The 57,671-nt window shown below is 65.1% G+C and carries 41 protein-coding genes, 3 tRNA genes and 1 riboswitch (1 of these 45 running past the window's edge); of the genes, 19 read left to right on the top strand and 25 right to left on the bottom strand.

The window, feature by feature from the left end; genetic code table 11:
- The 10 genes from D779_RS09025 to D779_RS08980 form a co-directional block, all read right to left on the bottom strand.
- A protein-coding gene (locus D779_RS09025) for a transglutaminase family protein (RefSeq protein ID WP_043752850.1) crosses the window boundary here: on the bottom strand, window positions 1-3,190 show its 5' portion. Its footprint begins 206 nt before the window's first position; the window shows 3,190 of its 3,396 coding nt (coding positions 1-3,190); its start codon is at window positions 3,188-3,190; the stop codon falls past the left edge of the window.
- Between the two features lie 145 nt (window positions 3,191-3,335).
- Window positions 3,336-6,623 carry an EAL domain-containing protein gene (locus D779_RS09020; RefSeq protein ID WP_043752847.1) on the bottom strand — a complete coding sequence of 1,096 codons (3,288 nt, stop codon included), beginning with the start codon at window positions 6,621-6,623 and terminating at the stop codon, window positions 3,336-3,338.
- Between the two features lie 4 nt (window positions 6,624-6,627).
- Window positions 6,628-7,077: a response regulator gene (locus D779_RS09015; protein WP_052347994.1), complete on the bottom strand. Its 450-nt coding sequence runs from the start codon at window positions 7,075-7,077 to the stop codon at window positions 6,628-6,630.
- The gene (locus D779_RS09010) at window positions 7,074-9,062 is read right to left on the bottom strand and encodes an ATP-binding protein (protein ID WP_232424134.1); all 1,989 of its coding nucleotides are present in this window, start codon (window positions 9,060-9,062) and stop codon (window positions 7,074-7,076) included. The genes D779_RS09015 and D779_RS09010 overlap by 4 nt, the downstream gene beginning before the upstream one ends.
- Window positions 9,063-9,381: 319 nt before the next feature.
- Window positions 9,382-10,446, bottom strand: a complete 1,065-nt coding sequence (fba, locus tag D779_RS09005; RefSeq protein WP_043752843.1) for a class II fructose-bisphosphate aldolase — start codon at window positions 10,444-10,446, stop codon at window positions 9,382-9,384.
- Between the two features lie 224 nt (window positions 10,447-10,670).
- The gene (gene pyk / locus D779_RS09000) at window positions 10,671-12,113 is read right to left on the bottom strand and encodes a pyruvate kinase (RefSeq protein ID WP_043752842.1); all 1,443 of its coding nucleotides are present in this window, start codon (window positions 12,111-12,113) and stop codon (window positions 10,671-10,673) included.
- Window positions 12,114-12,197: 84 nt separating this feature from the next.
- Complete coding sequence (locus D779_RS08995; protein ID WP_043752838.1) at window positions 12,198-13,379, bottom strand: phosphoglycerate kinase; 1,182 nt, start codon at window positions 13,377-13,379, stop codon at window positions 12,198-12,200.
- A gap of 141 nt (window positions 13,380-13,520) precedes the next feature.
- The gene (gene gap, locus D779_RS08990; protein ID WP_043752833.1) at window positions 13,521-14,522 is read right to left on the bottom strand and encodes a type I glyceraldehyde-3-phosphate dehydrogenase; all 1,002 of its coding nucleotides are present in this window, start codon (window positions 14,520-14,522) and stop codon (window positions 13,521-13,523) included.
- Between the two features lie 135 nt (window positions 14,523-14,657).
- Window positions 14,658-16,664 (bottom strand): transketolase, encoded by a 2,007-nt coding sequence (tkt, locus tag D779_RS08985; protein WP_043752831.1) that lies wholly within the window; start codon window positions 16,662-16,664, stop codon window positions 14,658-14,660.
- A 350-nt stretch (window positions 16,665-17,014) separates the two neighbouring features.
- Window positions 17,015-17,572, bottom strand: coding sequence for a thioredoxin family protein (locus tag D779_RS08980; RefSeq protein WP_043752828.1), 558 nt, complete (start codon window positions 17,570-17,572; stop codon window positions 17,015-17,017).
- 205 nt (window positions 17,573-17,777) lie between these two features.
- On the opposite strand from D779_RS08980, the gene metK reads away from it, so the two are divergent.
- The 5 genes from metK to D779_RS08955 all read left to right on the top strand — a co-directional run bounded on the left by metK (window position 17,778) and on the right by D779_RS08955 (window position 24,039).
- The gene (metK, locus tag D779_RS08975) at window positions 17,778-18,968 is read left to right on the top strand and encodes a methionine adenosyltransferase (RefSeq protein WP_043752825.1); all 1,191 of its coding nucleotides are present in this window, start codon (window positions 17,778-17,780) and stop codon (window positions 18,966-18,968) included.
- Window positions 18,969-19,082: 114 nt separating this feature from the next.
- Window positions 19,083-19,174, top strand: a riboswitch (S-adenosyl-L-homocysteine riboswitch).
- A gap of 21 nt (window positions 19,175-19,195) precedes the next feature.
- Window positions 19,196-20,602 (top strand): adenosylhomocysteinase, encoded by a 1,407-nt coding sequence (gene ahcY / locus D779_RS08970; protein ID WP_043752821.1) that lies wholly within the window; start codon window positions 19,196-19,198, stop codon window positions 20,600-20,602.
- Window positions 20,603-20,803: 201 nt separating this feature from the next.
- Window positions 20,804-21,667: a methylenetetrahydrofolate reductase [NAD(P)H] gene (gene metF, locus D779_RS08965; RefSeq protein WP_043752818.1), complete on the top strand. Its 864-nt coding sequence runs from the start codon at window positions 20,804-20,806 to the stop codon at window positions 21,665-21,667.
- Between the two features lie 303 nt (window positions 21,668-21,970).
- On the top strand, window positions 21,971-23,320 hold the full coding sequence (locus D779_RS08960) for an MFS transporter (protein ID WP_052347993.1): 1,350 nt from the start codon (window positions 21,971-21,973) through the stop codon (window positions 23,318-23,320).
- 236 nt (window positions 23,321-23,556) lie between these two features.
- Window positions 23,557-24,039, top strand: a complete 483-nt coding sequence (locus D779_RS08955; protein WP_043752816.1) for a hypothetical protein — start codon at window positions 23,557-23,559, stop codon at window positions 24,037-24,039.
- Window positions 24,040-24,130: 91 nt separating this feature from the next.
- On the opposite strand, the gene D779_RS08950 is transcribed toward D779_RS08955, so the two are convergent.
- A tRNA-Pro gene (locus tag D779_RS08950) sits at window positions 24,131-24,207 on the bottom strand.
- Between the two features lie 15 nt (window positions 24,208-24,222).
- The gene (locus D779_RS08945) at window positions 24,223-25,191 is read right to left on the bottom strand and encodes a polyprenyl synthetase family protein (RefSeq protein WP_043752808.1); all 969 of its coding nucleotides are present in this window, start codon (window positions 25,189-25,191) and stop codon (window positions 24,223-24,225) included.
- A gap of 318 nt (window positions 25,192-25,509) precedes the next feature.
- On the opposite strand from D779_RS08945, the gene rplU reads away from it, so the two are divergent.
- From rplU to D779_RS08910, 7 genes are all read left to right on the top strand, one after another.
- Window positions 25,510-25,824, top strand: coding sequence for a 50S ribosomal protein L21 (gene rplU, locus D779_RS08940; protein ID WP_043752805.1), 315 nt, complete (start codon window positions 25,510-25,512; stop codon window positions 25,822-25,824).
- Window positions 25,825-25,849: 25 nt separating this feature from the next.
- Window positions 25,850-26,107, top strand: coding sequence for a 50S ribosomal protein L27 (gene rpmA, locus D779_RS08935; RefSeq protein WP_043752801.1), 258 nt, complete (start codon window positions 25,850-25,852; stop codon window positions 26,105-26,107).
- A 115-nt stretch (window positions 26,108-26,222) separates the two neighbouring features.
- Entirely contained in the window at window positions 26,223-27,344 is a 1,122-nt protein-coding gene (gene cgtA / locus D779_RS08930; protein ID WP_043752798.1) for an Obg family GTPase CgtA, read from the top strand.
- A gap of 18 nt (window positions 27,345-27,362) precedes the next feature.
- On the top strand, window positions 27,363-28,487 hold the full coding sequence (proB, locus tag D779_RS08925) for a glutamate 5-kinase (protein WP_043752795.1): 1,125 nt from the start codon (window positions 27,363-27,365) through the stop codon (window positions 28,485-28,487).
- Window positions 28,488-28,606: 119 nt separating this feature from the next.
- Window positions 28,607-28,680, top strand: a tRNA-Cys gene (locus D779_RS08920).
- Between the two features lie 319 nt (window positions 28,681-28,999).
- Complete coding sequence (locus D779_RS08915) at window positions 29,000-29,599, top strand: hypothetical protein (protein WP_043752792.1); 600 nt, start codon at window positions 29,000-29,002, stop codon at window positions 29,597-29,599.
- 323 nt (window positions 29,600-29,922) lie between these two features.
- A tRNA-Leu gene (locus D779_RS08910) sits at window positions 29,923-30,007 on the top strand.
- Window positions 30,008-30,114: 107 nt separating this feature from the next.
- On the opposite strand, the gene D779_RS08905 is transcribed toward D779_RS08910, so the two are convergent.
- Entirely contained in the window at window positions 30,115-30,975 is an 861-nt protein-coding gene (locus D779_RS08905; RefSeq protein WP_043752789.1) for an ATP-binding protein, read from the bottom strand.
- 148 nt (window positions 30,976-31,123) lie between these two features.
- Window positions 31,124-32,791, bottom strand: coding sequence for an energy-dependent translational throttle protein EttA (ettA, locus tag D779_RS08900; protein ID WP_043752786.1), 1,668 nt, complete (start codon window positions 32,789-32,791; stop codon window positions 31,124-31,126).
- Between the two features lie 221 nt (window positions 32,792-33,012).
- Between ettA and D779_RS08895 the strand changes: the two genes are divergently transcribed.
- The 3 genes from D779_RS08895 to D779_RS21065 all read left to right on the top strand — a co-directional run bounded on the left by D779_RS08895 (window position 33,013) and on the right by D779_RS21065 (window position 36,774).
- Entirely contained in the window at window positions 33,013-34,242 is a 1,230-nt protein-coding gene (locus tag D779_RS08895) for an HDOD domain-containing protein (RefSeq protein WP_043752784.1), read from the top strand.
- Window positions 34,243-34,254: 12 nt separating this feature from the next.
- Window positions 34,255-34,812: a molybdopterin-guanine dinucleotide biosynthesis protein B gene (gene mobB / locus D779_RS08890; RefSeq protein WP_052347992.1), complete on the top strand. Its 558-nt coding sequence runs from the start codon at window positions 34,255-34,257 to the stop codon at window positions 34,810-34,812.
- 114 nt (window positions 34,813-34,926) lie between these two features.
- Complete coding sequence (locus tag D779_RS21065; RefSeq protein ID WP_052347991.1) at window positions 34,927-36,774, top strand: PAS domain-containing sensor histidine kinase; 1,848 nt, start codon at window positions 34,927-34,929, stop codon at window positions 36,772-36,774.
- Here the strand turns inward: D779_RS21065 and D779_RS08880 are convergent.
- From D779_RS08880 to def, 11 genes are all read right to left on the bottom strand, one after another.
- Window positions 36,743-39,715, bottom strand: a complete 2,973-nt coding sequence (locus D779_RS08880; RefSeq protein ID WP_081763422.1) for an EAL domain-containing protein — start codon at window positions 39,713-39,715, stop codon at window positions 36,743-36,745. The two genes, D779_RS21065 and D779_RS08880, sit on opposite strands and share 32 nt — an antisense overlap.
- Before the next feature lie 7 nt (window positions 39,716-39,722).
- The gene (locus D779_RS08875; RefSeq protein ID WP_052347990.1) at window positions 39,723-40,190 is read right to left on the bottom strand and encodes a response regulator; all 468 of its coding nucleotides are present in this window, start codon (window positions 40,188-40,190) and stop codon (window positions 39,723-39,725) included.
- A gap of 142 nt (window positions 40,191-40,332) precedes the next feature.
- Window positions 40,333-41,982, bottom strand: a complete 1,650-nt coding sequence (locus D779_RS08870) for a methyl-accepting chemotaxis protein (RefSeq protein ID WP_043752781.1) — start codon at window positions 41,980-41,982, stop codon at window positions 40,333-40,335.
- A 182-nt stretch (window positions 41,983-42,164) separates the two neighbouring features.
- Window positions 42,165-43,616 carry a TrkH family potassium uptake protein gene (locus D779_RS08865; protein WP_043752778.1) on the bottom strand — a complete coding sequence of 484 codons (1,452 nt, stop codon included), beginning with the start codon at window positions 43,614-43,616 and terminating at the stop codon, window positions 42,165-42,167.
- Window positions 43,617-43,665: 49 nt separating this feature from the next.
- Window positions 43,666-45,039, bottom strand: a complete 1,374-nt coding sequence (gene trkA / locus D779_RS08860) for a Trk system potassium transporter TrkA (RefSeq protein WP_043752867.1) — start codon at window positions 45,037-45,039, stop codon at window positions 43,666-43,668.
- A gap of 142 nt (window positions 45,040-45,181) precedes the next feature.
- On the bottom strand, window positions 45,182-46,549 hold the full coding sequence (locus D779_RS08855; RefSeq protein WP_043752774.1) for a sigma-54-dependent transcriptional regulator: 1,368 nt from the start codon (window positions 46,547-46,549) through the stop codon (window positions 45,182-45,184).
- The gene (locus D779_RS08850; protein ID WP_043752771.1) at window positions 46,546-48,747 is read right to left on the bottom strand and encodes a sensor histidine kinase; all 2,202 of its coding nucleotides are present in this window, start codon (window positions 48,745-48,747) and stop codon (window positions 46,546-46,548) included. Before D779_RS08850 ends, D779_RS08855 begins: the two co-directional genes overlap by 4 nt.
- Entirely contained in the window at window positions 48,729-49,301 is a 573-nt protein-coding gene (locus tag D779_RS08845) for a DUF4390 domain-containing protein (protein ID WP_043752768.1), read from the bottom strand. The genes D779_RS08850 and D779_RS08845 overlap by 19 nt, the downstream gene beginning before the upstream one ends.
- Window positions 49,298-50,641 (bottom strand): 16S rRNA (cytosine(967)-C(5))-methyltransferase RsmB, encoded by a 1,344-nt coding sequence (rsmB, locus tag D779_RS08840; RefSeq protein WP_043752764.1) that lies wholly within the window; start codon window positions 50,639-50,641, stop codon window positions 49,298-49,300. The genes D779_RS08845 and rsmB overlap by 4 nt, the downstream gene beginning before the upstream one ends.
- A complete protein-coding gene (fmt, locus tag D779_RS08835; protein WP_043752762.1) occupies window positions 50,634-51,572 on the bottom strand; it encodes a methionyl-tRNA formyltransferase in 939 nt (312 codons plus the stop codon). The genes rsmB and fmt overlap by 8 nt, the downstream gene beginning before the upstream one ends.
- Before the next feature lie 97 nt (window positions 51,573-51,669).
- Window positions 51,670-52,206, bottom strand: coding sequence for a peptide deformylase (gene def / locus D779_RS08830; protein WP_043752759.1), 537 nt, complete (start codon window positions 52,204-52,206; stop codon window positions 51,670-51,672).
- 143 nt (window positions 52,207-52,349) lie between these two features.
- On the opposite strand from def, the gene D779_RS08825 reads away from it, so the two are divergent.
- The 4 genes from D779_RS08825 to topA form a co-directional block, all read left to right on the top strand.
- A complete protein-coding gene (locus tag D779_RS08825) occupies window positions 52,350-53,549 on the top strand; it encodes a LysM peptidoglycan-binding domain-containing protein (protein ID WP_043752756.1) in 1,200 nt (399 codons plus the stop codon).
- 58 nt (window positions 53,550-53,607) lie between these two features.
- Window positions 53,608-54,693: a DNA-processing protein DprA gene (dprA, locus tag D779_RS08820; RefSeq protein WP_043752864.1), complete on the top strand. Its 1,086-nt coding sequence runs from the start codon at window positions 53,608-53,610 to the stop codon at window positions 54,691-54,693.
- A gap of 76 nt (window positions 54,694-54,769) precedes the next feature.
- Entirely contained in the window at window positions 54,770-55,246 is a 477-nt protein-coding gene (locus D779_RS08815) for a DUF494 family protein (protein WP_043752753.1), read from the top strand.
- 262 nt (window positions 55,247-55,508) lie between these two features.
- A partial coding sequence (topA, locus tag D779_RS08810) for a type I DNA topoisomerase (protein ID WP_043752749.1) occupies window positions 55,509-57,671 on the top strand: 2,163 nt, incomplete at its 3' end.

The following is a 57,671-nucleotide window of genomic DNA, read 5'->3' as shown; positions in this document are numbered from 1 at the left end:
TTCTGCGGTTCCAGAGATCCACGATCTCGAAGGTCAGCGGGTTGTGGCTCGGGATCGTCGGGTGCAGGCCGGAGGGCGGGCTCCAGGCCTTGAAGCGGATGCCGGCGACGAATTCGGCCTTGCGTCCGGTCGGGCGCAGTGGGACGCGCCGGCCGTTGCAGACCAGGATGTGACGGTCGCCGACCATGCCCTTGACCTTGACCTGCATGCGTTCGACCGAGCTGTCGACGAAGCGGGCCGTGCCCTGGGCCGTGACCTCCTCGCCCAGGACGTGCCAGGGCTCGATGGCGGTGCGTAGCTCCATGTCGATGCCGTTCTCGGTGACCAAGTTGCCGTAGTGCGGGAAGCGGAACTCGAAGAAGGGATCGAACCACTGGCTGTCGATCGGATAGCCCGCGCGCTGCATGTCGCAGATGACGTCCTCGAAGTCCTGGCGGACGAAGTGCGGCAGCAGGAAGCGGTCGTGCAGCTCGGTGCCCCAGCGGATGGGCTTGCGCCGGTAGGACGCCTTCCAGAAGCGCGCGACCAGGGTGCGCAGCAGCAGCATCTGGGCCAGGCTCATGCGCGGATGGGGCGGCATCTCGAAGCCGCGGAACTCGACCAGACCCTGGCGTCCCGAGGCGCTGTCCGGCGAGTAGAGCTTGTCGATGCAGAACTCGGTGCGGTGGGTGTTGCCGGTGACGTCGGTCAGCAGGTTGCGCAGGATACGGTCGACGACCCAGGGCTGGGGCACCTCGCCCGGCGGCATCTGCTGGAAGGCGATGTCGAGCTCGTAGAGCCGGTCGTCGCGTGCCTCGTCGACCCTCGGGGCCTGGCTGGTGGGGCCGATGAAGAGACCGGAGAAGAGATAGGACAGGCTCGGGTGGTGCTGCCAGTAGGCGAGCAGGCTCTGGACCAGGTCGGGCTTGCGCAGCAGCGGGCTGTCGGCCGGGCTGGGGCCGCCGAGGGTGACGTGGTTGCCGCCGCCGGTGCCGGTGTGGCGGCCGTCGAGCATGAACTTCTCGGTGCCGAGCCGGGCGAGACGCGCCTCCTCGTAGAGGATATGGGTGTCTCGCACCGTCTGGTCCCAGCTCTCGGAGGGGTGGATGTTGACCTCGATGACGCCCGGATCGGGGGTGACCGCGAGCTTCTGCAGGCGCGGGTCGCGCGGCGGCTCGTAGCCCTCGATGATGATGGGCATGCCGAGCTCGGCGGCCGTGTCCTCGATGCACAGGGCCAGATCCAGCCAGTGCTCCAGGTGGGTCAGCGGCGGCAGGAAGCAATAGAGACGTCCCTCGCGCGGCTCGATGCAAAGCGCGGTGCGGATCAGGTCCGGGTGCAGGTCGGCGCGCAGCGCGACCTGGGGCCGGACCGACTGGTGGACCTCGTCGGCCGGGGTCAGACGGCCGTAGCGGGCGGCCAGGTCGCGCGGCTGCACGCCCTGCTCGCGGATGGTCTGGGGCGTCTGGGAGGGCTCGACCAGACGGCTGTAGCGGCGCGCGACCTCGTCGTAGGGCGAGCGCAGCGGATCGACCGGCTCGAAGGGATTGCGCTCGGGGAACTGGTCGAGCTCCGAATCGGGCACGTAGGGCAGGGCGTCCAGGGGTAGACGGAATCCCATCGGCGAGTCGCCCGGGATCAGGAAGAGATTGCCGTCGCGGAAGGTCCAGCGGCCGCTCTTCCAGCCGCCGTCCGTTCCGAATCCCCACCAGCGCAGCGGCAGCACATAGCCCGCGACCTTGTTGAGCCCTTCGTCGAAGAGACGGGCGATGCGTTTGCGCTCGTTGGAGTCCTTGAGCTTGTTGTCGAGCGGGTCGACGTTGGCCGGCAGCCTGGCCTCCTTCCACATGTAGTACCAGACGTCCTCGTGGGCCTTGGAGGCATGCTCGGGATCGACGCCCAGATGGCGGGCGAGGGTGCGGATGAAAGTCTCGGCTTCGGCCGGGCCGTGGCCGTAGCTGGTGCTCTCCTGGCCGAACAGGGCGGGATCGCGCCAGACCGGCTGGCCGTCCTTGCGCCAGTAGCAGGACAGTGCCCAGCGCGGGAGCTGCTCGCCCGGATACCATTTGCCCTGGCCGAGGTGCAGCAGACCGCCGGGGGCGAAGCGGTTCTTGAGCCGCATCAGCAGGTCCTCGGCCAGGACCTTCTTGGTCGGGCCGAGCGCGGCGGTGTTCCACTCGTCGCCGTCCATGTCGTCGATCGAGACGAAGGTCGGCTCGCCGCCCATGGTCAGGCGCACGTCGTTCGCCTGCAGCTCGGCGTCGACCTGGTGTCCGAGCGCCTCGATCGCCTGCCACTGCTCGGTGGTGTAGGGCTTGGTGACCCGAGGATCCTCGTGGATGCGCTCGATGCGGTTGTGGAAGTAGAACTCGACCTCGCAGGTGTCGGTCGCGCCGGTGATGGGGGCGGCGCTGCGCGGGGAGGGGGTGCAGGCGAGCGGGATGTGGCCCTCGCCGGCGAAGAGACCCGAGGTGGGGTCGAGCCCGATCCAGCCAGCGCCGGGCACGTAGACCTCGGCCCAGGCGTGCAGGTCGGTGAAGTCGCGCTCGGGACCCGAGGGGCCGTCGAGCGATTTGACGTCGGCGGTGAGCTGGACCAGGTAGCCCGAGACGAAGCGTGCCGCGAGCCCCAGATGCCTGAGGATCTGAACCAGCAGCCAGCCGCTGTCGCGGCAGGAGCCGCGACGGGTCTTGAGCGTGTGTTCGCAGCTCTGGACGCCGGGCTCCATGCGGATGACGTAGCCGATGTCCTGCTGCAGCCGCTGGTTCAGGTCGACCAGGAAATAGACGGTTTCGCGCTTGGACCGATCGACGCCGGCCAGCCATTCCTTGAGCAGCGGGCCGTCGTCCGTGATCTCGAGATAGGGGGCCAGCTCCTTGCGCAGTTCGGGCGGGTACTCGAAGGGATAGTGGTAGGCGTACTCCTCGAGGAAGAAGTCGAAGGGATTGATGGTGACCATCTCCGCGATCACGTCGACTTCGATCGAGAGTTTGCGGGTCTTCTCGGGGAAGACCAGCCGGGCCAGGTAGTTGCCGAAGGCGTCCTGCTGCCAGTTGATGAAATGACCTTCGGGTTCGATCTTGAGCGCGTAGGAGCGGATCGGCGTGCGGCAGTGCGGTGCCGGGCGCAGCCGGACGACGTGCGGCGCGAGGCCGACCGTGCGATCGAAGCGGTATTCGGTCTTGTGGTTCAGGGCAACCAGAATCGACATCGGGATGAACTTCCAGAGATAGAGGAGAACGGCGATGGGTTTGCCGGGCCTGATGCGACTGCGGCATCAGGCAGGGCTCGATTAGGTCTACGATCCCATAAACGGGAGGGCTTGTCTTGTCTGCATGCATGACCCCGGCCGGGGCTCAGTCGCGGCGCAGCAGCTGTTCGAGGAACTCCTCCGCGGTCAGCGGATGGCCCAGCAGATATCCCTGGCAGCCGTGGCAACCTTGGCGGGTGAGGAATTCCATCTGCTGATGGGTTTCGACCCCCTCGGCCATGACCCTGAGATTGAGGTTGCGGGCCATGGCGATGATGGTGGCGGCGATCTCCATGTCGTTGCGGTCGTGCGGGATGTCGCGGACGAATCCGCGGTCGATCTTGAGCTCGTCGATCGGGAAGCGCTTGAGATAGGCCAGGGAGGAGTAACCGGTCCCGAAGTCGTCGATCGAGAGCTTGAGTCCCAGCGCCTTGAGCGCGAGCAGCCGCTCGATGGCCCGATCCCCCTCGAGCATGATCATGCTCTCGGTCAGCTCCAGCTTGAGCCGGTCGGCCGGCAGTCCCGTGTTGTCGAGAATGGCGGCGACCCGTTCGGCGAGATCGTGCTGCTGGAGCTGTCTCGCCGACAGGTTGACGGCGACCACCATGTCCGGCAGTCCGCTGTCGAGCCAGCGCTTGTGCTGGGCGCAGGCCGTTTGCAGCACCCAGTCGCCGAGGGGGACGATGAGGCCGGTTTCCTCGGCCAGCGGGATGAAGCGGTCGGGGGGGACGAGTCCGTCCTCGGGCGAATGCCAGCGCAGCAGCGCCTCGCATCCGATCAGCATCCCGGTCATGCTGTCGAACTGGGGTTGATAGTGGAGGACGAATTCGTCGTTGGTCAGTGCGCGTCTCAGCCTGGCGTCCAGCTCCAGACGCTCGTTGGCGGCGATGGTCAGGGTTGGGGTATAGAAGCTGTAGGTATTGCGCCCATGCTCCTTGGCCTGATACATGGCGACGTCGGCGTGCTTGACGAGTTCGGTGACCGAGTCGCCGTCGTCGGGGAAGAGGCTGATCCCGATGCTGGCCCCGATGAAGAGCGTGGGGCCGCTCGGCAGCCAGAAGGGTTCTTCCAGGAGTTCCAGGAGGATGCGGGCGACCTTGCCGGCGTCCTCCGGCCGGTCGAGGTTTTCGAGCAGCACGAGGAACTCGTCGCCGCCCAGACGGCCCAGGGTGTCCTCTTCGCGCAGGCGTGTGCGCAGACGCTCGGTCAGGGCCACCAGCAATTCGTCGCCCACCGGATGCCCCAGGCTGTCGTTGACGTGCTTGAAGCGATCCAGGTCGATGAAGAGTAGAGCGACGCGCTTGCGTTTCCGTCCGGCCTGTTCGATGGCGTGCTGCACTCGCGACAGCAGCAGGCGCCGGTTGGGCAGGTTGGTGAGCGGGTCGAAATGCACCAGATGCTCGAGCCGTGCCTCCGATTGCTTGAGCTGGCTGATGTCGGTCATGACGCCGACATAGTGGCTCGGCGCCCCTTGGGGGTCGTAGACCGTGCTGATGCTGAGCAGTTGGGGGTAGAGTTCGCCGTTCTTGCGCCGGTTCCAGATCTCTCCCTGCCAGTGTCCCACGGTCTTGAGGCTCGTCCAGAGGGTCCGGTAGAAGGTGATGTCCTGATGCCCGGACTGCAGGATCCGGGGCGTTTGGTCGCGAACCTCCTCCGCGCTGTAGCCGGTGATCTGGGTGTAGGCCGGATTGACCCGGATGATGTTGCTGTCGAGGTCGGTGACGATGACCCCTTCGTGCGCGCTCTCGAAGACGGCGGCCGCCTCACGCAGCTTGGCGTCGGCCTCGACGCGGCTGATCGCGAGACGGGCGAGACAGGCGAATTCGAGGATCAGTTCGCATTCATGCTGGGAGGCTGGACGGGGCTGATCGTATTCGACCCCGAGTTCGCCGAGACGACCGCCGCAACCGGCCATGAGCTCGATCCGCCAGCCTGGAATGGGCCGCTCGCCTCCGCAATCGGGAGCGCTTGCGGCGATGTCGAGCCGGGTCAGCCGCGAGCTCGCGTCGGAGGGGACGGGGGAGAACCTCGCTCCCCGGCTCTCGCCCGACTCGCGGGGGCCCAGCAGCTCTTCTTTCTCGACCCGAATGAAGACATGGCCGTCTTCGTTCATCGACTCCAATCGTTTCGCGATCGTCTCGAGGATGTCGGCGAGCGGCCGGTTGTCCATGAGCGCGTTCATGACCGAGAGCCGGGTGTTGCGGAGCAGTTCGGCCTGCTTGGTCTCGGTGACGTCGCTCCAGGCGCCCGTGGCCTCGAGGCGTCCGTCATCGCCCCGAACCGTGAGGCGCAGCTCGTCGTGGATCCAGCGGACATGGCCGAGCTCGTCCCGCAGTCGATAGTCCTGCACGACCCTTTCCGTCTCTGCGAGGGCGTGCAATCGTTCCTGGACCGCCTGGCGATCCTCCGGGTGCAGATGGCTCGCCCACCAGTCCGCGGCCATTGCCGCCGCGGTGTCGCAACCCAGACGCGAGACGTTTTCGCTCATCCAGGTCACGGGCATGCCGGGCAGGTCGAGCCGCCGGGTGTAGAGCACGGCCGGGCTTGCCGCGAGGACCATGTCGAGCCGCTGCAGGGCGGAGCGCAGATTGGCCTGTTCGCGCATCAGCCGGGTCTGGCTGACGACCTTTTCAAGGGTCGCGGGCAGTTTGTGCAGATAGCCGCTGTGCTTGGAGAGATAGTCGTTCGCGCCCAGATGCATGGCGCGCGCGGCGATCTCCTCGCTGCCCTGGCCCGTGACCAGCACCACCGGGATGTCCAGCCCTCGCTCCGTGCGCAGGATCTTGAGCGCCTCCAGTGCGTTGAAGCCCGGCAGGCGATAGTCGATCAGCAGGGCGTCGAACGCCGGCGGAATTCCGGGAGCGGACGGCAGCATGGCCAGTGCGGCCTCGGCGTTCGCGGCCAGGGTCAGCTGGATGTGCGGCGCGAAACGGGCCAGGTGTCTTCGCGTGAGGTCCGTGTCCGCGCGGCTGTGCTCGGCGTAGAGCACCTTGAGCGGGCTGGAGCGCAAGGCATGCGCCTCGCTGAAACGCTGTCTGGCGTCGCGCAGTATGGCCGGAAGCCGATCCAGCGTGGCCGTGCTCTTGGCCAGATAGTCGTCCGCGCCGGCCTGGAGCGCGGCGATCGCGGCCTCCTGGTCGCCCGCCCCGGTGAGCATCACCACGGCCAGATCCAGCCGCCGCTCGCGGATCCATGCCAGCAGATCCATGCCCGAGCCGTCCGGGAGCCTGAGATCGATGAGGACCAGATCGAATGGCTCGCCGTTGGTGAGTCGAGTGATGGCGACCGCTCGTGTCGGCGCTTCCTCCACCTGGATATCCGGGGCGTTCCTGGCCAGCGAGCGGCGTGTCAGATCGATATCCAGCGGATTGTCTTCGACATGCAGGACGCGCATCGGCTCAGCCCGGGGGATGATTCAGAAGACACCAATAGAGCTCGATCTGGTTCGCGACCTCGATGAACTTCTCGAAATTGACCGGCTTGACGATGTAGGAATTGGCGTGCAGGCGATAGGCGGTCCCGATGTCGCGATCCTCGCTGGACGTCGTCAGCACTACCACGGGCAGCGATTGGGTGCCGGGATTGGCGCGCAATCGGCGCAGAACCTCCAGTCCGTCCACGCGCGGCAGCTTGAGATCCAGGAGGACGACGAGCGGCAGGGGCTCGCCGGCTTCCCAGCGTGGAATCCGTTCCAGCGCCTCCTGACCGTCGCGCGCCACCTCGATGGGATTGCCCATCTTGCTGCGGGCGAAGGCGCGCAGCGTCAGGTCGAGATCCATGGGGTTGTCCTCGACCAGGAGGATGGGGCGCGTGCAGGTATCGGCATGATTGCGATCCGCATGAGTCATCGCGGCAGCTCCAGATAGAAGGTGGTTCCCTCGCCGGGGGTGCTCTCGGCCCAGACCCGTCCGCCCATGCGTTGCATCGCCTTGCGCACGATCGCCAGACCGATGCCCGTTCCCGGGTAGTCCTCGATGCGCTGCAGCCGTTGAAAGATCTTGAAGATGCGGTCGTGGAACTGCATGTCGAATCCGACGCCATTGTCTTCTATGGAAAGGATGGTGGATCGCTCCCGGCTGTTCGAGGAGATTTCGATCGTCGGCGCCTGTCCGGGGCGATGGAACTTGAGCGCATTGTCCAGCAGATTGCGCAGGACCAGTGCCAGACCGTCGGGATCGGCGCATACATCCACATCCTCGACCCTGACCGAGATCCTTCCCCCGAGCTTCTCGGCCTCCATTCTGCGCGCAGACAGTGCCCGAGCCAACTGATCGCGAAGATTCAGCTGCATGCCGTTGACCTCGCGGCGCTCCATGCGCGAGTAGGCGAGCAGATCCTCGATGAGCTGGTTCATCTGATCGACGCCGCTGCGGATGTTGCCGAGGAAAAGCCTTCCTTCCTCGCCGAGCCGGTCGGCGTAATCCTCCTGCAACAGCTGGCTGTAGCCATCGATTCCGCGCAGCGGGGCCTTGAGATCGTGCGAGACGGAATAGGTGAATGTCTGCAGTTCCTCGTTGATCTCTTCCAGTTCGGCGGTCCGGGCCCGGACCCGCTCCTCCAGCTCGGCGTTGAGGCTGCGGACGGCATCCTCGTTGTGCTTGCGTTCGGTGATGTCGCGCGCGATGCAGAGTACGCCTTGCACGGCTCCGCGTACATCGCGGAAGGGTGTGCGCAGGACCTCGAAGCATCCTTCGTGACCGCCGGTGCGGAATCGGATTTTTTCCTCGTGGCGTAGGGGCTTGCCGCTGCGCATCACCTCGAGATCCTGTCCGCGCTGGCGCTCGGCCGCCTCCCGATCCATGAGCTCGCGATCGGTTCGTCCCAACACCTCGGATCTGTGGCTGCCGAAGAGCTGCTCGACACGCGGGTTGCAGGCCCGATAGACGCCTTGCGCGTCCTTCAGCCAGACCAGATCCGGGATGGTATCGATCAGTGTGCTCAGTCCGTTCTCGCTCTCGACCAGTGCCTGGTTGCTGCGGATGAGGAAGAAGATCAGGGTGCCCGCGGCGAGCGCGGCCGTGAATCCGATGAAGTGGATGACCCGGATGGTATCGGCATCCTGATGCCATTCGGTTCGAGGGATCGCCGCCAGATCCCACTGGCCTCCGGGCACCGTGACCTGGGTTCTGGCCGGATCGTTCTGCAGGACGCCGGGATCGCCGAAGAAGACCGGTCCCTCGGCGCCGCCGCCGTCCGGTCCGCTGATGGCCAGCCGCAGGCCCTTTCCGGCCTCGAGCAGTCCGGACTGCCGGTAGAAGGCGAGGCTGTCGATGACGGCCGCGATCAGTCCCCACAGACGCTCGGGCTCGTCCGAGTCATCGGTGGCCACGAAGACCGGTGCCCGGGCCACGAAGCCGATGCCGCCCTGCGCCAGGAGAACCGGGCCGGCCAATACCGGCTTGCCCATGTAGACGGCACGCATGGCGGCGGCGTTCTGTTCGGGATGGGTGCGGTAATCGAGACCCAATGCGGCGCGATTCTGCTCCAGTGGATGGACGAGGGAGATCACCATCCCGGGTGCCCCGGAGATGTTGTGCAATGCCGAGCCTGTCCCGATCAGGCCGCGGCAGATACGCGAGAATTCCACCTGGTCGATATCGGGATGGGCCGAGATGACCGAGGTCAATCCATGAACCAGCAGCAGATGGGCATTGATCACCCCCTCCATGCGCGCACGCAGGGTGGTGAGCTCGGTCAGGACGTCGAGCCGCTCATGCTCGTAGGCGCGGCTGCGGGCATAGTGTGCGATCGTGACCGCCGCCCCCAGAACGAGCAGGGCGCTCAGGAAGGCGCTCGACCAGGCGCGCCTGGTCGGGGTGGCGTTGATCGTCACATGCTTCATCCCGGAAAGAGACGGCTGTTTCCAGCTGTCAGCCTCCAGCGGCCGTGTCGCCGAGGTTTGTGCTGGATTGACGGCGTTGTCCAATGGGTCTGCCCGGCAGGCCATCATGGGATGGCCACATGCCCGATTCCCAAAGCGGGGGCAGGAGGCGGGAAGCCGGAAGCCCGGCCATGAACGGGCGCGACAGCGAGTCGAGATCGGTTCCCGCAATTCCACCTCGGTCGCAAGTATATATCCCCCATAGCAAAAAGGGGCGCATATGCGCCCCTTCGGGAGATGCCTATCCCCGGGTCGGGGATCGGCCGGTCGGTCAGTTGACCTTGGGGTCGAGCTCGCCCTTGGCGTAACGCTCGGTCATGGCCTCGAGCGAGATAGCGCTGATCTTGCTCGCGTTCCCGGCGGTGCCGAAGGCCTCGTAACGGGCGACGCAGATGTCCTTCATGGCCTTGGTGGCCGCGGTGAAGTACTTGCGCGGATCGAAGTTCTTGCGGTTCTCGGCCAGGTGACGGCGGATGGCGCCGGTGGAGGCCATGCGCAGGTCGGTGTCGATGTTGACCTTGCGCACGCCGTGCTTGATGCCCTCGGCGATCTCCTCGACCGGAACGCCGTAGGTCTCGCCCATGTCGCCGCCGAACTCGTCGATGATCTTGAGCCAGTCCTGGGGCACCGAGGAGGAGCCGTGCATCACCAGATGGGTGTTGGGGATGCGGGTGTGGATCTCCTTGATGCGCTCGATGGCCAGGATGTCGCCTGTCGGCGGACGGGTGAACTTGTAGGCGCCGTGCGAGGTGCCGATGGCGATGGCCAGGGCGTCGACGCCGGTCTTCTTGACGAAGTCCGCGGCCTCTTCGGGATCGGTCAGCAGCTGGCTGTGATCCAGGGTGCCCTCGGCGCCGATGCCGTCTTCCTCGCCGGCGGTGCCGGTCTCGAGCGAGCCCAGGCAGCCCAGCTCGCCCTCGACCGAGACGCCGCAGGCGTGTGCGATCTCGACCACGCGCTTGGTGACGTCGACGTTGTACTCGTAGGAGGTCGGGGTCTTGCCGTCCTCGCCCAGCGAGCCGTCCATCATGACCGAGGAGAAGCCGAGCTGGATGGAGCGCTGGCACACGGGCATCGAGGTGCCGTGGTCCTGGTGCATGCAGACCGGGATGTGCGGCCACTCCTCGATGGCGGCGAGGATGAGGTGACGCAGGAAGGGCGCGCCGGCGTACTTGCGGGCACCGGCGGAGGCCTGCACGATGACCGGTGAGTCGGTCTGTTCGGCCGCCTCCATGATGGCGCGCATCTGCTCCAGGTTGTTGACGTTGAAGGCGGGCACGCCGTAGCCGTGTTCGGCGGCGTGGTCCAGCAGTTGACGCATTGAAATCAGGGCCATGTGAAGTCCTCGTGGTTGAGTGGTGATTCTGGTGGGGGCTTTCAGCCTCCAGCTGCCAGCCTCCAGCGCGCGATTGTCAGGCTTTTCGGTGTTTCCTGTCTCGACTTGCTTGGGGAAAGGGCGAACCGACCCCTTCGAATTAGGCTTTTCGCTGGTAGCTGGTAGCTGGTAGCTGGTAGCTGGTAGCTGGTAGCTGGTAGCTGGTAGCTGGTAGATCTCCTCGTTCAATCCTCGTTGAGGAGCTTGTGCTCGCCGACCCGCATGATCTTCATGATGTTGGTCTGGCCTTCGACACCGGAGCGGTCGCCCTTGGTGATGATCACCAAGTCGCCGTTTTGAACCGTGCCTCGGCTCAGCAGTTCCTCGATCACCTCGCGGTTGACCTCGTGGATGTCGGTGCTCGCGACATCGAAGGCGACCGGATAGACCCCGCGATAGAGCTGGACCTTGCGCCGGGTCGCCTCGAACCGGGACATGCCGTAGATGGGAATCCCGGAGCTGATGCGCGACATCCATTTTACCGTGGAGCCGGTTTCGGTGAGGGCGGCGATGGCCTTCACGCCCAGATGGTTGGCCGTGTACATGGCGGCCATGGCGATCCCCTCGTCGACGCGACCGAAGACCGAGTCGAGACGGTGTCCGGAGCGGGTCACGCTTTTTTCGGCCTCCAGACAGATGCGGTCGAGCGCCTCGACCACCTTGGCCGGGTTCCTGCCGATCGAGCTCTCGGCCGAGAGCATCACGGCGTCGGTGCCGTCGAGCACGGCGTTGGCGACGTCGAAGACCTCGGCACGGGTCGGGATGGGGCTGTCGATCATCGACTGCATCATCTGGGTCGCCGTGATCACGACCGCGTTGAGTTCGCGCGCGCGGCTGATGAGCCGCTTCTGCACCGCCGGCAGCTCGGCGTCGCCGATCTCGACGCCCAAATCGCCGCGCGCCACCATGATGGCGTCCGCCGCGTGGATGATGTCGTCGATGCAATTCAGCGACTCGGCGCGCTCGACCTTGGCGACGATGCCGCCGCGTCCGCCCGCCTGATGGAAGAGCTCGCGGGCGAGCCGGACGTCGTCGCCGTTGCGCACGAAGGAGACGGCCAGGTAGTCCGCGTCGATCTCGGCGGCGAAGCGGATGTCGTCCTTGTCCTTGTCGGTCAGGGCCGGGGCCGAGAGTCCGCCGCCCTTCTTGTTGATCCCCTTGTTGTTCGAGAGGGTCCCGCCGACGACCACCTTGCAGTCGATGCGCCCATCGGCGACCGCGTCGACCCAGAGCTCGATGGCGCCGTCGTCGAGCAGCAGCGTGTCGCCGTGACGGACGTCCTCGGGGAGCTGGGTGTAGGTGGTTCCGACCCGCGCCCGGTCGCCGTCCTCGATGCCGCAATGGGTGTCGATGGCGAAGGCGTCGCCGCGGGCGAGCTCGACCTTGCCCTCGGCGAATTTGCCGATGCGGATCTTGGGGCCCTGCAGGTCCATGAGGACCGCGACCTCGTGTCCGGCGGCCTGGGCGCGCTCGCGGATGCGCTGAGCCCGATCGCGATGGCGGTCGTGGCTGTCGTGAGAGAGGTTGAGACGGACGACATCCACGCCGGCGGCGATGATGGCGTCGGTGACTGGAACCGGATCCGTCGCCGGACCCAGGGTTGCGACGATCTTTGTGCGTCTTGGCATTCTTTTAGCCTCCAGCTTCCAGCCGCCAGCTTCCAGCTGCTCCGGCGCATGGCTGGAGGCTGATGGCTGGCAGCTGGCGGCTGATCAGTCCTTCGCCCGGGCTTCGAGCATGGCGACCGCGGGCAGCGTCTTGCCTTCGAGATATTCGAGGAAGGCGCCGCCGGCGGTGGAGATGTAGGAGACCTTGTCGTAGATGTCGTATTTCTGGATCGCTGCAATGGTGTCGCCGCCGCCGGCCAGGCTGAAGCCTGCGGCGTTGGCGATGGCCATGGAGACGGTCTTGGTGCCACCGCCGAACTGGTCGAACTCGAAGACGCCGACCGGGCCGTTCCAGACGATGGTGCCCGCCTTGGCGATGATGTCGGCCAGCGCCTGGGCCGAGTCCGGACCGATGTCGAAGATCATGTCGTCCTCGGCGACCTCGGATGCGGACTTGGTGACGGCCGGCTCGTTCTCGTCGAACTGCTTGCCGCAGACCACGTCGGTGGCGATCGGGATGCTGGCGCCGCGGGCGGACATCTTCTCCATCAGCGCCTTGGCGGTGGGGACGAGGTCGTGTTCGCACAGGGACTTGCCGACCGGCTGCCCGGCGGCGGCGAGGAAGGTGTTGGCGATGCCGCCGCCGACCACCAGCTGATCGACCTTCTCGGACAGGGCCTCGAGCACGGTCAGCTTGGTCGAGACCTTGGAGCCGCCGACGATGGCGACCATGGGACGGGCCGGGTTGGCCAAGGCCTTCCGCAGGGCGTCCAGCTCCTCGGCCAGCAGCAGACCGGCGCAGGCGGTGGGCGCGAATTTGCCGGCGCCGTGGGTCGATGCCTGGGCGCGGTGGGCGGTGCCGAAGGCATCCATGACGAAGACGTCGCAGAGCGCGGCGTACTGCTTGGCCAGGTCCTCGGCGTCCTTCTTCTCGCCGCTGTTGAAGCGGACGTTCTCGAGCAGCACCAGCTCGCCGTCGGCGACCTCGGGGACCTGGTCCAGATAGTCCTTGATCAGACGGACCTCGCGGCCCATCTTGGCGCTCAGGTCCTCGGCGACCGGCTTGAGCGAATTCTCCTCGGAATAGACGCCTTCCTCGGGACGGCCCAGATGGGACATGACCATCACCTTGGCGCCGGCCTTCAGGCAGTGCTCGAAGGTGGGCATGGAGGCGGTGATGCGCGCGTCGGACGTGACCTTGCCGTTCTTGACCGGAACATTGAGGTCGGAACGGATCAGGACCCGTTTGCCGGCCAGATCCAGGTCGGCGAGCTTGATGAAAGACATGATCGATCCTCGTGAGTCGTTGTTATGGCTAAAAGGATTCAGGACCAAGGTGGGCCTTGCCTGAAGCCTCTGAGTAGCCGCCAGCCGCCAGCCGCCAGCCGCCAGCCGCCAGCTGGAGGCTGGTAGCTGGCCGCTGGAGGCTTACTTCGCGACGTGCTGGACCAGTCTCAGCATGTTGCAGGTGTAGCCGTACTCGTTGTCGTACCAGGTAACGACCTTGATGAAGGTCGGGTCGAGGGCGATGCCGGCCTCGGCGTCGAAGATCGAGGGGTTGCTGCAGCCGCGGAAGTCGGTGGAGACGACCTTCTCGTCGGTGTAGGCCAGGACGCCGGCCAGATCGCCGGACTCGGAGGCGGCCTTCATGGCGGCGCAGATCTCGTCGTACTTGGCATCCTTGTTCAGCTCGACGGTGAGGTCGACGACCGAGACGTCGGAGGTGGGCACGCGGAAGGCCATGCCGGTCAGTTTGCCGTTGAGCTCGGGCAGCACCTTGCCGACGGCCTTGGCGGCGCCGGTGGAGGAGGGGATGATGTTCTCCAGGATGCCGCGGCCGCCGCGCCAGTCCTTCATCGAGGGGCCGTCGACCGTTTTCTGGGTCGCGGTGGCGGCGTGGACGGTGGTCATGAGGCCGCGCTTGATGCCCCAGTTGTCGTTCAGCACCTTGGCCACCGGGGCCAGGCAGTTGGTGGTGCAGGAGGCGGCCGAGACGATGGCCTGGCCGTCGTATTCATTGTGGTTGACGCCGAAGACGAACATGGGGGTCGAGTCCTTGGACGGCGCGCTCTGCACGACCTTCTTGGCACCGGCGTCGAGGTGCTTCTGGCAGGTCTCGGTGGTCAGGAAGAAGCCGGTCGACTCGATGACCAGCTCCGCACCGACCTCGTCCCATTTGAGGTTGGCCGGGTCGCGCTCGGCGGTCAGGCGGATCTTCTTGCCGTTGACGATCATGGTGTTGCCGTCGACGGCGATGTCGCCCGGGAAGTTGCCGTGGACCGAGTCGTACTTGAGCATGTAGGCCAGGTATTCGGGGTCGAGCAGGTCGTTGATACCGACGACCTCGATCTCCGGGAACTCCTTGGTGATGGCGCGGAACGCCATGCGGCCGATGCGGCCGAACCCATTGATGCCAACTTTGATGGTCATGCGAAAAAACTCCTAGATGGATCGGGAATGCAATTGTGACCCCAAAGGCGCCTTTTTGCAGGGCGGATATCGATCGGATCGCCGGGAAAACGGCGATCCGGGACCTTTTGGGGTTTGGTCGGGCTCGCCGCGGGGTCAGAGGACGCCCTTGACGACCTCGACCAGATTCTCGACGGTGAAGCCGAATTCCTTGAAGAGCGCGCCGGCCGGGGCCGATTCGCCGAAGCGGTCGATGCCGAGCACGGCGCCCTGGCTGCCGACATATTTCCACCAGCCGTCGGTGACCGCGGCCTCGACTGCGACGCGGGCGGTGACCGCCTTGGGCAGCACGGACTCCTTGTAGGCCGCGTCCTGGGCGTCGAAGGTGTCGGTCGAGGGCATGGAGACGACGCGGATCGCCTTGTCGCTCATGGCCTCGGCCGCCTTCATGGCCAGGTCGACTTCGGAGCCGGTGGCGATGATGATGGCGTCCGGGGTGCCCGCGCAATCGCGCAGCACGTAGCCGCCGCGGGCGATGTCGGCGACCTGCTGCTCGCTGCGGGCCATGTGGGGCAGTCCCTGACGCGAGAAGATGAGGCAGGACGGGCCCTGCTTGCGCTCGACCGCCAGCTTCCAGGAGACGGCCGACTCGACCGCGTCGCAGGGACGCCAGACGCTCATGTTGGGGATCATCCGCAGGGTCGGGATCTGCTCGACCGGCTGGTGGGTCGGTCCGTCCTCGCCCAGGCCGATGGAGTCGTGGGTGTAGACGAAGATGGACTGGATCTTCATCAGGGCCGCCATGCGCAGCGCGTTGCGGGCGTATTCCGAGAACATGAGGAAGGTGGCGCCATAGGGGATGAATCCGCCGTGCAGCGCGATGCCGTTCATGATAGCGGACATGCCGAACTCACGCACCCCATAGAAGACGTAGTTGCCCGCGGCGTCCTTGGGCGCGACGCCCTTGCAGCCCTTCCACAGGGTCAGGTTGGAGCCGGCCAGGTCGGCCGAGCCGCCCAGGAGTTCGGGCAGCAGGGGGCCGAAGCCGTTGAGGGCGTTCTGGGAGGCCTTGCGCGAGGCGATGGTCTCGGCCTTCTCGATGACGGAGGCGACGAAGGCGTCGGCCTTCTCGGACCAGTCGGCGGGCAGATCGCCGGCCATGCGGCGCTTGAAGTCGGCGGCCTCGGCCGGGTACTCCTTGGCATAGGCGGCCAGACGGTCCTCCCAGTCCTTCTCGGCGGCGGCACCGCGCTCCTTGGCGTCCCAGCCCTGGTAGATGTTCTCCGGGATCTCGAAGGGCGGATGATTCCAGCCCAGATTCTCGCGGGTCAGGGCGATCTCGTCCTCGCCCAGCGCGGCCCCGTGGCACTCCTCCTTGCCCTGCTTGTTGGGCGAGCCGTAGCCGATGATGGTCTGGCAGCAGATGAGGGTCGGCTTGTCGTCGATGGCGCGCGCCTGTTCGATCGCCGCCTTGACGGCCTCCGGATCGTGACCGTCGACCTTGGGGATGACGTGCCAGCCGTAGGCCTCGAACCGCTTGGGGGTGTCGTCGAGGAACCAGCCGGGCGTGTCGCCGTGACCGCGCACCTCGCCGTCGATCGAGATGTTGTTGTCGTCGTAGAAGGCGATCAGCTTGCCCAGGCCCAGGGCGCCGGCGAGCGAGCAGGCCTCGTGCGAGATGCCTTCCATCAGACAGCCGTCGCCCAGGAAGACATAGGTGTTGTGATCGACGATCTCGTGGCCGGGCTTGTTGAACTGGGCCGCCAGGGTCTTCTCGGCCAGCGCCATGCCGACGGCGTTGGTGATGCCCTGGCCCAGGGGGCCGGTGGTGGTCTCGACACCCGGGGCGTAGCCGTACTCGGGGTGGCCCGGGGTCCTGGAGTGGAGCTGGCGGAACTGCTTGAGGTCCTCGATGCCGAGATCGTAGCCGGTCAGGTGCAGCAGGGAGTAGATCAGCATCGACCCATGGCCGTTCGAGAGGACGAAGCGGTCGCGGTCGGCCCAGGCCGGGTTGGCCGGGTTGTGAGTCATGAAGTCGTTCCACAGCACCTCGGCGATGTCCGCCATGCCCATGGGGGCGCCCGGATGGCCCGAGTTGGCCTTCTGCACGGCGTCCATGGCGAGCGCTCGGATGGCGTTGGCAAGTTCTCTGCGTGAGGACATGAGCCCCTCCTGAATTATCGTTGTTGACCAAAGGCGTCGCGCTGGCCGCAGCCGTCGGCAGCCTGTCGGCGACAGGGGAATCGGGACGGATGGTGACGCAGCGTCGGAAAGTGGTTCTGGGCTCGCGTCCGCATCGAGTGCGGGTGTTGTTTTATCGTGTCGTGGTCGTCTGCGCGAGCGGGACCGTCCAGTCGTGATGGCTTTGAAGGATCTTCATTCTGGACCAAAAGGCTTGGAGACCGGAATCAAAAAACTTATACAGCCAAAAACTGCTTTATAAGTTCCTAATATTAAGAATTGGCGGCGGAAATAGCCAGCCCTTTCCGCCGCCTTCCTGCGATTTTTCCCGATCAGGTCTCGCGCCATTTGATGGAGCAGCCGATACTGGGGATCTGATCGGCCGGTCCCGAGCCGGTTTCGGCCACCTGCTTCATGGCCTCGAACAGGTCGCGGCGCACGTCGGCGGGGGCCGCCTCCTTGCGGCTGGCGTCCAATCGTCCCCGGTATTGCAGACCCAAGCCGGCGTCGTAGCCGAAGAAGTCGGGCGTGCAGACCGCGCCATAGGCACGGGCGATCTCCTGGCTTTCGTCCAGTAGATAAGGAAACGGAAAATCGTATTCCTCGGCGACCTGCTTCATGTTCTCGAACGCGTCCTCCGGATAGTCGGCCGGGTCGTTCGACATGATGGCGACCGTGCCGACGCCTAGTTTTGCCAGTTCGCGTGCGTCGCGCACAATCCGGTCGCGCACGGCCTTGACATAGGGGCAATGGTTGCAGATGAACATGACGAGAAGACCACGCTCGCCCTTGCAATCGTTTCGGGTCCAGACCTTGCCGTCGACCCCGGGGAGGGAGAAATCGGGGGCGGGAAGGCCGAAGTCGCAGACGGGCGTTTCGGTGGAAACCATGAAAAACCTCCGAGTGGGTTGGTAGGTTACAGGCTCGATCGCATGGTAACGGAAGCCCTTGGAATTCCAAATACAGGGCATACGCCGCATCCGCGGGTAACATGGGGCCGGCGACCGGGTTTTACCGCGTGGTAGGAGGCGCTATCATGCTCTGCTCCGTTCAATGGGCCATATAGCGCCCCGATTCAGGTCTTGATCCAACACTATGAGCAAGGATTACATCTTTACGTCTGAATCCGTCTCCGAGGGCCATCCGGACAAGATGGCGGATCAGATTTCCGACGCCGTTCTCGACGAGATCTATCGCCGCGATCCCAACCACGCCAAGGCGCGCGTCGCCTGCGAGACCCTGGTGAAGACCGGTTTCGTGATGCTGGCCGGCGAGATCACGGTGACCGATTCCGACCTCAAGATCGACTACGAGAAGGTGGTTCGCCGCGTCGTCAAGGAGATCGGCTACGACAACTCCGAATGCGGCTTCGATGGCAACAACTGCGGCGTGCTGATCGCGCTCGGCGAGCAGTCCAAGGACATCAACCAGGGTGTCGACCGCGAGTCCGAGGAGGCTCAGGGCGCCGGCGACCAGGGTCTGATGTTCGGCTACGCCACCAACGAGACCGACATGCTGATGCCGGCCCCGATCGATTACGCCCACCGTCTGGTCAAGCGTCAGGCCGAGGTCCGCAAGAACGGCACCCTGCCGTGGCTGCGTCCCGACGCCAAGTCCCAGATCACCATGCGCTACAGCGATGGCAAGCCGGTCGCGGTCGACGCCGTGGTGCTCTCCACCCAGCATGGCGAGGACGTCGGCGAGAGCGTGCTCCACGAGGCCGTGATGGAAGAGATCATCAAGCCCGTGCTCGGCGAGACCGGCTGGCTGACCTCCGACACCAAGTACCACATCAATCCGACCGGCAAGTTCGTCATCGGCGGCCCCGTGGGCGACTGCGGTCTGACCGGGCGCAAGATCATCGTCGACACCTACGGCGGCATGGCCCGTCACGGCGGCGGCGCCTTCTCCGGCAAGGATCCGTCCAAGGTCGACCGTTCCGCCGCCTATGCCGGTCGCTACGTCGCCAAGAACATCGTCGCCGCCGGCCTGGCCGACAAGTGCGAGATCCAGGTCTCCTACGCCATCGGCGTCGCCGAGCCGACCTCGGTATCGGTCGACACCTTCGGGACCAATAAGGTCAGCGAGGAGCGCATCATCGAGCTGGTCCGTGCCCATTTCGACCTGCGTCCCTTCGGCATCATGCGCATGCTGGACCTGACCAACCGCGAGCTGATCAAGTACCAGGACACCGCGGCCTACGGTCATTTCGGCCGTTCCGAGCCCGGCTTCACCTGGGAGCGCACCGACAAGGCCGACGAACTGCGGAGCGCCGCCGGAATCTGATGTATCGGGGCGATCGTCCAGGGCGGAACCGCGCAGTCCATTCCGTCGGATGATCCTGTCTGACGACTCAACGCAAGAGGTCGCGCCTAGCGAGTTCTCAAGCTGAAGAACCTCCCCGCCGAGGAGCGTTGCGACCCGGATCCGCCGATGGCGGAGCGGGCCAGGCTCGGCGATGGGGGCGACATTTCCAACGGCGCTCACTCACGTTCTATCGAGGGTTGATTCACATGAGTGAGTTCACTGACTACAAGGTCGCCGACATTTCCCTGGCCGGTTACGGCCGCAAAGAGATCGCCATCGCCGAGACCGAGATGCCCGGTCTGATGGCTGTCCGCAGAAAATACGCCGCCGACAAACCCCTCGCCGGCGCGCGCATCACCGGCAGTCTGCACATGACCATCCAGACCGCCGTCCTCATCGAGACCCTGGTCGAGCTCGGCGCCGAGGTGCGCTGGTGCTCCTGCAACATCTTCTCGACCCAGGATCATGCCGCCGCCGCCATCGCCGCCGCTGGCGTTCCGGTCTACGCCTGGAAGGGCGAGACCCTGGAGGAATACTGGTGGTGCACCGAGCAGGTGCTCAACTGGCCCGACGGCAAGGGTCCCAACATGATCCTGGACGACGGCGGCGACGCCACGCTGCTGGTCCACAAGGGCGTCGACTACGAGAAGGCCGGCTCCGTGCCGGCGCCGACCGCCGACGACAACGAGGAATGGACCGCCGTGCTCGGCGTGCTGGGCCGTACCTTCGAGCGCGACGACAAGCACTGGCACAAGATCGCCGCCGACATCAAGGGCGTCACCGAGGAGACCACCACCGGCGTGCACCGTCTCTACGAGATGGCCAAGGCCGGGACCCTGCTGTTCCCCGCGATCAACGTCAACGACTCGGTCACCAAGTCCAAGTTCGACAACCTCTACGGCTGCCGCGAGTCGCTGGTCGACGGCATCAAGCGCGCGACCGACGTCATGATCGCCGGCAAGATCGCCATGGTCTGCGGCTACGGCGACGTCGGCAAGGGCTGCGCCCAGTCGCTGCGCGGGCTCGGCGCGACCGTCTGGATCTCCGAGATCGATCCCATCTGCGCCCTGCAGGCGGCGATGGAGGGCTATCGCGTCGTGACCATGGAGGACGCGGCGCCGATCGCCGATATCTTCGTGACCACCACGGGCAACAAGAACATCATCGGCCACGATCACATGGCGGCGATGAAGGACCAGGCCATCGTCTGCAACATCGGCCACTTCGACAACGAGATCGACATCGCCAGCGTCAGCAAGTACGAGTGGGAGGAGATCAAGCCCCAGGTCGATCACATCATCTTCCCCGACGGCAAGCGGATCATCATGCTGGCCAAGGGGCGTCTGGTGAATCTGGGCTGCGCGACCGGACACCCGAGCTTCGTCATGTCCAACAGTTTCACCAATCAGGTGCTGGCGCAGATCGAGCTGTTCACCAAGACGGGCGAGTATCCGATCGGCGTCTACGTACTGCCCAAGCACCTCGACGAGGACGTGGCGCGTCTGCATCTCGAGAAGATCGGCGCCAGGCTGACGGTCCTGAGCAAGGAGCAGGCGGACTACATCGGCGTGCCGGTCGAGGGTCCCTACAAGCCGGATCATTATCGGTACTAGGGAGCAGCCAGCTTCCAGCGACCAGCCTCCAGCCAGATTCTCGTCCGACGCTGGCTGGACGGCTGAAATAGGGTCCCTCCCATGCCTCTGAGGCATGGGAGGGCGCTTGAATACCTGGGCCTCCTGTCGCTGGCGGTGGTCTGGCAGCCCGTTGCGTTGCTGGCCGCTGGCCGCTGGCCGCTGGAGGCTGGAGGCTGACATATGTCGACAGACACACCCATCTACAGCGTCGAGCTCTTCCCCCCCAAGACCGCCGAGGGCATGGAAAAGCTCAAGCGCGAAATCCCCAAGATCAATGCCCTGAACCCGGCCTATTTCTCGGTGACCTATGGCGCCGGGGGCTCGACCCGCGACGGAACCTTCGAGACCGTCGATTGGCTGCGCAGTCAGGGCATCGACACCGCACCGCATCTGGCCTGCATCGGCTCCACCAAACGCGAGGTCCAGGAGATCCTGGAGCGCTATCGTGCCCAGGGGATCCATCGTCTGGTCGCGCTGCGCGGCGACATGCCTTCGGGCATGGGGGCGGGCAACAGCGGCGATTTCCGCTATGCCAACGAACTGGTGAGCTATATGCGCGCCGAGTTCGGCGACACCTTTCTCATCGAGGTCGCGGCCTATCCGGAATATCACCCCCAGTCCGGCAATCCGACGCGGGATCTGGAGAATTTCAAGCGCAAGGTGGACGCGGGCGCCGACGGGGCCATCACCCAGTATTTCTACAATGCCGACGCCTATTTCGGCTTCCTGGAGTCCTGCGAGCGGGCCGGGATCGAGATCCCCATCATTCCCGGCATCATGCCGATCACCAACTACAGCCAGCTGGCCCGCTTCTCAGATGCCTGCGGGGCCGAGATTCCGCGCTGGATCCGGCGCCGGCTGGAGGGGTACGGCGACGACGCCGCGAGCATTCGCGCATTCGGGCACGAGGTGGTGGCGAACCTCTGTCGCCGCCTGATCGAGGGTGGCGCGCCCGGGCTGCATTTCTACACCATGAATCAGTCCGGCTCCGTGACCCGGCTTTGGAACGAGCTTGGATTGCCGGGTGCTGCAGCGGCGGCGTGAGGGGAAGTGTGAACGGATTGGCGGATCAGTCGCTTGGGGTCTCCGATTTCAGACACGATTCGGTAGGTTTTTAGCGAGCATTGAGAATTCTCAAGTCCTTCCGTCGCGGTGATTGATAGCCTTCATCCCGCGAAATCATCCACTCCTCCTTTGAAAGCCGCCCACTCATCTTTTGGGCGGCTTTTTTTCTTTCGGGCTCACGCCATCGGCTCGCACATAGGCGCAGCCGGCATCTGATGGAATAATCTCGGCCTGGTATTCGCGTTTCCATTTGCACGGCCCGCGGGCCTGAGATTACAGCCTATGTCCGACCTCGACCGAACCTACCGGATCGGCCCCATTCTTCTTGCGCCGACGATTCTTCCGCGTCACGGCTGGACGTTTATTGCCGCCGCCTTCTTTTCCATCGGTCTGATGGTCTTCATCTCGATCGGTCAGACCTACATCCTCAACCAACATCTGGGGATACCGGAAGCGATCCAGGGCAGCATCAGCGGCAATCTGGTGTTCCTCACCGAGATCGTGACCCTATTGCTGTTCCTGCCGGGCGGTATCCTCATGGACCGAATCGGGCGTCGTCCGGTCTATGTCGGCGGCTTCCTGGCGCTGGCCCTGACCTATGTCCTCTATCCCCTCGCCGAATCGGTCGAGGCGCTCTATGTCTATCGGATCGTCTATGCCGTCGGCGTGGTGGCGGTCGCCGGCGGCCTCTCGACCGTGCTGGCCGATTATCCGGCGGAACAGTCCCGCGGCAAGCTGGTGGCCATGGTGGGGTTCCTGAGCGGTCTGGGCGTCGTCTTCATCAGTCAGGGCTTCGGCGCGCTGCCCAAGGTGTTCACCGGGATGGGTCTCGACGGCGTCGCGGCTGGCCGGCTGGCGCACTTCATCGTCGCCGGACTCTGCGTGATCGTCGCCATGCTGGTGCTCTGGGGGCTGAAGCCCGGGATTCCCGTGCGGCACGAGGATCGCCCCTCGGTGCGCGAGCTCTTCGTCGGCGGCTTCTCCCAGGCGCGCAATCCGCGCATCCTGCTCGCCTATCTGGCCGCCTTCATCGCGCGCGGCGATCAGTCGGTCAACGCGACCTTCCTCATCCTCTGGGGAACCCTGGCCGGCAAGGCGGCCGGCATGGACCCGGCTGCGGCCGTGGTCAGCGGTACCCTCATCTTCGTGGTGGCTCAGATCGCGGCGCTGGTGTGGGCGCCCATCCTGGGGCCGCTACTGGATCGCATGGACCGGGTCACGGCGCTCGCCGTCTGCATGGGCCTGGCCGCGCTGGGCAATCTCGCGCTGCTGGTGCTCGATGATCCGCTCGATCAGGTCGGGTTGGTCTTTTTCGTGCTGCTCGGCATCGGTCAGATCAGCGTCTATCTCGGCGGTCAGTCCCTGATCGGGCAGGAGGCGCCGACGGCCCAGCGCGGATCCGTGTTGGGGGCCTTCAATGTGGCGGGCGCGGTCGGCATTCTATTGATCACTCTGGTCGGTGGGCATCTCTTCGATCAAGTCGATCCGCGCGCGCCATTCGTCGTGGTGGGTGTCATCAATATCCTGTTGCTGCTGGCGAGCCTCTATGTGCGCGTCCGGCATCCGGTGTCTGTCGCGGCGGGCGTCGGCCAGGCGAACGGCGTGGTCGGCCGGGTTGGCGATCTGCCTTAGCCCACGCGGTCTCCGGGCCGGATCGAATTAGAGGTCCGGTTCCGCGTGAGGGCATCGAGGGGGATTGGCGTCCCGGTACCTGTCGTCGGGAGGCGCCAGGGATCGCATCCGGGATCCTGTGCCTCCGTGAGGCGTCCCTGTATCATCGGGTCAGTAAATTCTAATATTTGCTTGTTTCTTTCCGTGCCCCGCGTTCGATCGATTCGAGGGGTCATTCAGGACGATGGAGAACCGAGATGAGCGATGATGCAAAACTGATTGCGGATACCTTGGCTGCCGGTTTCGATTCCTTGAACAAGGAACTGGAGGGTATGAAGAAGGAATTGGACGATAAGGAAAAACTCGATCGCCGGATTTTCAGGGTCGTGGCCCTGTTCGTCATCGTTACCCTGCCGATCGGCGCTAAGCAGCTGATGGAACTTGCCGATACGATGAGCAAGCAAATGCAGGACATGAACCTCAATATGGGCGATATGAAGGATCATATGGCATCGATGAACGAGAGCATGGCGGCCATGCGCAAGGACATGGGCGCGATGCAGGCGAGCATGTCGACCATGGACGGCAACATGGCCAATATGACCGCCTATATCAATGCGATGACCGGCCATGTGTCGATGATGGATCAAGGAATGCGCGTTATGAACGGCAGCATGGTGGACATGGATCGCAGCATGAAGCCGATGCGGGCCATGGGAAGCATGATTCCTGGATGGTAGTGGGTATCCGGTCGATGTCGCTCGATTGAACGGGGCGAGTCTCCAGACACGAAAAAGGCCGCTTGAAGCGGCCTTTTTCGATACGGGAATTTGGTCGGGGTGACAGGATTCGAACCTGCGACTTCTGCCTCCCGAAGACAGCGCTCTACCAAGCTGAGCTACACCCCGAGGCGGGTCTCACGATCAATGCATGCGGGTGACGGCGAAATCGGCCATCATCGCCAGTGCGTGCTTCGCGTCCGAATCCGGGAGCGGATCCAGGGCGCTCTTTGCTCGCTCGGCATAGGATCGTGCGAGCTGCGCAGTATAGGCGATCGCATCGGTGGATGCAATCGCCTTCGAGACGTCGGCGATACGGTCGCGCCCGCCGTTCTCGATGGCGTCGCGCAGCAGGGTGCGGTGCTCCGGTGTCCCGACCTCCATGGCGCGGATGACGGGGAGGGTGGGCTTGCCTTCCTCCAGGTCGTCGCCGACGTTCTTGTCCAGCTCGGTGTTGTCGAGGCTGTAGTCGAGCGCGTCGTCGACGAGCTGGAAGGCGATACCGAGATTGAGGCCGTAACCGGACACGGCCGCCTCGATCTCGGGCGACGACTCGGAGATGACGGCGCCGAGACGCACGCCCGCCTCGAACAGTGTGGCGGTCTTGCGCTCGATGACCTCCATGTAGCGCTTCTCGTCGGTATCGGCGTCGCGCTCGTTCAGGAGCTGCAGCACCTCGCCCTCGGCGATGCGGTTGGTGGCGTGGGCCAGGACCTCCATGACGCGCATGCTGCCGACGTCGACCATCATCTCGAAGGAGCGCGAGTAGAGGAAATCGCCGACCAGCACGCTGGCCTCGTTGCCCCAGACCGCGTTGGCGGTCTCGCGGTTGCGGCGCAGGTCCGAGCCGTCGATGACGTCGTCGTGCAGCAGGGTGGAGGTGTGGATGAACTCCACGATGGCGGCGAGGTCGATATGGCGCTCGCCGGTGTAGCCGCAGGCACGTGCTGCGAGCAGGACGGACAGGGGGCGCAGACGCTTGCCGCCGCTGTTGACGATGTAGTGTCCGATCTGGTTGATCAGGACGACGTCCGACTGGAGGCGGCGCAGGATCAAGGCGTCCACGGCCTTCGAGTCCTCTGCGACGGGCTGGCGTATCGTGGAGAGGTCCATGCGTGTGTGGGATCTATCGATGATGGCGGCGGATGCTAGGTTTGGGGTGGTGGGCTGTCAAGCCGGCCACCTGAGGTACAGGGTTCAGCTGACGTAGGGTACGTCATTTGATCCGTCTCGGTCGACTCCTGGATCGTTTCGGGTTTTGCCCAGGTCCGGTTGCGAATGTCGCGGACGGTGGGCATCCTACGCCTCGTGTCATGATCTGTAGTCCATTATCGTCGTTGACCAGGATGTGGGTATGCGGTTAGAATTCCGCTTCTTTGTTCCGGCGCGGAGCGTCGGCAATTCCGAACACTCCTGGGGATCTGCACAATCATGTATGCGGTCATTCAAACCGGTGGCAAACAATACCGGGTTTCCGAAGGTGACACTCTGAAGGTCGAGAAGCTGACCGCCGAAGAAGGCGCGAGCATCGACTTCGAACAAGTCCTGATGGTTGCCGATGGCGACGAGGTTCGCGTCGGCAAGCCCTACCTGGACGGTGGCAAGGTGACCGCGACGGTCGAGTCCCACGGGCGCGCCAAGAAGGTCAAGATCATCAAGTTCCGTCGCCGCAAGCATCATATGAAGCACCAGGGCCATCGTCAGTGGTTCACCGCGGTCAAGATCACCGGTATCAGCGTCGGCTGAATACAGGAATTAGGGGAGTTAACTCATGGCTCATAAAAAGGCAGGCGGCAGTTCCCGCAACGGTCGCGATTCGGAATCCAAACGCCTTGGCGTCAAGGTGTTCGGCGGTCAGAAGGTCTCCGCGGGCAGCATCATCGTGCGCCAGCGCGGCACCCAGTTCCACAATGGCGTGAACGTCGGCTGCGGTAAGGATCATACCCTGTTCGCGCTGAGCGATGGCGTCGTCCGCTTCGTGGTTCAGGGCCCCAAGAACCGCAAGTTCGTGACCGTGGAGACCGCCTGATCGCCCGATCCATCGGTGATCGTCAGGTGTCGATCGGAAGCCTAGGAGCCTCGTCCATCGCGACGGGGCTTTTTCATTTCGACTCAGGCGCAAGCCAGCAGCTCGGTTCCAGTCTATGAAATTCGTCGACGAGGCAGTCATTCGGGTCGAGGCCGGTGATGGCGGTAGCGGCTGCGTGAGCTTCCGCCGGGAGAAGTACATCCCCAAGGGCGGTCCCGATGGCGGTGACGGCGGCGATGGCGGCAGCGTCTATCTGCTCGCCGACAACAATATCAACACGCTGGTCGATTTCCGCTATCAGCGCCGGCATCGCGCCGAGCGCGGCCAGAACGGCATGGGGCGTCAGCGTACCGGGCGCAGCGGCCAGGATCTGCTCGTCACCGTTCCGGTCGGCACGCGGGTGTTCGACGAGGAGACGGGCGAGCCGATCGGCGAGCTGCTGGAGAGCGGTCAGCGTCTGCTGGTCGCCCAGGGCGGCTTTCACGGCATCGGCAACGAGCGTTACAAGTCCAGCACCAATCGCACGCCGCGCCAGTCCACGCCCGGTACGCCCGGCGAGCGGCGCGATCTCCATCTCGAGCTCATCCTGCTCGCCGACGTCGGGCTGCTCGGCTTTCCCAATGCCGGCAAGTCGTCCCTGATCCGGCAGGTGTCGAGCGCGCGCCCCAAGGTGGCCGACTATCCCTTCACCACGCTCTATCCCAACCTGGGCGTGGTGCGCGTCGGTCAGAATCGCAGCTTCGTCGTCGCCGACATCCCGGGCGTGATCGAGGGCGCGGCCGAAGGGGCCGGGCTGGGCATCCATTTCCTCAAGCATCTGTCCCGCACCCGCCTATTGCTGCATCTGATCGACATCGCCCCCCTGGATACCGAGGAGAATCCGGCGGACCAGGTGCGCAAGATCGAGTCCGAGCTGGCCTCGTTCGGCGGCGAGCTGATCGACAAGGAGCGCTGGCTGGTGCTCAACAAGACCGATCTGCTGGATCCCGAGGACTACGAGGAACGCCGCGCGGCGATCGTCGCCGATCTCGACTGGGAGGGGCCGGTCTACGGCATCTCGGCCCTGAGCGGCGAAGGCACCCAGGCCCTGGTCTACGATCTGATGCAGCGTCTGGAGCAGATCAAGCGCGGCGATCCGGATAACGAATCCGACTCCTCGGGCGCGAACGAGGCCGAAGGCTCCGAATGGGATGCGCCGGACGAGCCCGATTCCGGCCCCTGGCATCCGCTCGATTGATCCAATCCAGGTCCGGCTATGATCTCGCGTGATGCCATTCCTCGGACGCGCCGCTGGGTCGTCAAGATCGGCAGCGCGCTCTTGACCCGGGACGGACAGGGGCTGGAGCGCTCCATGCTTACCCCCTGGGTCGATCAGATGGCCGACCGGCGCGATGCGGGCTGCGAGATCGTGCTGGTCTCCTCCGGTGCCGTCGCCGAGGGGATGGCTCGCATGGGCTGGCGCCGTCGTCCCAAGAGTCTGCACGAGCTGCAGGCCGCGGCCGCCGTCGGGCAGATGGGGCTGGTGCGGGCCTACGAGGACTGCTTCAAGATCCGGGGGCTGCACACGGCGCAGGTGCTGCTGACCCGTGACGATCTCTCCAACCGCCAGCGCTATCTCAACGCCCGCAGCACATTGCGCACCCTCTTGAAGCTCGGTGTCGTTCCGGTCATCAACGAGAACGACACGGTCGCGACCGACGAGCTGCGCTTCGGCGACAACGACACATTGGCGGCCCTGGTCGCCAACCTGATCGAGGCCGACCTGCTGGTCCTGCTCACCGATCAGGACGGGATCTTCGATGCCGATCCCAGGGGCAACCCAAACGCACGCCTGATTCCCGAGGCCTGGGTCGACGATCCGCAGCTGGATGTCGTCGCCGGAGGGAGCGTGACCGGGCTCGGCACCGGCGGCATGGTCACCAAGGTGCGCGCCGCCCGTCTGGCCGCCCGCTCGGGGACGCCGACGATCGTCGCGCCCGGGCGCGGCGATCGTGTCCTGGCGCGTATCGGGGAGGGCGAGTCGGTCGGAACCCTGCTGATTCCGTTCCAGGAGGCGCAGGCCGCGCGCAAGCAGTGGCTCGCCGGTCATCTTCGGGTTCGGGGTCGTTTGGTTCTCGACGCGGGGGCGGTCAAGGCGCTGCGCGAGAAGGGCACCAGCCTGCTCGCCGTCGGGGTCAAGCAGGTTCAGGGCAATTTCAATCGCGGCGAGGTGGTCGCCTGCGTCGACGAATCCGGGGCCGAGGTGGCGCGAGGACTGGTCAATTACGACTCGCAGGAAGCCTCCCGTATCAAGGGGCGGTCGTCGCTGCGGTTCGACGAGATCCTCGGCTATCTCGACGACGAGGAGCTGATCCATAGGGACAATCTCGTTCTGCTATAACGTCTCGGTCGATTGCCGTACCTCGCCAATATATGACCCTGTCGACTTTGGAAACCGGATTCAGTCACATTTTATGCGTGACAACCGGTTCCTTGGTCGTTATAATTAGCAACTCAGTTGGCTGAGTGGCAGAGTGGTTATGCAGCGGCCTGCAAAGCCGTGTACCTCGGTTCGATTCCGGGCTCAGCCTCCATTATCCCTTTCCGGTCAGCGTCTTGCCTGACTCATCCCCTCCCGCACAAGACCACCCGCTGGTCTCGACCTGTCGCATCGACGCTTCAATCGAAGTCGGTCAGCTTGGCGTTGGCATCGAAAAGACGGCCGTCTGTCCAGCGACCTTTTTTGATCCTGTTAACGATTTGTGATCCGGTCCGAGAGGTTTCATCCTCTCCTCCTTGCAAAAATCCCAGCGGACACAAAGTTGGCAAGTCGACAACCTGGGGTGTTGGGCTATGATGAGATCCTTGCCGATTCACAATCCCGATATGCCGATACTTGATGAGGTTATTTCAATGCCCGGCCAAGCTTTACGGGAATCCATTCAGGGACAGCCCTTCAACGATGTTCTGAACGAATTGCACGCGCATACCTTCAGCGGTGTGCCGGGCGAGTCGGATCCCTTCACCTTGAGCGAGCTGGAGCGCGAGTATATCGCCTATGCCCTGGCGCTCTATTATCAATGCGATCATTGTCACCAGTACCACGGTCGCGCCATCCAGCGCATACGCAAGCAATCGAACTGCGAAGACTGGGACTGGCAGAGCGAATTCGTCAAGGTCGTGCTCTTCCTGCGTACCAGCTACTCGAGTGTCTCGACGCTCGAATGGAAGGGCTGGATTCATGCCTGGCGGGGATTCGCCTCGCGCATCAATCGCCACCAGAGCGGTCTCGCCTGCAACATCGCGCTTGCCATCGGCATCGCGCGGGCCGACGAGCATTTGATGGAGATCGCCTTCGAATCGCTGAAGACGCTTTATGCGGACAGTCAGACCTTGCTGGGTGTCGTACGCGATATCGACCGGGTCGTGGTGTTCATGAAGGCCGCCACCTCGAAAAACCGTACGGATCCCATCTTGAAGCGTCAGCTCAAGACCTGCGGGATCCTGGTGTAATCCGCTCTGTCAGCCCTCTCATGCGGCCGTGTCGACAGGCTCGGTCGCACTATCTCCGTCGCCGGAGTTCGGGGTGTGGCGATCCCGCCCGAGGCTTGCGTATGATCCCGTGTGAGACTGTCCTTGGGGGCACGGCTTCCAATGGCCGGTGCGCCCACTTATACTGGCGGCGCAGAAGACGGATCGTCTTGCACGACCGTTGGCCGAGCCGATGACACCCTGACATTCTGGCGGCGTCGATGTCAGCCGGCCGGTCGGGGTGCAGCGGCTGCAATTACCTCGGTCCATATGCATCGCCGTTCTTTCCTTCTGAGGAAACCCCTGCCCGGGTGGCGAAATTGGTAGACGCAAGGGACTTAAAATCCCTCGACTTCGGTTGTGCGGGTTCGAGTCCCGCCCCGGGCACCATTGTAGAACGTTGGCTTACCCGACGTGCCTCGCTCCCTGCTTGGTTTGGACGCCGCCTTGATGAGAGGCCAGGGACTCCCGGCCTCTGTTCTGCCCATTCGAAGATTTCAGTTCGCGCGTCCAGCCCAGTCCTTGGCGAACTGCCAGGCGGTGCGTCCGCTGCGCGATCCGCGACGCAGCGCCCATTGCAGGGCGGCCCGCTCGATCTGATCCCACTCCTTCTCCGGCTCGGCGCTCAGCCGCTCGAGCCAGTGCCTGACCACGCCCAGATACTGGTCCTGACTGAAGGGGTGGAACGACACCCAGAGACCGAAGCGGTCCGAGAGCGAGATCTTCTCCTCGACCGATTCGCCGTGGTGCAGCTCGCCGTCCTGGATGCGCGCCTCGCGGTTCTCCGAATGGAACTCGGGCAGCAGATGACGGCGGTTCGAGGTGGCGTAGATGAGGACGTTGTCGGGCGTCGCCGCGATGGAGCCGTCGAGCGCGGCCTTGAGGGCCTTGTAGCTCGATTCGCTGGCCTCGAATGAGAGATCGTCGCAGAAGAGGACGAAGCGTTCGGGCCGGTCGGCGATGAGGTCGAGGATGTCGGGCAGCTGGATGAGGTCGTCCTTGTCGACCTCGATCAGGCGCAGTCCCCGGTCCCGGTAGCGGTTGAAGACCGCCTTGACCAGCGATGACTTTCCCGTCCCGCGCGAGCCCCAGAGCAGGACGTTGTTGGCGCCACGGCCGGCGACGAACTGGGCGGTGTTGCGGTCGATCTCATCCTTCTGGCGTTCCAGTCCGAGCAGGTCGGCGAGTTCGAGCCGGTGCGGCGCGTGTACCGCCTGGAGCCGGCCGCGCCCGGCGTTGGCGCGCCAGCGGAAGGCGTGGGCGCTCCAGTCGGGGGCGGGCGTCTCGCCCGGCAGCAGTCTTTCGAGGCGCTCGACGAGCGCGTCGAGCCGGGTCAGAAATCGATCGGTTTGGGTCATGGTCGAGGCCAGGTGGAATGGTCGGCCTCCTGGGGTATCTGTAGCGAGGCTGTGATCCGGTCGCTGGAGGCTGATGATTGTGCGAGCACTGCGGGGCGCGCGATGGCGCCCCGCAGTGGATCCGAGAGGGGATCGGGGCGAGGGTGTCCTATGCCGAGAGTCGCCGGTATTTCAGTCGATGCGGCTGATCGGCATCCGTGCCCAGACGGCGATGGCGGTCGGCCTCGTAGTCGGCGTAGTTGCCCTCGAACCAGGTGATCTGCGAATCGCCCTCGAACGCCAGGATATGGGTGGCGACACGATCGAGGAACCAGCGATCGTGGCTGATGACGACGGCGCAGCCGGGGAAGGCGAGCAGGGCCTCTTCGAGCGCGCGCAGGGTTTCGACGTCCAGGTCGTTGGTCGGTTCGTCGAGCAGCAGCAGGTTGCCGCCGCTCTTGAGCAGCTTGGCCAGGTGCACGCGGTTGCGCTCGCCGCCCGAGAGGTCGCCGATGCGCTTCTGCTGATCCGTTCCCTTGAAGTTGAAGCGGCCGCAATAGGCGCGCGAGGGCATCTCGAAGCGTCCGACGGTGATGATGTCGGACCCGCCGGAGATCTCTTCCCACACGGTATTGTCGTCATTGAGGGCATCGCGGCTCTGATCGACGCAGGCGACCTCGACGGTCTCGCCGATCCGCAGGGTGCCGGCGTCCGGCTGCTCCTGGCCGTTGATGATGCGGAACAATGTGGTCTTGCCCGCGCCGTTGGGGCCGATGACGCCGACGATGCCGCCCTTGGGCAGGTTGAACGAGAGGTTCTCGTAGAGCAGGTTGTCGCCGAAGGACTTCTTGATCCCCTCGGCCTCGATGACCAGATCGCCGAGACGCGGGCCCGGTGGGATATAGATCTCGTTGGTCTCGTTGCGGGACTGGAATTCCTGCGACTGCAGCTCGTCGAAGCGGGCGAGACGCGCCTTGCTCTTGGCATGGCGTCCCTTGGGGTTGGTCCGCACCCACTCGAGCTCCTGCTTCATGGCCTTGATGCGGGCCTGTTCCTGCTTCTGCTCCAGCTCCAGACGCTGCTCCTTCTGGTCGAGCCAGGAGGAATAGTTGCCTTCCCAGGGGATGCCGTGTCCGCGGTCGAGCTCCAGGATCCAGCCGGCGACGTTGTCGAGGAAGTAGCGGTCGTGGGTGACGGCCACGACGGTGCCCGGATATTCGTGAAGGAAGCGCTCCAGCCAGGCGACGGACTCGGCGTCCAGATGGTTGGTGGGCTCGTCGAGCAGCAGCATGTCGGGCTTGGAGAGCAGCAGCTTGCAGAGCGCGACGCGGCGGCGCTCGCCGCCCGAGAGTCGGGTGACGTCGGCGTCCCAGGCGGGCAGGCGCAGCGCGTCGGCGGCGACCTCGAGCGTGCGGTCCAGGTTGTGACCGTCGGTGGCCTCGATCAGATTCTCGAGCTCCGCCTGTTCCTTGGCCAGGGCGTCGAAATCGGCGTCCGGCTCGGCGTAGGCGGCATAGACGGCATCCAGACGCTCGAGCGCCTCCTTGATGTGTCCGAGCGCCTCCTCGACGTTGCCTCGCACGTCCTTGGTCGGGTCCAGCTGGGGCTCCTGGGGCAGATAGCCGACCTTGATACCGGGCTGCGGGCGCGCCTCGCCCTCGATCTCGGTGTCGACGCCGGCCATGATGCGCAGCAGCGATGATTTGCCCGCCCCGTTGAGGCCGAGCACGCCGATCTTGGCGCCGGGAAAAAAGGAGAGCGAGATGTCGCGCAGGATGACGCGCTTGGGCGGCACGATCTTGCCGACCCGGTTCATCGTGTATATGTATTGAGCCATTGGGTACGAGCGCTGATTCGATTCGTTAGGATGCTTGGGAGAGGTCCGGGAACGGACCCGCGACGGTCGTCGCGAGGAAGGCATTGCGCCTCCATGCGCCGTGCATTCTGCGCTGTCGCCGGTCAAATGTCCAAAGTCCCCGCCGGAAGGGCACTGGACGCGATCTCTTCACTTGGGTCAGTCTATAGTCGGTAGCGGTCAACACATGAATGGCGTGCCCCATGACTCATATCCTCTCCGCGTCGACGCTCGACGATCTGGTGCCGGCCCATCGTCTCTCCAAGGAAGGCCGGTCACGGCTCGCCAGTACCGGTCAGATCACCACCATCGCCTCGGGTCGGAGGCTGACCGCGATCCAGGAGTATCCCTGGCTGGGATATCTGCTGTCGGGGAAGGTCTGTATCCTCGATGGCGACCGCAAGGAGATCGTCGAGGCAGGGACCATGCGAGCCTGTCAGCCGCTGTTGTCCGAGAACCGCTTGCGCGAACAGGTTCTGTTCATCACCGAGGGAGAGCTGTTGCGGCTCGATCGCCAGTTGTTCCAGTCGCTGGACCCGGATGCGTCCGGCCCGGAGGATGTCCCGGACCGGATGGATTTGAGCGAGGGAGAACGCTCCCTGTTCGCCAGCATCGATCAGGCGTCCAAGGATGGCAGTCTGTCCTTGCCCTCGATGCCCAAGGTGGCGCGGGCGATCCAGGAGGCCATGAGCGATCGCAACATCACCTCCGCCCGCCTGGCCCGTATCGTACAGATGGACCTGGCGGTCACCGGTGGGCTCATCCGCCTGTCCAACAGCGCCATGTACCGTGGGGTCAAACCGATCGCCGACGTTCGCAACGCCATCATTCGGCTGGGCATGGATCTCACGCGCTCGGTCGTCATGAGTCTGGCGATGCAGCAGGTGTTCAGGACCAGATCGCCGCTGGTGAAGCACTTCATGAAGGCGACCTGGAACCGCAGCGTCCACATCTCGGCGCTCGGCTATGTGATCGCGAGACGCTGCGAGGGATTGAATCCCGAGGAGGCCCTCCTGGCCGGTCTGCTCTGCGATGTCGGTGTCGTGCCCATCCTCGACTACGTGAGCCGCCACTATCGCGATATCGAGGACGATGCGCTCGAAGCGGCCCTGTTGCGGTTGAAGGGCAGGGTGGGCGAGCTGGTGATGGCCGACTGGGGCCTGGGTTCGGATCTCATCCAGGTGGTTCGCGAATCGGAGCGCTGGTATCGGGATTCCGGGGAGCGCCCGGACTATTGCGATATCGTTCTCGTGGCGCGGCTCTACCGCCTCCACCAGTCCGAACCGCGTGGCCCCCTGCCGCGTTACGACGAGGTTCCCGCCTATTTCAATCTGGGTTTGGGGACGGAGGCCGGCGAGCAGGAGGCCGACTTCATCTCCGAGGCGAGCGAGCAGATCTCCGAGGTCATGGCCATGCTCAAGGGGGATAAATGATGAGTGACTCGGATGCATGATTCAGACGGTGTTTCCGCGGCAGGTCTTCCGCTTGGGCTGCCCGTCTTCGGCTTGGTCGCACCGAGCGGCAGCGGAAAGACCACGTTGCTGCGACACTTGGTCGGGCGACTCCATGCCCGGGGTGTGCGGATCGGCTATCTGAAACACGCCCATCACAGTTTCGATCTGGACATTCCGGGCAAGGACAGTTACGAGATCCGCGCGGCCGGGGCGGCTCAGACCCTGTTGGCCTCGCGCCTGCGCTGGGCGCTTCAGGTGGAGGAGTCGAGCCGCCAGTCCGATCCGGATCTAGGGGAGATGCTCGCGCGCTTCGAGGCCGATTCGCTGGATCTGGTGCTCGTCGAGGGCTTCAAGCATGCCAGCTATCCCAAGATCGAGGTCTATCGCGCCGCGCTCGGCCAGACGCCGCTCTATCCGGACGACCCCGAGATCATCGCCGTCGCCACCGACGATCCTCTGCCGACTCCGGACCATCCGCCGCGCCTCCCGCTGGGAGATCCGGAGCGAATCGCGGACTTCATCCTGCGCGCGGGCGGACTGGCCGCTTGAGGGCGGTTTCGCGGGCGCGAACCTGTTCGTTACGGGGGAACCGAAAACGTGATCGGCGATCGGCACGAACCTCCTCGGGGTACTCGCGCGACGCATTCGGAAGGCTCGGAGCCGTTGCCTTCGGAGGGGCTCGACAGCCTCTTCGAGGCATTGATCCAAACCTCGGTCGATGCGATTGCCCTGCTCGATCCGGAGGGGCGTTTCCTCTACGTCAATGCAGCCTTCTGCGAGAGTCTGGGTTACGAGCGTGACGCGCTCCTGGGGATGTCGGTGCCGGACATCAATCCCGACCTCACGCAGGATGACCTGAGGGTTTCGTTCGAGCGTCTGAGGCTTGCTGGGGATGTCAAGTATGAGACCCGGCATCGGCGCCGGGACGGATCCCTGTTCCCCGTGGAGGTGAACAGCAACTATCTGACCCTGGGGGGACGGGAATTCCGCTGTTCCTTCATGCGCGATATCAGCGACCGCCGGCGCGCCGAGTGCGCGCTGCAGGATTCGCAGCGCTTTCTCGCGGAGCTCATCGACAGTCTGCCGGACGCGCTCTTCGCCATCGATGCCGATGGGGTCGTCACCGTTTGGAACAGGACGCTCGAGGAGTTGTCGGGCATCCCGCGCGAGCGGCTGCTGGGGCGGGGCGATCGGGCCCATGCGCTCGCCTTCTATGGGAAGCGTCGCCCGATGCTCGTGGATCTGGTCCTCGGATCCTCTGACGCGGGGATCGAGCACTATGATTTCGTGCACCGGGACGGCGACCGCATCCTGGCCGAGGTCCACGATCTCAGCGTCTTCGGGCGCGAGGGGGTCTATCTGTGGGCCAAGGCCGTGGCGCTGCGCGATCGCGATGGGCATGCGACCGGTGCCCTGGAGATCATTCGCGACATCACCGAGCAGAAGGATGCCGAGCAGGCATTGATGTCGAGCGAGGCGCGGTTGCGCTCCCTGGTGAGCAATACGCCCGTGGTGATCTTCGAGTTCGACGGGGAGGGAATCTTTCGTCTGGTCGAGGGGCGTGGGCTGGATTCCCTCGGGCTGAAGCCGGGGAACATGGTGGGGACGGCCTTCGTCGACTGCTTCGGGTCTGGCCCCGATTTCGATGACGCCAAACGGCGGGCGCTGGCGGGCGAGCGCGCCCGATTCACGGCGACCCTCGGTGCCCGTGTGTTCGAGACGCATCTCAACCCGGTCGATGCGCCAGGGGCCGGACCCATCTCCGTGATCGGTGTCGCCGTCGACATCACCGAGCGGACCCGGCGCGAGGCCGAGCTTCAGCAGCGGACCGACGAGCTGACCCGCTTCACCTATACGGTCTCGCACGATCTCAAGAGTCCGCTGGTCACCATCCGGACCTTCCTCGGCTTTCTGGAGGAGGATATGCGTCTCCAGGACGCGGAGCGGGTCGCCAAGGATCTGGAATTCATCCGTAATGCCGCGGACCGCATGACGCGACTGCTCGACGAGCTGCTGGAGCTCTCCCGGATCGGCCGCGTGATCAATGCGCCGACCGATTTCAGTCTGCAGGATGTGGTGCGCGACGCGCTGGATCTGGTCGCGGGCAGGATCGTCTCCAAGGGGGTGCGGGTTCGCGTCAGCGACAGCCCCGTCACGATCCGCGGCGATCGTCAGCGTCTGGTCGAGGTGTTTCAGAACCTGTTCGACAACGCGGTCAAGTTCATGGCGGACCAGTCCGAGCCCCGCATCGCGGTGGAGGCCGAGCGGTTGGATGAAGAATGGATCTTCTCGGTGATCGACAATGGCATCGGCATCGATCCGCGTCATATCCACAAGGTCTTCGGCCTGTTCGAGCAGCTGAACGCCGAGGCCGAGGGAACCGGGATCGGGCTGACCCTGGTGAAGCGCATCGTCGAGGTTCACGGGGGGCGGATCTGGGTCGAGTCTCCCGGTATCGGCCATGGATCGCGCTTCCGTTTCACCCTGCCCGAGGCGTACGGTTCGGACTGAACGACCCTTGGGCTCTTGCTCGGGGGCGTGGGGCGGGCAGCCCTTCCGCCGTCGATCCGTTCGGCCTGAAGGGGGCCGCGAGCAACGCTTCGATCTTCTCCGCGGGAACGGGGGGGCTGAACAGATAGCCTTGATAGGCCTCGCATCCCGCCTCGCGGAGAAAGGCGTGCTGCTCCTGGGTCTCGACCCCTTCCGCCAGGACCTGGAGTTTCAGATTGTGCGCCATGGCGATGATGGTCGCCGCGATCTCAGCATCGTTGCGGTCCTCCGGTATGCCTTGCACGAAGCTCTTGTCGATCTTGAGTCGATCGATGGGGAGGCGTTTCAGATAGCCGAGCGAGGAATAGCCGGTCCCGAAGTCGTCGATCGCGAGCCCGACCCCCAGCTCGCGCATGGCGTTGAGGATGTCGATGCCGTGGGCATCGTTATGCATGATCATGCTTTCCGTGAGTTCCAGTTCGAGACAGCTGGCCGGGAGGTCGTATTCATCCAGGATGGCGCCTACCTGCACGGCCAGGTCGCGCTGTGCGAACTGCTGAATCGACAGATTGACCGCGAGCGTCATCGTCGGCATGCCGGCCGCGCGCCAGTCGCGCATCTGTCGGCAGGCCTGGCGCAGGACCCAGGCTCCGAGCGGAATGATGAGGCCGGTTTCCTCGGCCAGCGGGATGAAGCTGTCCGGAGGGATGAGACCCTCTTCCGGATCCTGCCAACGCACCAGCGTCTCGACGCCCAGGATGCGCTCGTCGGCCATGGCGACCTGGGGCTGGAAATGGAGGATGAATTCCTCGCGCTCGAGCGCGCGGCGGAGTTTGGACTCCAGCAGCAGCCGGGCATTGGCGGCGCGGGTGAGCGACTCGGTGTAATAGCGGTAGGTGTTGCGACCCTGGGCCTTGGACTGATACATGGCGGTATCGGCATTGCGCAGCAGTTCGGTGACACCTTCTCCATTGTCGGGAAAGATGCTGATCCCGATGCTGGCGCCCACATAGATCTCGCGCTCTTCGGCCAGATTGAAGGGCTGGCGCATGAGGTCGATGATCAATTGGGCCACGCGTCCGGCCTCGCGGCTCTGGTCGATCGACTCCAGAAGGATGACGAATTCGTCGCCGCCGAGCCGGGCCAGCGTATCTTCGCCGCGGGTGCGGCCCGCCAGGCGCTGGGCGACCGCTTGCAGGAGCGCGTCCCCGACCGGATGTCCGAGGCTGTCGTTGACGTGCTTGAAGCGGTCGAGATCGATGAAGAGCACGGCGACCTTGGTGTGCTTGCGCCGAGCGCGCTGGATCGCATGCTCCAGCCGCGAATTGAGCAGCAGCCGGTTCGGCAGATCGGTCAAGGGGTCATAGTGCGCCAGATGCTCGAGCTGGGCCTCCGATCGCTTGACCTGGCTGATGTCCGAGAGGACGCCGACATAGTTGGTGATCTCGCCCGCGTCGTCGCGGACCGTGCTGATGGTCAGCCAGGCGGGGAAGATCTCGCCGCTCTTGCGGCGGTTCCAGATCTCGCCCTGCCAGTGTCCGGAGCTCGCGATCAAGGCCCACATCGCCTGATAGAAGGCCGTTTCGTGGCGTCCCGACTTGAGCATTCGGGTCGAGCCACCGATCGCCTCGGTCTCGGAATAGCCCGTGATCTCGGTGAAGGCCGGATTGATCGCGACGATGCGCGTCCCGTCGCTGTCCGAGATGAGAACGCCCTCGCGGGTGTTCTTGAGCACGGTCGCCGCCAGCCGCAGATCTTCCTGATCGCGCAGTTGCTCGCTGATGTCCTGGCCCACGCCAGCGATGCCGATGAGCCTGCCTTGCGCATCGCGAACCGGGACGCCGTTATAGCGATAGGCTCGGATTCCATCGATCGTGCGCGCTCGGCCCTCGACCTCGCAGTAGCCCTGTCTCCAGGCGGTGTCGAGCGCCTTGCGGATCTTCTCGGCGTCATCCTCCACGAAGAAGTCCGGGAAGGGCCGGTTGCGGAGCGCGTCCGGACCGCATCCCGTCTCCTCTTCGATTCGCTTGTTCCACCACATGAGCCGACCCTGCCGGTCGACCATGTAGAGCGTATCGCGCACGGCCTCGGTGATGGCACGGGTCTCGCCGTAGGCCCGCTGGAGCTCCAGCTGCGCCTGTTTGGCCGCGCTGATGTCGCGGATCGACTCGATGGCGCCGGAGAGCTCGCGCTCGGTGTTGAGCAGAGGGGCCGCGACGATCCAGAGATGGGCGCCGCGTCCGGCGTTCAGGACGGCGCTGAAGACCTCCGCGATCAGCTGGTCGCCATCCTGTCTGACGTAGTCGTAAGACGCGCTCGGCTGGGCATCGGGATCCAGGATGCTTTCGAGCAGCAAGGGGTGGGGCGTATCGTAGAAGACGTTCCAATGCTCTCGGATCGGCTGGCCGAGCAGCTGGCTCTTGCTGCATCCGGTCAAGCGTTCGAGGCCGAAATTCCAGGCGATCACGCGTCCGTCCCGGTCGACGGCAAATGTCGGGTCGGGGAGGAAATCGATGATGTCCATCAACTGGCGCTCCGAGGCCCGAAGCGCCTTCTGGGCCGTCGTCCGCTCGCTGATGTTGCGCCATTCGCGCAGCAGCCGCTCGACCAGCCTGGGCATCTGGGCGAAGGTCTCGGACGACTTGACGACATAATCCAGCGCGCCCGCCTTCAGGGCCCGCACCGCCATCTGCTCGTCGCCGTGGCTGGTCATCACCAGCAGCGGGAAGGGCGGCGTATCCGGCTGGTCGCCGATCAGCTCGAACGCCTTGCCGTCCGCGAGATTGAGATCGGCGATGACGGCGTCGGGCAGACGTTCGGCGATCCGTCGGCGCCCCTCGGCCAATGAGGCGGCGATCCGGATGTCCGTGGAGTCTACGCCGGACTCGAGCGAGCGTCGTACCGCTTCGGCGTGGGCCGGGTCGTCCTCGACGATGAGAATGCAGCGTGGGTTGGACTCCATCTGGCGTTCAGCGCGGATATCGATTCCAGGTCAGCCAATAATGGCTGAAACTTTCGATCAGACGGGTGAACTTGTCGAAATCCAGCGGTTTGACCAGATAGCTGCTCGCCCGATAGGCATAGGCCTGCTCGACGTCGGGCTCCGAGGCCGAGGTGGTCAGGACGACCACCGGAACGCCGTTCAACTCCTCGCTGGCGCGGATCTGGCGCAGGACATCCAGCCCCTCGATCTTGGGGAGGTGCAGATCGAGCAGGATCACCTGGGGTCTGGGGGCGGATGCCAGGTCGGTGTAACGCCCCTGGTGGAAGAGATAATCGAGCGCCTCCTGACCGTCCTTGGCATGCTGCAATGCGTTGGCGATACCGCATCGCTCGAGGTTGCGGCGGACGATCTCGGCATGGGCCGGGTCGTCCTCGATCAGCAGAATGACGAGCGGCTCCTGGAAAGAAGGCGGATTGTCGGCGGCAAAGGGCACGTTTCGCGTCCTGGATCCTCTGGATTGGTCGGAGAGCATGGCACTCCCTGCTCGGAGCGATCAAGTCGGAATACAGGCTTCCGCGAATGGCCGCACGGACGTCGCCGCGACGGCGTCCGCCCTGGTGCGGGCTCCGTGCGCGTCAGTCTTGGGCGGATCCGACCTTGAACTGACCGACCAGCTCATGGAGCTCGGAACTGAGACGCGAGAGTTCTCGGCTCGCGGCGGCCGTGTGCTCGGAATGCTGGGCCGATTCCGTGGACAGATCGGAGATGTTGACGACGTTGCGGTCGATCTCCCGCGCGACCGTGGCCTGCTCCTCGGCCGCGCTCGCGATCTGGGTGTTCATGTCGCGGATACGGCTGATGGAGTCCAGGATCTCGCTTAGGGCATCCTGGGCGTGGGTCGCCTGGTCGAGCGTTTCGGCCGTGATGGTCTCGCCGCGCTGGATACGCTCCACCGCTTCCTTGGCCACGGTGCGCAGGGTTTCGATCATCCTCTGGATCTCGCTGGTGGACTGCTGGGTCCGGCTGGCCAGCGTGCGGACCTCGTCGGCGACCACGGCGAATCCGCGCCCTTGCTCTCCGGCACGCGCGGCCTCGATCGCCGCGTTCAGGGCCAGCAGATTGGTCTGCTCGGCAATGGCGCGGATCACGTCCAGCACGCCGCCGATGGATTGACTCTCGTCGCTGAAGCGATGGATGCTCGCGGCCACCTGCTCGACCTCGCTCGCCAGCCGGGTGTTGGCCTCCAGGACGCCGGTGACCGTCTGGCCGCCCTGTCGGGCGCTCTTGTCGGCGGCGAGCGTGGAGGTCGCGGCCTGTTCTGCGTTGCGGGCGATTTCCATGATGGTCGCCGACATCTGATTGATGGCCGTGGCGACCTGCTGGACCTCGCCGCGCTGACGCTCCATGCCCGCGCTGTTGGTCTCGGTGACGGCGGTCAGTTCCTCGGCGGCGGAGGCGATCGTCGTGGTGGCCTGGCTGACGCTGATCACCATCGATTCGGTCTTGGCGGCGAAGGCGTTGAAGCCCGAGGCCATCTCGGAGATCTCGTCGCGTCCGTCCGTCTCCAGGCGCTTGGTGAGGTCGCCATGGCCGCTGGCGATGTCGAGCATGGCATTGGCCGCCTCGCGGACTGGCAGCACGATCGAACGTCCGGTCAGTATGGTGAGCGCCATCAGGATCAGCAGAACCGTGAGACCGAAGCCGGCCAGCATGAGTGTGTTGGACCAGAAGGCGTCGTCGACGTCGTCGATATAGACCCCGGTCGCCAGCACCCAGCCCCAGGGCTCGAAGGTCTGGAAATAGGCGAGTTTCGGGATGGCCTTGGTCGAGCCGGGCTTCGGCCAGGCATAGGCGACCGTACCCTTGCCGTCGGTGCGCGCCTTGTTGCGGATCTCTTCCCAGAAGCGCTTGCCGTTGGCGTCGGTCAGGACGAGGGTGTCGGTGCCGTCCAGCTCGGGTTTGATCGGGTGCATCACCGCCATTCCCGAGAGATCCGTCACCCAGAAGTAGTTGCCCTGGTCGTACCTGAGTGCGGACAGCGCCGCGAGTGCGGCGTCTTTGGCGCTTTCCTCGTCGACCTGGCCCCGGGCGACCATCTGCTGCCGCTCCTCGACAATGCTGGTGGCCGTCTCGACCAGTTTGGTGAGCTGAAGGACCTTTTCGTCCATCAGCATTGTACGCAGCTCGAAGAGTGCGAGGCCGAATCCGATGAGGATTCCCATCACCAGGATGCCCATGAGGATCCACAGGCGGGTGTTCACGGTGATTTGGCGCATTCGGCTCATGGATGTCTCTCCGCTCGTCGATGGGTTCTGATCGAATTGGTTCGGCCCCCGGCTGGCCGAGGTGTCGGACCGACTCGATCTTAGCCCATTCGAGAATCCATTCCTTTGATCTGGGAAATCGAAGAATGGGGGCCGCCTCTTTGCCTTGCAAAGCGCCGCTGGTCGAGCGGGAGGCACTGGATTCAGCGTTGCCAGAAGGTCGGGCTCAGCAGCACCAGGAGGGTGAAGATCTCCAGGCGGCCGAGCAGCATGGCGAAGCAGAGAATCCATTTGGCCGGGTCGTAGAGATCGGCATAGTGGGCGCCGACCTGGGAGAGGCCCGGTCCGAGGTTGTTGATGCAGGCCGCGACGGCCGAGAAGGCGGTCAGCAGGTCCAGGCCGGTGGCCGCCAGCATCAGGTACATGAGGACGAAGCTGGCGATATAGAGCGAGAAGAAGCCCCAGACGGCGTCCACCACGCGATGGTTCACGCTTTTGCCGCCGATGCGTACCGGAAGCTGGGCGTTGGGATGGATGAGTCTGTCGATCTCGCGGATGCCCTGTTTGATCAGCAGCAGGAAGCGGATGACCTTGATGCCGCCGCCGGTCGAGCCGGCGCAGCCGCCGATGAAGCTGGCGAACAGGAGCAGGATCTCGAGGAAGGGCGGCCAGAAATAGAACTCCGCGGTGGTGAAGCCCGTGGTCGTGCCGATGGAGACGGCCTGGAACAGCCCCTTGGTCAGGGCGTCGTCCCAGGTGATGTAGGTGTCCGTGTAATAGAGCGCCAGGGTCACGATCAGCGTGACCGTGCCCATGATCAGCATGTAGAAGCGGAACTCGCTGTCCTGGGCGTAGAGCCGGAGATCCTGGCGCCGCACCGCGGCGAAATGGAGCGTGAAGTTCATGCCCGCGAGCAGCATGAAGAAGACCGCGATCATCTCGATCAATGTGCTGTCGAAATACCCCATGCTCAGATCGTGGGTCGAGAAGCCGCCGATGGCGACCGTGGAGAAGGCGTGTCCGATGGCGTCGAACAGCGTCATCCCGGCCCCCCAGTAGGCGAGCGCGCAGGCGACCGTCATCCACAGATAGATGTACCAGAGCGCCTTGGCCGTCTCGGTGATGCGGGGGGTGAGCTTGGAGTCCTTCATGGGGCCTGGCATCTCGGCCCGATAGAGCTGCATGCCGCCGATGCCGAGCATGGGCAGGACGGCCACGGCCAGCACGATGATGCCCATGCCCCCCAGCCATTGCAGCTGCTGGCGGTAGAAGAGGATCGATTTGGGCAGCTCGTCGAGCCCCAGGATCACGGTCGCCCCGGTGGTGGTGAGACCCGAGAGCGACTCGAAGACGGCATCGGTCGCCGAGACGGCGGGATGCGGCGCGAGCAGGAAGGGGAGTGCGCCCGCCAGTCCCAGGCTGGTCCAGAACAGCACCACGACCAGAAAGCCGTCGCGCAACCGCAGCACGTGCTGTGAGTTGCGTACGGGCAGGAAGATGGCGAGACCGGCGCCGAGGATGATCGCGAAGGCGACCAGGAAGGGCCATGGGATGCCTTCCCGGTAGATGAGCGCCACCACCGCGGGTGGCAGCATGGTGAAGCTGAAGACCGTCAGGAGCAGTCCCAATACCTTCTGAACGGCGTAGAACTTCATGGATCCGGGGCGGGGGTCTCGTGTGGTTGCTCGGAGATGGGTGGGTCGATCAGAGGAAGGTCACGCCGACCTGGAACAGACGCTCGACCTCGGCGATGCGCCTCTTGTCCTGGAGGAAGAGGATGACGTGATCCTCCGACTCGATGAGGGTGTCGTTGTGGGCGATGATGACCGCGTCGCCGCGCACCAGGGCGCCGATGGAGGCCCCCTTCGGCAGTCTCAGCTCGCCGATGCGGCGTCCGACGACCTTGCTCGACATCTTGTCGCCGTGGGCGATGGCCTCGATCGCCTCGGCGGCGCCGCGCCGCAGCGAATGGACCATCACCACGTCGCCGCGCCGCACGTGCTTGAGCAGACTGCCGATGGTCGCCTGCTGGGGCGAGATGGCGATGTCGATGCTGCCGGACTGCACCAGATCCACGTAGGAGGCGCGGTTGATCAGGGCCATCACTTTGCGTGCGCCCAGCCGCTTGGCGAGCATGGCCGAGAGGATATTGGCCTCGTCGTCGTTGGTCACGGCGCAGAAGACGTCGGTGCTCTCGATGTTCTCTTCCAGCAGCAGATCCTGATCGGCGGCGTCGCCGTGGAGCACGATGGTCTTCTCGAGCGATTCGGCGATGCGTTTGCAGTGCCCCAGTTTGCGCTCGATGATCTTGACCCGGAAGCTCTGTTCCAGGGCCTTGGCCAGCCGGGTGCCGATATTGCCGCCGCCGGCGATGATGATGCGCTTGTAGGATTCGTCGAGCCGGCGCAGTTCGCCCATGACGGCGCGGATGTGAACCGGCGCGGCGAGGAAGAAGACCTCGTCGTCCACCTCGATGACGGTGTCGCCCTCGGGCTGGATGGCGCGGTCCTGGCGGTAGATGGCGGCCACCCGCGCCTCGACGTGAGGCATGCGCTGCTGCAGCGTGCGCAGCTCGTGTCCGACCAGGGGGCCGCCGTAATAGGCCTTGACCGCCACCAGACGGATGCGTCCCCCGGCGAAGTCCAGCACCTGCAGGGTGCCCGGATTCTGGATCAGCCGGATGATGTAGTCGGTGACCAGGGCCTCGGGGCTGATGGCGACATCGATCGGCAGCGCCTCGGAGGTGAAGAGCTTGGGCTGCTCCAGGAAGCTCTGGGCGCGCACCCGGGCGATCTTGGTCGGGGTGTGGAAGAGGGTATAGGCGACCTGACAGGCCACCATGTTGGTCTCGTCGCTGTTGGTGACCGCGATGATCATGTCCGCGTCCTCGGCACCGGCGCGCAGCAGCACGTCCGGGTGGGCGCCGTGACCGAATATGGTGCGCAGATCGAAGCGGTCCTGCAATTCGCGCAGCAGGTCCGGGTTGTGGTCGACCACGGTGATGTCGTTGGCCTCGCTGACCAGATTCGCCGCCACCGAGGTGCCGACCTGGCCGGCTCCGAGGATGATGATTTTCATGCTGGCCTCCAGCTTCCAGCTTCCAGCTTCCAGCCAGAAGAGGAGCGCCCGCGTTGTTCCAGGGGCGATGCCCATGGAGCCTGAGTAAAGCGTGCCGATTGCTCCGCTGGAAGCTGGCTGCTGGAAGCTGGAAGCTGATCCCTCATCGTCGCTCTTTGATCTCGATGCCGAGCGAGCGCAGCTTGCGGTAGAGATGGGTGCGCTCCATCCCGGCCTCCTTGGCCATCTTGCTGACGTTGCCGGCGTGCTTCTCGAGCTGATAGTCCAGATAGGCCTTCTCGAACTGCTCGCGCGCCTGACGCAGCGGCTGGTCGAAGGAGACCAGTCCCTCCAGCGCCTGTGCCTGGACCGGCGGCGGTGCGCCCAATGCGCTTTCGACCTCCTTCTGGCTGATCTCGTCGCCGGCGCCCAGGATGAGGACGCGCTGCACCAGATTCTTGAGTTCGCGGACGTTGCCCGGCCAGCTGTAGTTGCGCAGGAAGTTCTGGGCGCCGACGCTGAAGCGGCGATAGGGCAGCTTCTCGTGGGTGGCGAAATAGTCGAGATAGAAGTTCAAGAGGTCCGGGACATCCTCGGCGTGATCCTGCAGCGCCGGGATGTTCAATGGGACCACGTTGAGATGGTAGAAGAGATCCTCGCGGAAGCGGCCGGCCCGGACCTCGTCCTCCAGATTGCGCTGGGTCACGGCGACGATGCGCACGTCGATGCGGACCGGCTCGCTGCCCCCGACCCGAAGGAAGGACCCGCTGTCGAGCGCGCCCAGGAGCTTGGACTGGGCATCCCATTCCATGTCCGCGACCTCGTCGAGCAGCAATGTGCCGCCCGCCGCCTTCTCCAGGCTGCCGTAATGGGTGTGTTCTCCCTCCTCGGTGCCGAAGAGCTCGCGCGAGGCGTTGCCGCCGGCCAGCGAGGAGACGCTGAGATCGACGAAGGGGCGCTCGCGCCTGGCGCTCTGCGAGTGCAGGTAGCGGGCGAAGGTCTCGCGTCCGCTGCCGGACTCGCCGGTGATCAGGACCCAGGTGTCGTGCTGGGCGATGCGCTTGACCTGCTCGCGCAGACGCTGCATCACCGCGCTGCGTCCGATCGGCTCGTGGACCTGGGGGGCGCGGCGCTTGAGTCCGATGTTCTCCTGCTGCAGCTTGTCCGCCTCCAGGGCGCGCTCGATGGTGAGCAGCAGCTTGGCCATCGACAGCGGTTTCTCGAGGAAGTCGTAGGCGCCGAGCCGGGTGGCCTCCACCGCCGTCTCGACCGTGCCGTGACCGGACATCATGATGACGGGACAAGGCAGATCGTCGTCCTCGGACCATTCCTTGAGCAGCGTGATGCCGTCGATGTCGGGCATCCAGATGTCCAGCAGGATCAGATCGGGACGGCGGTCGCGCAGGGCGTGGCGCGCGGCCTCGCCGTTCTCGGCGATGGCGACGCCATAGCCCTCGTCCTCGAGGATTTCCTTCACCAGACCTCGGATGTCGGGCTCGTCGTCTACCACCAGGATATGGGTTGCACTCATGGGATTCTGTGTTGCTCCTGACCTTGGGCCGCGGCGGAGGCGGCTTGCCAGACCGGCAGCCGAACCTTGATGAGGGCGCCTTCACCGGTATTTTCGACCGTGATCATACCGCCGTGCTCTTCAATAATCTTCTTGACGATCGCCAGACCGAGGCCGGTTCCCTTGTCCTTGGTGGTGACATAGGGCTCGAACAGCCGGTCCATGAGCTGAGATTCGAATCCGGGACCGTTGTCGGCGACCAGGAATTGGATGAAGGGGCCTTCCTCCTGTTCGATACGCTCGGTGGCGACCTGGATGAGTGCCGATTCGCGTCCTTCCAGTGCCTCCTGGGCGTTCTTGATCAGATTGTGGATGACCTGGCGCAGACGCAATGGGTCGCCCCGCACCATGAGCCTCGGCGTGTCGAGCGAGACCCGCAGCGCCGGCGTGCCCGCGCTGCGGTAGAGGTCGAGAACCTCCTGCGCCAGCTGGTCGAAAACGAGCGGCTCCTGCTGGATCCTGGGTGCCCGGGCATAGTCGGAGAAGTCGTTGACCATGGCCTTCATGGCCTCGACCTGCTGGATGATGGTGCGGGTCGAGCGGTCGATGACGTTGGCGTCCTTCTCCTCCGCCTTCGCCAGCAGCTTGTGGCGCAGCCGCTCGGCCGAGAGCTGGATGGGGGTGAGCGGGTTCTTGATCTCGTGCGCCAGACGCCGCGCCACCTCGGCCCAGGCCGCGTTGCGCTGGGCGACGATGAGCGAGGTGATGTCGTCGAAGACCACCACGTGACCGCGATGCTTGGAATCCGAGAGCGGCAGCGGGCTGCCCCGGCACATGAGCGTCTGGTTGCCCTCGGCGCGCTGCAGGGTCACCTCCGCCCGCCAGGCCTGGCCCGCGGTCAGGTGTCGGCGCACCGTCTCGGTCCAGGGCGTGATCCAGGGCTGCTCCTGTTCGATTCGCTCCAGCGTGGGGCCGGCGTCCTCGGCGAACTGCAGCGCCAGAATGCTGTGTGCGGCCGGATTGGCGGTGCGCATGCGCTGGTTGTCGTCGAAGGCGACCACGCCAGAGGAGAGCCGCCCGAGGACGGTCTCGAGATAGTTGCGCTGGGTCTCGACCGCCTGTTTGCTGCGCGCGGCCGCGTCCCGGGCCTGGGCGATGCGGCGCGACATGGCGTTGAAGGAGGCGACCAGGAAGGTGAGTTCGTCGTCGTGGCTCGGCAGCGGGATCTGCTGCTCGTACTCGCCCTCGGCGATGGAGCGCGTGGCCCGGGCGATGTCGGCGATGGGCGCGACCAGACGCCGGGCGGTGTGGAAGGCCGCGATCAGCGCCGCCATGAGTCCGAACAGCAGCACCAGGGAGAGCGTCAGCGAGAAGCTGAACTTGAGCGACTGGCGCAGATAGGCGAGCTCGGTGTAGCGGTTGTAGGCGTCCTCGAGCCGCTCCGACAGCTCGCTGATGCGGGCCGAGGTGGGGAAGATCGCCTGCATCTGCATGGGACGGCCGCGCGGATCCTGGACCAGGACCCGCACCACCAGATCCTCGCCAGCGCCTGTCTCCAGACCCACATAGTTGGTTCCGGCACGCACGCTCTGCTGGATCTCGCGCTCGGCGTGATTGGGGACCAGCTGGGTCGGATCCTCGTTCGAGGTTCCCAGTACCATGCCGCCCTGGCCGTAGACGGTCAGCTCGATCGCACCCGCCTGGCGGCGCAGATTGTTGAGGCTGAGCGCGATCGCGGTCGAGGAGCGGTCCTCGATGCTGTCCAGGAGCTGTTCGGTGTATTTGCTCAGGACCCTTTGATTCAGGTCCAGCGATGCCTGATTCAGCACCAGGGCGTCCTGCATCGCCCGGCCGATGGCGACGTCGAACCAGCTATCGATGCCGCGCAGCAGGAAACCGAGCGAGAAATAGTAGACGACGCCCACGGGAAGCAGCGAGATGAGCGCGAAGAGCACGACGATGCGCGCGGTCAGGCGCGAGCCGGCCGCCTGGTGGCGATAGCGGCGCACCAGCTTGACCACGTTGACGACCACGAGCACGGCCAGGACCGCCAGGCCGGCCAGGACCATCCCGAGCAGGGGCACGAAGGCGCGGCTGAGCGTCTCGGAGTTCTGCACCGAGTCCCGCATCAGGACCAGGACGACGAACAGACCGACGATCAGGAGGGCGACCGGGAGGGTTCCGAGTCCGCGTCGCCAGTTCAGTCTGTGATCGGCCACTTGGTCCACCCGCTGGAGAGCTTCCAGGATGGCATGAGATAGGCGAGGGGGCGCAAGGGGAGCGGCAGCTCCTCGATGTCCAGGAAGACCTTGACCTGGACCTCGTAATCCTCGTCCGGGTCCAGGTCCTTGCGGTCGACGAGCTCCAGGTCGGTCAGCTCGCCGAGGGCACGGATCGCCGCCTCGCGGGTGACGAAGCTGCGTCCGCTCGATCCCGGAAGCCGGTAGACCTCGTAGTTCTCCGAAAGCGGCTTGTAGCGGATGGCGTTGCGGATCTGCAGGTCGAGCAGGCTGTCCTCCCACATCCATGCCTTGGTGCGGCGGACCTGGATATGGGTCACGATGGTCAGTGGCACGCCGTTGTCGAGCGCTTCCAAGGCGTTCTGGCTGAGATGGAAGTCCACCGTGGCGTCCAGTTGGTAGATCCCATCGACCAGCCGGATCTGCGCCTGCCTGACCTCCAGCTCCTCCTTGGCGAGGATGGGCGCGGAAAGCATGGCCGCGACGCAGAGCGCGAGCAGAAGCCTGAAGGTGAGCTGATGCCTGGGGCTCATGCGGAGTCTTTCGCGATGAGGGCGTAATAGAAGCCGTCGCTGCCGCCGTCGGTCGGCAGGAGCTGGCGGCCGTGCGTCAGCGCGCGACCCAGGTCCGTCGGCAATGGAATCTCCCTGGCCTCGGGATGCCGCGCCAGGAAATCCGCGATCTGGGACTGATTCTCCTCGGGGAGCAGCGAGCAGGTCGCGTAGAGCAGGCGTCCGCCGGGCGCGAGCAGCGGCCAGATGGCCTCCAGGATGTGTCTCTGGGTCTCGCACAGCGCCTCGATGTCGCTCGCGCGCCTCAGCCATTTGATGTCCGGATGACGGCGGATGACACCTGTCGCGGAGCAGGGGACGTCGAGCAGGATGCGGTCGTAGCGTCGCTCGGCCCAGGATCCGGCGGGGCCGTCGGCATCGCCGACGGCGACCTCGGCGTTCAGTCCCAGTCGTGCCAGCAGATTGCGAACGGCGTCGAGGCGTGCCGGGTCGTGATCGATCGCGGTCAGCTCGATGGCGTTTCCCGCCCGTTCGAGGATGGCGGCCGTCTTGCCGCCCGGGGCCGCGCAGGCGTCCAGCACCCGCTGACCCGGGGCCGCGTCGAGCAACTGGGCGGCGAGCTGCGCGCCGGCGTCCTGGATCGAGACCCAGCCGCGATCGAAGTCGGGCAGCTCGCGGGCCGGAAGCGGGCGCTCCAGCATGAGCCCGCAGTCGCATCCGGCGATGGGCGTCGCCGCGATATCGGCCGCGGCGAGCCGCTGGGCATAGGCCTGCGGCGTGGTGCGCAGCCGGTTGACGCGCAGGCTCATGGGCGGGCGCCCGTTGCTGGCCGCGACCATGTCTTGCCAATCCCTCGGCCAGGCCGCGCGCAGGCGCTCGAGCAGCCAGTCGGGGAAGAGCCAGCGCAGGTCGGGATCGTCGCGGTCGATCGCCTCCTCCAGCGCCTCGCGCTCGCGCAGGAAGCGTCTCAGCAGGGCGTTGACCAGGGATGCCTTGTTGACCTTGCCGAGCAGTCTGGCCGCATCGACCGTGGCCGAGACGGCGGCATGCGCCGGTGTGTGCATGGCGCTCAATTGATAGAGACCGATCAGGATGAGCGCGTCGATGTCGCGGTCTTCGCGCTTGAGCGGACGGTTCAGGAGCCGGCTGGAAATGGCTTCGAGTCTCGGCAGGATTCGCAGCGTGCCGTAGCTCATCTCCTGGATGAGCGACTGGTCGGGGGCCGATACGCTCGACTGTGCGTCTTGCATGACCCGGGTCAGGGATTCGCCCCGGTCGCGCACGCGATGGACCGCCCGCGCCGCCGTGGCGCGCGAGCGCGCTCCGGCCGGCGCGGTCTTGCTCGGCTGACGTTCAGTCAAAACGTGCGCCGTCCAGGCTGCGCGCGTTCAGATAGTCTGCCGCGCTCATCGGCTTTTTGCCCGACGGCTGGAGACGGGTGATGCGCAGCAGGCCGTCTCCGGTCGCGATCCGGATGCCGCGCTTGCCGGTGTCCACCAGGGTCCCCGGGGCCACCGAGGCGGTTTCGGCCTCGGCCTCGGCATCCCAGATGCGCAGCGTCTCGCCGTCGAGAAGCGTGTAGGCGATCGGCCAGGGATCGAAGGCGCGCACCTGACGCTCGATGGCCGCGGCGCTCCAGGTCCAGTCGATCCTGGCCTCCTCCTTGGTCAGCTTGTGGGCGTAGGTGGCGGCCGAATCGTCCTGCGGTTCGGGACGGGCGGAACCGTCGGCGATTCCGGGCAGTGCCGCGATCAGCGCCTCGGCGCCCAGGACCGCCAGACGGTCGTGCAGGGAGCCGCCGGTCTCGCGTGGCGCGACGGGGATCTCGGCCCGGCGATAGACGGGGCCCGTGTCGAGCCCGGCCTCCATGCGCATGATGCAGACACCGGCCGTGGCATCGCCCGCCAGCACGGAGCGCTGGATGGGGGCGGCGCCGCGCCAGCGCGGCAGCAGCGAGGCATGGACATTGACGCAGCCCAGGCGCGGGGCCTCCAGCACCTCGACCGGCAGCAGCAGGCCGTAGGCCACCACCACCATGAGGTCGGCGCCGAGCGCGCGCAGCCGCTCCACCGCGTCCGGATCACGCTTCAGGCTCTGGGGCTGGAGCACCTGGATGCCGGCATCCAGGGCCAGCCTCTTGACCGGGCTCATCTGCAGCTTGCGGCCGCGTCCGGCGGGACGGTCGGGCTGGGTATAGACGGCGATCAGGTCGAGATCCGCCGCGATCAATGCGGAGAGACTCGGGACCGCGAATTCGGGCGTTCCCGCGAAAATGACCTTCAGGCGGTTCATGGACGATCCTGGTGTTGCAGTCGGACGCGGGGGCCTCGATCGCGACCGGATCGAGACGAAGGCATGGCGCTTTGATGGGCGATCAGGGCGTGAGGCACTAGATGACACCCCGGCGCGGCTCGGCCGCCTGGGACGGTTGCTGGCGCTGATCCTTCTCGAGCTTGCGACGGATGCGCTGACGTTTGAGCATGGAGATGTGGTCGACGAACAGCTTGCCGTCCAGGTGATCGATCTCATGTTGGATGCAGACCGCCAGCAGGCCGTCGGCCTCGAGCGTGAATGCATTGCCGTCGCGATCGAGCGCGCTGACCGTCACCCGCTCGGCGCGCGTGACCGGCTCGAAGAAACCGGGCACCGACAGACAGCCCTCGTCCATCTGGGTCTTGCCCTCCTTGGAGAGGATCTCTGGATTGATCAGACAAAGCGGGGTGTCGTGGTTCTCCGAGGTGTCGATCACGACGATGCGGCGCTGTATGTCCACCTGATTGGCGGCGAGACCGATGCCGGGGGCTGCATACATGGTCTCGAGCATGTCGTCGAGGATCTCGCGCACCGAGCCGTCGACCTGGGACACGGGCAGGGCCTTCAGGCGGAGCCTGGGATTTGGGAAGGTGAGGATATCGAGCTTGGCCATCTTGGGATTCGTCGTCGGAATGTCATGCGCAACCTTCGCGCATAACGGGTGGAAGCCGCTATGGCGTGTGCGCTACTATCGCTTAGATACTACACCCCTTAGTAGGGGCGGGTGAATCCCGTTTCGATCATCGCGGAGGATCCATGCGCGCCACTGCTCGCCAATTCGTTCGAATTTCGCTGCTCGTGGGCTCGATGGCGCTGCTGATGCCGGCCGCCTTCGCCGTGGAGCTGGCTCCGGATGCCCCGCGAACCTATGTCGTGCGGTCCGGCGACACGCTCTGGGGCATCGCCGGTCGGTTCCTGCGCGATCCCTGGCTTTGGCCCGAGGTTTGGCAGGCCAATCCGGGCGTCGGGGATCCCGATCTCATCTATCCGGGCGATGTGCTCGAGCTGAGCATGGTGAACGGCGAGCCGCGCATCCGCTCCAACCGGGGCGCGCGTGGCGGTCCGCGTGTGGTGCGGCTGACCCCGCACGTGCGCTCGAGCAGGCTCGACGATGCCGTGCCCACGATCCGTTTCTCGGCCATCGCGCCCTTCCTGACCCGGCCCTACGTGGCCGATTCGCAGGACATCAAGCGCGCGCCCTACGTGGTCGGCTTCCCGGACGAGCATCTGATCGCCGGCCTCAACGATTCCATCTACGTGCGCCGCATCGACAGCAATGCCCAGAACAGCTTCCAGATCCTGCGTCCCGGCGACGAGCTGCGCGATCCGGATACCAACGAGCTGCTCGGGTACGAGGCCGTCTTCGTCGCCAGCGCCCGTTTGGAGCGGGTCGGCGATCCGGCCAAGCTCAGGGTGGTGCGCATGGAGCGCCAGGTCTCGATCGGGGATCGCGTCATCCCCTCCGACGAGGAGCGGCGGCTGGAGAATTTCTTCCCCCACCCGGCCCCGGAGGGGATGCGCGGGCGCATCATCTCGGTGCTCAACGGCGTCTCCAATATCGGTACCTATGACGTCGTGGTGATCAACCGGGGCGAAAAGGACCGGATCGAGACCGGCCACGTCTTCGAGACCTTCGTCGGCGGTACCAAGGAGCGTGATTTCGTCAAGAGCGGCGATTACGATCCCAAATGGCGCGGCCCGGGGCCGCTCGAGTCCGAGTTCTGGCTCGGCAGCGACTACGAGAAGAAGGGCTGGCGGGCCGACGAGCCCGATTCCAACGCGCCATTCCCGCTGCACATGGACTTCCGCCGCAACAACCCGAAATATTTCAAGCCGTTCGAGAAATCGGGCATCCTCATGGTCTTTCGCAGCTTCGACCGGGTGAGCTTCGCCCTGGTGCTCGAGGCCACTCGTTCCCTCAACGTCGGCGACTGGATTGCCTCGCCTCCCTCCTGATCCGCATTCGAGCGGCTCCTGTTCCTCGGCGGCCGCTCGTCGATTCCATCGCGACTGGCTGGTCATCAGTCTGGCGCCAGGGATCGGGCCACGGACGGCGCTGCGTCTCCACGAGCATTTCGGCAGCCCCGCGGCGGTGCTGTCCGCCTCGCGTTCCGATCTCGGCGATCTCGGGCTCAAGCCTCCGGCCCTCGACTGGCTCAAGCACCCGGACCGAGCGGCCATCGATTCGGTGCTGAGCTGGGCCGAGCGGCCCGGGGCCCATCTGCTCGGCCTGGACGACCCCAGATATCCACCCCTGCTGCGCGAGATCGCCGATCCTCCCCCGTTGCTCTATGTGCGGGGAGATATCGGGCTGCTCTCCGAGCCTCAGATCGCCGTCGTTGGCAGCCGCAATCCCAGTCCGGGCGGACGCGAGATCACGGCCGAGCTGGTCCGCGAGCTGGCGCGCTGCGGTCTGGTCGTGACCAGCGGACTGGCCTTCGGGATCGACGGCGTGGCCCATGAGGCGGCGCTCGAGACCGGGCAGAGCATCGCTGTGCTCGGCACGGGACCCGACCTGGTCTATCCCTCGGCGCATGTGGATCTCGCCTGCCGGATCGTGGAACGGGGTGCCCTGGTCACCGAGCTTCCGCCCGGGCGGGGGCCGCAGGCGCGGAACTTCCCGCGGCGCAACCGTCTGATCAGCGGTCTGAGTCTCGGTGTCCTGGTGACCGAGGCCGCCCTCAAGAGCGGCTCTCTCATCACGGCCAGGTCCGCCCTGGAGCAGGGGCGGGAGGTCTTCGCCGTTCCGGGTCCGATCGGTAGCCCCTTGTCCCGGGGCTGTCACGCGCTGATCCGCGATGGGGCCAGACTGGTCGAGACCGCCGCCGATATTCTGTCGGAATTGGCGCCCCAGCTGCGTGGTGCGCTGGACTCGGATGCGTCTCCCGATGCCTCGGGGGAAGGCCTCGAGCCGGCGGGTCTGGAAGGGGACGAGCGTCTGCTGTGGGAAGCGTTGGGCTTCGATCAGCTGGCGCCGGACGAGCTGATCGCGCGCACCGGTCTGCCCGCGGAACAGGTATTGTCCATGTTGTTGCTCATGGAACTGAATGGTCATGTATCATCCCTTCCGGGCGGCCGCTATTGCCGTGCTTCCGGATAGCGAAGACCCATTTTGGCGCGGATCGGCGCACATTCACTTCGATCGCCCGGTCGAAGATGCCCATCGAGGTTGGCTGATGTACGAAAATATGGTCGATGTTCTGATCTACCTTTACGAGAACTACATGGATGGCGACGTTCAGCCTCCCGTCGAACAGCACGAGCTGGAGGATGAGCTGGTCCAGGCGGGCTTCAGTCAGGGCGAGATCGAAAAGGCGCTGCGCTGGCTCGACGAGCTCGCCGTGGGCGTCGAGGCCACGGAGGAGCAATCTCATCTGGGCCGTGCGGTGCGCGTCTACAGCGATCTCGAATGCGAGAAGCTGGACACCGAGGTGCGTGGGTTGCTGATGTCGCTCGAGCAGAGCGGAATCCTGGATTCGGTCAGCCGCGAACTGGTGATCGACCGTCTGCTGGCGATCGACCATCCGCAGGTCCTGGCCGAAGACGTCAAATGGGTTTCGCTGCTCGTTCTCATGAACCGTCCCGGCCGGGAGGATGCCTTCACACAGGTGGAGGACATGCTCTACAACGAAGATCCTGTCTATATGCACTGACGTCGTTTGCGATCGGCTGTCCCGTCCGGCTCTGCCTTCCGATATCGGGCGGTTGTTTTCGCTCCTGGTCCGGATCGCACCGGATCCAGTCCGTCGGTCGCTCCTCACCTTCTCCATGCCCCGGTGCGCAGGGACGGGGGGCGCAGCCGCGGTCTCTCGCGCCGCGCTCGTCTGTCGGCCGTTTTTCGAGTCGACCTTGACGTCGGCCTTCGACCCGGAGTTACCCTAGAGAGAGGCACGTCAACCCTAACCAGAATCCTGAATGAACCTCGTCATCGTCGAATCGCCGGCCAAGGCCAAGACCATCAAGAAGTACCTCGGAGCCGACTTCGAGGTGATCGCCTCCTATGGGCACGTCCGCGACCTGGTTCCGAAGGAGGGGGCGGTCGATCCGGATCATGGCTTCGCCATGAAGTACCAGATCATCGATCGCAACGAGAAGCACGTCCAGGCGATCGCCAAGAAGCTCAAGGAGTCCGAGGCGCTCTATCTCGCGACCGACCCGGACCGCGAGGGCGAGGCCATCTCCTGGCATCTCTACGAGCTGCTCAAGAGCCGCAGACAGCTCGGCAAGCGGCCCGTGCACCGTGTCGTGTTCAACGAGATCACCAAGCGGGCCGTCCAGGACGCCATCGCCAATCCGCGCGGCCTCTCCTACGATCTGGTCAACGCCCAGCAGGCCAGACGGGCGCTCGACTATCTGGTCGGCTTCAATCTGTCGCCATTGCTGTGGAAGAAGATCCGGCGCGGACTGTCGGCCGGTCGGGTGCAGAGTCCGGCGCTGCGTCTGATCTGCGAGCGCGAGGGCGAGATCGAGGCATTCGTCCGCCAGGAGTACTGGACCATCGAGGCGGACGCGAGCAAGGACGCGAAGCCCTTCGGCGCCAAGCTGACGACCTTCGGCGGCGAGAAGGTCGAGCAGTTCAGCATCACCGACGAGACGCGTGCCAACGAGGTCAAGACGGAACTCGAGCGCGCGGCCGACGGCAAGCTCGAGGTCGAAAAGGTCGAGCGCAAGCAGCGCAAGCGCTTTCCGGCGCCGCCCTTCATCACCTCGACCCTGCAGCAGGAGGCGGCGCGCAAGCTGGGGTTCACGGCCCAGCGCACCATGCGCGTGGCCCAGCAGCTCTACGAGGGCGTCGACGTCGGCGGCGGCGCCGTGGGTCTCATCACCTACATGCGAACCGACTCGGTCAATCTGGCCCAGGAGGCCCTGGGCGAGATCCGGTCCTTCATCGCCGAACGCTATGGCGAGGCGGATCTTCCCGAGCAGCCCCGTCACTACAAGACCAAGGCGAAGAACGCCCAGGAGGCCCACGAGGCCATCCGTCCGACCTCCATCCTGCGTGAGCCCGCGGCGATCAAGGCCCATCTGACGGTCGAGCAGGCCAAGCTCTACGAGCTCGTCTGGAAGCGCACCCTGGCCTGCCAGATGACGCATGCCCTCATCAACCAGGTGGCGGTCGACCTGAGCGCCGGGGCGGGCAATCTGCTGCGGGCGACCGGTTCCGTGGTCGCCGAGCCCGGGTTCATGCGCGTCTATCTCGAGGGCCGCGACGACGCCAAGAGCGCCGACGACGACGAGGACCGCATGCTGCCCGATCTCAAGGAGGGCGATCTGGTGGATCTGCTCCGGATCCGCGCCGAGCAGCACTTCACCGAGCCGCCGCCGCGCTATTCGGAGGCATCGCTGGTCAAGGCGCTGGAGGAGTTCGGGATCGGCCGGCCTTCCACCTATGCCTCCATCATCTCCACCCTGCAGGATCGCGAGTACGTGGTGCTCGACAAGAAGCGGTTCGTGCCGACCGACGTCGGGCGGGTGGTCAACAAGTTCCTGACCGAGTATTTCACCTCCTACGTCGACTACGACTTCACCGCCCGGCTCGAGGACGATCTGGACGCGGTCTCGCGCGGCGAGAGGGAGTGGATCCCGCTCCTGGAGCAGTTCTGGAGACCCTTCAAGGATCTGGTCGACCACACCCAGGAGAACGTCAAGCGCAGCGACGTGACCCAGGAGCGCATCGACGAGGCCTGCCCCAAGTGCGGCGGCCAGCTCTCGATCCGGCTCGGGCGCAACGGCCGCTTCATCGGCTGCACCAACTATCCGGACTGCGACTACACCCGCGATCTCAACGCCGACAAGGCGGAGCAGGAGGCGCCCGAGGTCGTGGAGGGACGCTCCTGTCCGCTCTGCGGTTCGGCCCTGGAGATCAAACGCGGACGCTACGGCAAGTTCATCGGCTGCAGCGCCTACCCCAACTGCAAGCACATCGAGCCGCTGGAGAAGCCTGAGGATACCGGGGTCGCCTGCCCCAAGTGCGGCAAGGCGACGCTGCAGAAGAAGAAGTCGCGGCGGGGCAAGATCTTCTATTCCTGCTCGACCTATCCGACCTGCGATTACGCGGTCTGGGACGAGCCGATCGCC

It is taken from the genome of Imhoffiella purpurea (assembly GCF_000585215.1).
GTDB lineage: Bacteria > Pseudomonadota > Gammaproteobacteria > Chromatiales > Chromatiaceae > Imhoffiella > Imhoffiella purpurea.
The sequence above is the reverse complement of the archived record's forward strand: the minus strand, read 5'-3'. Positions and strand labels throughout refer to the sequence as shown.

Coding starts and splice junctions, on each gene's coding strand:
- D779_RS09020 (WP_043752847.1), bottom strand. CDS start 6,623: ATGCGCGTCCTGCATGTCGAAGACAATCCGCTGGATATCGATCTGACA.
- D779_RS09015 (WP_052347994.1), bottom strand. CDS start 7,077: ATGACTCATGCGGATCGCAATCATGCCGATACCTGCACGCGCCCCATC.
- fba (WP_043752843.1), bottom strand. CDS start 10,446: ATGGCCCTGATTTCAATGCGTCAACTGCTGGACCACGCCGCCGAACAC.
- pyk (WP_043752842.1), bottom strand. CDS start 12,113: ATGCCAAGACGCACAAAGATCGTCGCAACCCTGGGTCCGGCGACGGAT.
- D779_RS08995 (WP_043752838.1), bottom strand. CDS start 13,379: ATGTCTTTCATCAAGCTCGCCGACCTGGATCTGGCCGGCAAACGGGTC.
- gap (WP_043752833.1), bottom strand. CDS start 14,522: ATGACCATCAAAGTTGGCATCAATGGGTTCGGCCGCATCGGCCGCATG.
- tkt (WP_043752831.1), bottom strand. CDS start 16,664: ATGTCCTCACGCAGAGAACTTGCCAACGCCATCCGAGCGCTCGCCATG.
- D779_RS08980 (WP_043752828.1), bottom strand. CDS start 17,572: ATGGTTTCCACCGAAACGCCCGTCTGCGACTTCGGCCTTCCCGCCCCC.
- metK (WP_043752825.1), top strand. CDS start 17,778: ATGAGCAAGGATTACATCTTTACGTCTGAATCCGTCTCCGAGGGCCAT.
- ahcY (WP_043752821.1), top strand. CDS start 19,196: ATGAGTGAGTTCACTGACTACAAGGTCGCCGACATTTCCCTGGCCGGT.
- metF (WP_043752818.1), top strand. CDS start 20,804: ATGTCGACAGACACACCCATCTACAGCGTCGAGCTCTTCCCCCCCAAG.
- D779_RS08960 (WP_052347993.1), top strand. CDS start 21,971: ATGTCCGACCTCGACCGAACCTACCGGATCGGCCCCATTCTTCTTGCG.
- D779_RS08955 (WP_043752816.1), top strand. CDS start 23,557: ATGAGCGATGATGCAAAACTGATTGCGGATACCTTGGCTGCCGGTTTC.
- D779_RS08945 (WP_043752808.1), bottom strand. CDS start 25,191: ATGGACCTCTCCACGATACGCCAGCCCGTCGCAGAGGACTCGAAGGCC.
- rplU (WP_043752805.1), top strand. CDS start 25,510: ATGTATGCGGTCATTCAAACCGGTGGCAAACAATACCGGGTTTCCGAA.
- rpmA (WP_043752801.1), top strand. CDS start 25,850: ATGGCTCATAAAAAGGCAGGCGGCAGTTCCCGCAACGGTCGCGATTCG.
- cgtA (WP_043752798.1), top strand. CDS start 26,223: ATGAAATTCGTCGACGAGGCAGTCATTCGGGTCGAGGCCGGTGATGGC.
- proB (WP_043752795.1), top strand. CDS start 27,363: ATGATCTCGCGTGATGCCATTCCTCGGACGCGCCGCTGGGTCGTCAAG.
- D779_RS08915 (WP_043752792.1), top strand. CDS start 29,000: ATGCCCGGCCAAGCTTTACGGGAATCCATTCAGGGACAGCCCTTCAAC.
- D779_RS08905 (WP_043752789.1), bottom strand. CDS start 30,975: ATGACCCAAACCGATCGATTTCTGACCCGGCTCGACGCGCTCGTCGAG.
- ettA (WP_043752786.1), bottom strand. CDS start 32,791: ATGGCTCAATACATATACACGATGAACCGGGTCGGCAAGATCGTGCCG.
- D779_RS08895 (WP_043752784.1), top strand. CDS start 33,013: ATGACTCATATCCTCTCCGCGTCGACGCTCGACGATCTGGTGCCGGCC.
- mobB (WP_052347992.1), top strand. CDS start 34,255: ATGCATGATTCAGACGGTGTTTCCGCGGCAGGTCTTCCGCTTGGGCTG.
- D779_RS08880 (WP_081763422.1), bottom strand. CDS start 39,715: ATGGAGTCCAACCCACGCTGCATTCTCATCGTCGAGGACGACCCGGCC.
- D779_RS08870 (WP_043752781.1), bottom strand. CDS start 41,982: ATGAGCCGAATGCGCCAAATCACCGTGAACACCCGCCTGTGGATCCTC.
- D779_RS08865 (WP_043752778.1), bottom strand. CDS start 43,616: ATGAAGTTCTACGCCGTTCAGAAGGTATTGGGACTGCTCCTGACGGTC.
- trkA (WP_043752867.1), bottom strand. CDS start 45,039: ATGAAAATCATCATCCTCGGAGCCGGCCAGGTCGGCACCTCGGTGGCG.
- D779_RS08855 (WP_043752774.1), bottom strand. CDS start 46,549: ATGAGTGCAACCCATATCCTGGTGGTAGACGACGAGCCCGACATCCGA.
- D779_RS08845 (WP_043752768.1), bottom strand. CDS start 49,301: ATGAGCCCCAGGCATCAGCTCACCTTCAGGCTTCTGCTCGCGCTCTGC.
- fmt (WP_043752762.1), bottom strand. CDS start 51,572: ATGAACCGCCTGAAGGTCATTTTCGCGGGAACGCCCGAATTCGCGGTC.
- def (WP_043752759.1), bottom strand. CDS start 52,206: ATGGCCAAGCTCGATATCCTCACCTTCCCAAATCCCAGGCTCCGCCTG.
- D779_RS08825 (WP_043752756.1), top strand. CDS start 52,350: ATGCGCGCCACTGCTCGCCAATTCGTTCGAATTTCGCTGCTCGTGGGC.
- D779_RS08815 (WP_043752753.1), top strand. CDS start 54,770: ATGTACGAAAATATGGTCGATGTTCTGATCTACCTTTACGAGAACTAC.